The 49,792-nt window shown below is 64.3% G+C and carries 47 protein-coding genes, 1 tRNA gene and 2 pseudogenes; 27 read left to right on the top strand and 23 right to left on the bottom strand.

From position 1 onward, the window contains the following. Positions 1–70: 70 nt before the first annotated feature. The 6 genes from trmD to VE25_RS10530 form a co-directional block, all read right to left on the bottom strand. Positions 71–754 carry a tRNA (guanosine(37)-N1)-methyltransferase TrmD gene (gene trmD, locus VE25_RS10555; protein WP_046108575.1) on the bottom strand — a complete coding sequence of 228 codons (684 nt, stop codon included), beginning with the start codon at positions 752–754 and terminating at the stop codon, positions 71–73. Further along, on the bottom strand, positions 751–1,284 hold the full coding sequence (gene rimM / locus VE25_RS10550; RefSeq protein WP_046108574.1) for a ribosome maturation factor RimM: 534 nt from the start codon (positions 1,282–1,284) through the stop codon (positions 751–753). The genes trmD and rimM overlap by 4 nt, the downstream gene beginning before the upstream one ends. An 80-nt stretch (positions 1,285–1,364) precedes the next feature. After that, positions 1,365–1,778: a 30S ribosomal protein S16 gene (gene rpsP, locus VE25_RS10545; protein ID WP_046108573.1), complete on the bottom strand. Its 414-nt coding sequence runs from the start codon at positions 1,776–1,778 to the stop codon at positions 1,365–1,367. Positions 1,779–1,804: 26 nt separating this feature from the next. After that, the gene (gene ffh / locus VE25_RS10540; RefSeq protein ID WP_046108572.1) at positions 1,805–3,394 is read right to left on the bottom strand and encodes a signal recognition particle protein; all 1,590 of its coding nucleotides are present in this window, start codon (positions 3,392–3,394) and stop codon (positions 1,805–1,807) included. A 287-nt stretch (positions 3,395–3,681) separates the two neighbouring features. Then, the gene (locus tag VE25_RS10535; RefSeq protein ID WP_046108571.1) at positions 3,682–4,899 is read right to left on the bottom strand and encodes a GNAT family N-acetyltransferase; all 1,218 of its coding nucleotides are present in this window, start codon (positions 4,897–4,899) and stop codon (positions 3,682–3,684) included. Next, the gene (locus VE25_RS10530; RefSeq protein WP_152664584.1) at positions 4,896–5,849 is read right to left on the bottom strand and encodes a hypothetical protein; all 954 of its coding nucleotides are present in this window, start codon (positions 5,847–5,849) and stop codon (positions 4,896–4,898) included. The genes VE25_RS10535 and VE25_RS10530 overlap by 4 nt, the downstream gene beginning before the upstream one ends. A gap of 281 nt (positions 5,850–6,130) precedes the next feature. On the opposite strand from VE25_RS10530, the gene dapF reads away from it, so the two are divergent. The 4 genes from dapF (at position 6,131) to VE25_RS10510 (ending at position 10,356) form a co-directional block, all read left to right on the top strand. Then, on the top strand, positions 6,131–6,982 hold the full coding sequence (dapF, locus tag VE25_RS10525) for a diaminopimelate epimerase (RefSeq protein ID WP_046108587.1): 852 nt from the start codon (positions 6,131–6,133) through the stop codon (positions 6,980–6,982). Next, entirely contained in the window at positions 6,982–8,247 is a 1,266-nt protein-coding gene (mtaB, locus tag VE25_RS10520) for a tRNA (N(6)-L-threonylcarbamoyladenosine(37)-C(2))-methylthiotransferase MtaB (protein WP_046108570.1), read from the top strand. Before dapF ends, mtaB begins: the two co-directional genes overlap by 1 nt. 22 nt (positions 8,248–8,269) lie before the next feature. Further along, positions 8,270–9,583 carry a signal recognition particle-docking protein FtsY gene (gene ftsY, locus VE25_RS10515; RefSeq protein ID WP_046108569.1) on the top strand — a complete coding sequence of 438 codons (1,314 nt, stop codon included), beginning with the start codon at positions 8,270–8,272 and terminating at the stop codon, positions 9,581–9,583. 146 nt (positions 9,584–9,729) lie between these two features. Beyond that, on the top strand, positions 9,730–10,356 hold the full coding sequence (locus VE25_RS10510) for a septation protein A (protein ID WP_046108586.1): 627 nt from the start codon (positions 9,730–9,732) through the stop codon (positions 10,354–10,356). A gap of 130 nt (positions 10,357–10,486) precedes the next feature. Here the strand turns inward: VE25_RS10510 and VE25_RS10505 are convergent, their stop codons facing one another. From VE25_RS10505 to tsaD, 5 genes are all read right to left on the bottom strand, one after another. Continuing rightward, positions 10,487–10,891, bottom strand: a complete 405-nt coding sequence (locus tag VE25_RS10505; protein ID WP_046108568.1) for a DUF1761 domain-containing protein — start codon at positions 10,889–10,891, stop codon at positions 10,487–10,489. A 226-nt stretch (positions 10,892–11,117) separates the two neighbouring features. Next, positions 11,118–11,540: an EVE domain-containing protein gene (locus tag VE25_RS10500; protein WP_046108567.1), complete on the bottom strand. Its 423-nt coding sequence runs from the start codon at positions 11,538–11,540 to the stop codon at positions 11,118–11,120. Positions 11,541–11,542: 2 nt separating this feature from the next. Next, complete coding sequence (locus tag VE25_RS10495) at positions 11,543–11,830, bottom strand: YciI family protein (protein ID WP_046108566.1); 288 nt, start codon at positions 11,828–11,830, stop codon at positions 11,543–11,545. A 4-nt stretch (positions 11,831–11,834) separates the two neighbouring features. Next, positions 11,835–12,821, bottom strand: coding sequence for an NAD(P)H-dependent glycerol-3-phosphate dehydrogenase (locus tag VE25_RS10490; protein ID WP_046108565.1), 987 nt, complete (start codon positions 12,819–12,821; stop codon positions 11,835–11,837). Continuing rightward, positions 12,811–13,866 (bottom strand): tRNA (adenosine(37)-N6)-threonylcarbamoyltransferase complex transferase subunit TsaD, encoded by a 1,056-nt coding sequence (tsaD, locus tag VE25_RS10485; protein ID WP_046108585.1) that lies wholly within the window; start codon positions 13,864–13,866, stop codon positions 12,811–12,813. Before tsaD ends, VE25_RS10490 begins: the two co-directional genes overlap by 11 nt. An 83-nt stretch (positions 13,867–13,949) precedes the next feature. Here tsaD and hemC point away from each other — a divergent pair, with 83 nt between their 5' ends. The 7 genes from hemC (at position 13,950) to socB (ending at position 19,891) form a co-directional block, all read left to right on the top strand. After that, entirely contained in the window at positions 13,950–14,891 is a 942-nt protein-coding gene (hemC, locus tag VE25_RS10480; protein WP_046108564.1) for a hydroxymethylbilane synthase, read from the top strand. Continuing rightward, a complete protein-coding gene (locus tag VE25_RS21845; protein ID WP_052731883.1) occupies positions 14,888–15,631 on the top strand; it encodes a uroporphyrinogen-III synthase in 744 nt (247 codons plus the stop codon). The genes hemC and VE25_RS21845 overlap by 4 nt, the downstream gene beginning before the upstream one ends. A gap of 77 nt (positions 15,632–15,708) precedes the next feature. Beyond that, positions 15,709–16,965: a COG4223 family protein gene (locus tag VE25_RS10470; RefSeq protein ID WP_046108563.1), complete on the top strand. Its 1,257-nt coding sequence runs from the start codon at positions 15,709–15,711 to the stop codon at positions 16,963–16,965. Then, positions 16,962–18,359, top strand: a complete 1,398-nt coding sequence (locus tag VE25_RS10465) for a heme biosynthesis protein HemY (RefSeq protein ID WP_052731882.1) — start codon at positions 16,962–16,964, stop codon at positions 18,357–18,359. Before VE25_RS10470 ends, VE25_RS10465 begins: the two co-directional genes overlap by 4 nt. Before the next feature lie 173 nt (positions 18,360–18,532). Beyond that, positions 18,533–18,608 (top strand) — tRNA-Thr (locus VE25_RS10460). Positions 18,609–18,639: 31 nt separating this feature from the next. Further along, complete coding sequence (gene socA / locus VE25_RS10455; protein ID WP_046108562.1) at positions 18,640–19,191, top strand: type VI toxin-antitoxin system SocA family antitoxin; 552 nt, start codon at positions 18,640–18,642, stop codon at positions 19,189–19,191. After that, positions 19,169–19,891 (top strand): type VI toxin-antitoxin system SocB family DNA replication inhibitor toxin, encoded by a 723-nt coding sequence (socB, locus tag VE25_RS10450; RefSeq protein ID WP_046108561.1) that lies wholly within the window; start codon positions 19,169–19,171, stop codon positions 19,889–19,891. Before socA ends, socB begins: the two co-directional genes overlap by 23 nt. A 6-nt stretch (positions 19,892–19,897) precedes the next feature. On the opposite strand, the gene VE25_RS10445 is transcribed toward socB, so the two are convergent. Next, the gene (locus VE25_RS10445) at positions 19,898–20,227 is read right to left on the bottom strand and encodes a hypothetical protein (protein WP_046108560.1); all 330 of its coding nucleotides are present in this window, start codon (positions 20,225–20,227) and stop codon (positions 19,898–19,900) included. A 99-nt stretch (positions 20,228–20,326) separates the two neighbouring features. On the opposite strand from VE25_RS10445, the pseudogene VE25_RS23355 reads away from it, so the two are divergent. Beyond that, a pseudogene (locus VE25_RS23355) lies at positions 20,327–20,452 on the top strand (helix-turn-helix domain-containing protein); the annotation flags it as partial. A gap of 480 nt (positions 20,453–20,932) precedes the next feature. Here the strand turns inward: VE25_RS23355 and VE25_RS23175 are convergent. From VE25_RS23175 to VE25_RS10425, 5 genes and pseudogenes are all read right to left on the bottom strand, one after another. Then, entirely contained in the window at positions 20,933–21,163 is a 231-nt protein-coding gene (locus VE25_RS23175) for a hypothetical protein (protein WP_342018961.1), read from the bottom strand. A 117-nt stretch (positions 21,164–21,280) separates the two neighbouring features. Then, positions 21,281–22,099, bottom strand: a pseudogene (locus VE25_RS23750) (virulence-associated E family protein); the annotation flags it as partial. A 1,117-nt stretch (positions 22,100–23,216) separates the two neighbouring features. Beyond that, the gene (locus VE25_RS10430; protein WP_046108559.1) at positions 23,217–23,498 is read right to left on the bottom strand and encodes a helix-turn-helix transcriptional regulator; all 282 of its coding nucleotides are present in this window, start codon (positions 23,496–23,498) and stop codon (positions 23,217–23,219) included. A gap of 294 nt (positions 23,499–23,792) precedes the next feature. Continuing rightward, positions 23,793–24,299 (bottom strand): hypothetical protein, encoded by a 507-nt coding sequence (locus VE25_RS22735; RefSeq protein ID WP_152664583.1) that lies wholly within the window; start codon positions 24,297–24,299, stop codon positions 23,793–23,795. After that, the gene (locus tag VE25_RS10425) at positions 24,286–25,371 is read right to left on the bottom strand and encodes a tyrosine-type recombinase/integrase (RefSeq protein WP_052731885.1); all 1,086 of its coding nucleotides are present in this window, start codon (positions 25,369–25,371) and stop codon (positions 24,286–24,288) included. Before VE25_RS10425 ends, VE25_RS22735 begins: the two co-directional genes overlap by 14 nt. A gap of 353 nt (positions 25,372–25,724) precedes the next feature. Between VE25_RS10425 and VE25_RS10420 the strand changes: the two genes are divergently transcribed. From VE25_RS10420 to VE25_RS10380, 8 genes are all read left to right on the top strand, one after another. Continuing rightward, positions 25,725–26,318: a restriction endonuclease subunit S gene (locus tag VE25_RS10420; protein ID WP_046108557.1), complete on the top strand. Its 594-nt coding sequence runs from the start codon at positions 25,725–25,727 to the stop codon at positions 26,316–26,318. Continuing rightward, complete coding sequence (locus VE25_RS10415; RefSeq protein WP_046108556.1) at positions 26,315–27,883, top strand: type I restriction-modification system subunit M; 1,569 nt, start codon at positions 26,315–26,317, stop codon at positions 27,881–27,883. Before VE25_RS10420 ends, VE25_RS10415 begins: the two co-directional genes overlap by 4 nt. Then, entirely contained in the window at positions 27,876–28,874 is a 999-nt protein-coding gene (locus tag VE25_RS22360; RefSeq protein ID WP_083988860.1) for a GIY-YIG nuclease family protein, read from the top strand. The genes VE25_RS10415 and VE25_RS22360 overlap by 8 nt, the downstream gene beginning before the upstream one ends. Next, positions 28,871–30,172 carry a restriction endonuclease subunit S gene (locus VE25_RS21830; protein ID WP_052731879.1) on the top strand — a complete coding sequence of 434 codons (1,302 nt, stop codon included), beginning with the start codon at positions 28,871–28,873 and terminating at the stop codon, positions 30,170–30,172. The genes VE25_RS22360 and VE25_RS21830 overlap by 4 nt, the downstream gene beginning before the upstream one ends. Then, complete coding sequence (locus VE25_RS10395) at positions 30,169–31,824, top strand: DUF6119 family protein (RefSeq protein WP_046108554.1); 1,656 nt, start codon at positions 30,169–30,171, stop codon at positions 31,822–31,824. The genes VE25_RS21830 and VE25_RS10395 overlap by 4 nt, the downstream gene beginning before the upstream one ends. After that, a complete protein-coding gene (locus tag VE25_RS10390; protein WP_046108553.1) occupies positions 31,821–35,024 on the top strand; it encodes a type I restriction endonuclease subunit R in 3,204 nt (1,067 codons plus the stop codon). The genes VE25_RS10395 and VE25_RS10390 overlap by 4 nt, the downstream gene beginning before the upstream one ends. Beyond that, positions 35,021–35,743 carry a M48 family metallopeptidase gene (locus VE25_RS22355; RefSeq protein ID WP_083988859.1) on the top strand — a complete coding sequence of 241 codons (723 nt, stop codon included), beginning with the start codon at positions 35,021–35,023 and terminating at the stop codon, positions 35,741–35,743. Before VE25_RS10390 ends, VE25_RS22355 begins: the two co-directional genes overlap by 4 nt. Before the next feature lie 496 nt (positions 35,744–36,239). Further along, complete coding sequence (locus tag VE25_RS10380) at positions 36,240–36,512, top strand: hypothetical protein (RefSeq protein WP_046108552.1); 273 nt, start codon at positions 36,240–36,242, stop codon at positions 36,510–36,512. Here VE25_RS10380 and VE25_RS10375 read toward each other — a convergent pair whose 3' ends face one another. Next, positions 36,513–36,728, bottom strand: coding sequence for a hypothetical protein (locus tag VE25_RS10375; RefSeq protein WP_046108551.1), 216 nt, complete (start codon positions 36,726–36,728; stop codon positions 36,513–36,515). It lies immediately after the preceding gene. A 164-nt stretch (positions 36,729–36,892) separates the two neighbouring features. On the opposite strand from VE25_RS10375, the gene VE25_RS10370 reads away from it, so the two are divergent. Both VE25_RS10370 and VE25_RS22350 read left to right on the top strand, forming a co-directional pair. After that, positions 36,893–38,317 carry a PAS domain-containing HWE histidine kinase family protein gene (locus tag VE25_RS10370; RefSeq protein ID WP_046108550.1) on the top strand — a complete coding sequence of 475 codons (1,425 nt, stop codon included), beginning with the start codon at positions 36,893–36,895 and terminating at the stop codon, positions 38,315–38,317. Between the two features lie 86 nt (positions 38,318–38,403). Next, positions 38,404–39,170, top strand: a protein-coding gene (locus VE25_RS22350; RefSeq protein ID WP_152664582.1) for an IS5 family transposase whose coding sequence is annotated in 2 segments (ribosomal slippage) — positions 38,404–38,728 and positions 38,728–39,170 — 768 coding nt in all. Because the reading frame shifts where the segments join, the coding sequence is not laid out codon by codon here. A 100-nt stretch (positions 39,171–39,270) separates the two neighbouring features. Here VE25_RS22350 and VE25_RS10360 read toward each other — a convergent pair. Together VE25_RS10360 and VE25_RS10355 are read right to left on the bottom strand one after the other, a co-directional pair. Beyond that, the gene (locus VE25_RS10360; protein ID WP_052731877.1) at positions 39,271–40,059 is read right to left on the bottom strand and encodes an N-acyl amino acid synthase FeeM domain-containing protein; all 789 of its coding nucleotides are present in this window, start codon (positions 40,057–40,059) and stop codon (positions 39,271–39,273) included. Between the two features lie 318 nt (positions 40,060–40,377). Then, positions 40,378–42,684 (bottom strand): putative bifunctional diguanylate cyclase/phosphodiesterase, encoded by a 2,307-nt coding sequence (locus VE25_RS10355; protein WP_052731876.1) that lies wholly within the window; start codon positions 42,682–42,684, stop codon positions 40,378–40,380. Between the two features lie 300 nt (positions 42,685–42,984). Between VE25_RS10355 and VE25_RS10350 the strand changes: the two genes are divergently transcribed. Then, positions 42,985–43,275 carry a 4a-hydroxytetrahydrobiopterin dehydratase gene (locus VE25_RS10350; protein ID WP_046108548.1) on the top strand — a complete coding sequence of 97 codons (291 nt, stop codon included), beginning with the start codon at positions 42,985–42,987 and terminating at the stop codon, positions 43,273–43,275. Between the two features lie 131 nt (positions 43,276–43,406). Further along, the gene (locus VE25_RS10345) at positions 43,407–43,841 is read left to right on the top strand and encodes a tellurite resistance TerB family protein (RefSeq protein ID WP_046108547.1); all 435 of its coding nucleotides are present in this window, start codon (positions 43,407–43,409) and stop codon (positions 43,839–43,841) included. 166 nt (positions 43,842–44,007) lie between these two features. Here the strand turns inward: VE25_RS10345 and VE25_RS10340 are convergent, their stop codons facing one another. Next, positions 44,008–44,565 carry a hypothetical protein gene (locus VE25_RS10340; protein ID WP_052731875.1) on the bottom strand — a complete coding sequence of 186 codons (558 nt, stop codon included), beginning with the start codon at positions 44,563–44,565 and terminating at the stop codon, positions 44,008–44,010. Between the two features lie 118 nt (positions 44,566–44,683). On the opposite strand from VE25_RS10340, the gene ppa reads away from it, so the two are divergent. Genes ppa through VE25_RS10325 form a run of 3 tightly spaced genes read left to right on the top strand, consistent with a single transcriptional unit; the run spans position 44,684 to position 46,263 of the window. Next, complete coding sequence (ppa, locus tag VE25_RS10335) at positions 44,684–45,217, top strand: inorganic diphosphatase (RefSeq protein ID WP_046108546.1); 534 nt, start codon at positions 44,684–44,686, stop codon at positions 45,215–45,217. A 13-nt stretch (positions 45,218–45,230) separates the two neighbouring features. Further along, positions 45,231–45,842, top strand: a complete 612-nt coding sequence (locus VE25_RS10330) for a chloramphenicol phosphotransferase CPT family protein (RefSeq protein WP_046108545.1) — start codon at positions 45,231–45,233, stop codon at positions 45,840–45,842. A gap of 52 nt (positions 45,843–45,894) precedes the next feature. Next, entirely contained in the window at positions 45,895–46,263 is a 369-nt protein-coding gene (locus tag VE25_RS10325) for a DUF6968 family protein (protein ID WP_046108544.1), read from the top strand. Between the two features lie 21 nt (positions 46,264–46,284). Here VE25_RS10325 and VE25_RS10320 read toward each other — a convergent pair whose 3' ends face one another. Together VE25_RS10320 and VE25_RS10315 are read right to left on the bottom strand one after the other, a co-directional pair. Beyond that, positions 46,285–46,839 carry a dihydrofolate reductase family protein gene (locus VE25_RS10320; RefSeq protein WP_046108543.1) on the bottom strand — a complete coding sequence of 185 codons (555 nt, stop codon included), beginning with the start codon at positions 46,837–46,839 and terminating at the stop codon, positions 46,285–46,287. Between the two features lie 152 nt (positions 46,840–46,991). After that, complete coding sequence (locus VE25_RS10315; protein WP_046108542.1) at positions 46,992–49,124, bottom strand: sodium-translocating pyrophosphatase; 2,133 nt, start codon at positions 49,122–49,124, stop codon at positions 46,992–46,994. Positions 49,125–49,792 lie beyond the last annotated feature (668 nt).

Below are 49,792 nucleotides of genomic sequence, written 5' to 3'. Positions count from 1 at the left end.
GGCTCACCGACCCACCCCCACCCCGGCCCTCCCCTCAAGGGGGAGGGGGCGATAGCCGATGGTCCTCAACCTACTCCTTCAGCAAATCCGGACGGCGCGCGCGGGTGAGGCTTTCCGCCTGCTCGCGCCGCCATTTCTCGATCCTGCCATGATCGCCCGAGGTCAGCACCGCCGGGATCTCGCGGCCTTCGAACACCTGCGGGCGGGTGTATTGCGGGTATTCGAGCAGCCCGTTCTCGAAGCTCTCCTCGGCATGGCTCTCGGCGGCGCCGAGGACGCCCGGGATGAGCCGCACCACCGCCTCCAGGAGCACCATGGCGGCGACCTCGCCGCCGGCGAGCACATAGTCGCCGATCGAAACCTCCTCGAGCCCGCGCGCCTCCATGACGCGCTGGTCGACGCCCTCGAAGCGGCCGCAGACGATAACGGCGCCGGGGCCGGCGGCAAGCTCGCGCACCCGCGCCTGCGTCAGCGGCACGCCGCGCGGCGACATCAGGAGACGCGGGCGCGGGTCATCCGCCGGTGAGACGGCGTCGATGGCGCTGGCGAGGATATCGGGCTTCAAGACCATGCCCGCGCCGCCGCCCGAAGGCGTATCGTCGACGGTGCGGTGCCTGTCGGTTGCAAACTCGCGCAGATGCGTAGCCTGCAAGGACCAAAGGCCGTCGGCAAGCCCGCGCCCGATGACCGAGGCGCCGAGCGGCCCCGGGAAGAGCTCGGGAAAGAGCGTGATGACGTCGGCTCTAAAGCTCAATCGGGTTCTTCCTCGCCGATCTCGGCATCGAGCGGCACGATGATGGTGACGTACCCGTCGTCGAGATTGATGTCGGGCACCACCGCCCGGGTGAAGGGATAGAGATAGGTGTCGCCCGAGAGCGGATCGCGCACCTCGATGAGGTCCCCCGCCCCGAAATTGGGCAGCGCCGAGACCTTGCCGATGACCGTCCCGTCCTCGCGCCGCGCGTCGAGCCCGATGAGGTCGGCATGGTAGAACTCGTCCTCCTCCTCGGGTTCGGGCAGCACGTCGCGGTCGACATAGAGCGAGACGCCGTTGAGCTTTTCGGCCGTGGTCCGGTCGGCGATGCTCTTGAGGCGCGCGATGACCACGTTCTTTTGCACGCGAAGATCGGTGATCGTCACCGAGAGCCCAGGCCTGTCGGTCCCGAGCGGCCCATAGGCGGCGATGTCCTCGGCGTATTGGGTAAAGGGCGTGATGCGCACCTGCCCCTTGACCCCATGGGCGGCGCCGATCTTGCCGATAAGGATGCGGTTGTCTTTAGCCATCGGGTGCCTCAGCCCTTGAGACGACAGGGGCCCCGATACTCCGGTATCGAGGCCCCTGGCAAGCTGTCGAAAGACGCGCCTTATTCGGCGGTCGCTTCCTCGGCCGGGGTCTCAGCGGCGGGCTCTTCCTTGGGGGCGTTCTTGGCGGCTTCGAGCTCGGCGGCCTTGGCGGCGCGTTCCTCGGCGCGTTCGGTCGCCTTGGCGCCCGGCTTGGCCTTGTTCGGGTTGTTCTTGGCTTCGCGCTTCAGGAGGCCCGCGGCGTCGAGGAAACGCTCGACGCGGTCCGTCGCCTGGGCGCCGACCGAGAGCCAGTGCTGGGCGCGCTCGGCGTTGAGCACGATGCGGCCTTCGTTGTCCTTGGCCAGCAGCGGATTATAGGTGCCGAGCTTCTCGATGAAGCGGCCATCGCGCGGCGAACGGGCGTCGGCGACGACGATGTGGTAGAACGGGCGCTTCTTGGTGCCGGCGCGGGCGAGACGGAGCTTGAGGGACATTGGGTCTTCCTTGAGTTGTGCTTTGGTTATTTCTTCTTGCCGCCGAGGCCGGGAAGGCCAGGGAAGCGGGGGGATCCACCGAGGCCCGGCAAGCCGCCGGGCGCGGATTTGAGGAGGCTGCCGACATCGCTCGGCAGCTTTTCGGAGAGCTGAGGGGCAGCGGGCGCGCCGCCGGCCATCTGCTGGAGTTGCTTCGGATCGATGCCCGCCTGTCGGGCCATGGCCTCGAGCTGCTTGGGGTCCATCTTCGAGAGGTCGGGCATGCCGCCCATCCCGCCCATCTTGCCGCCGAACATGCCGGCGAGCGCGCCGGGGCCGCCTTTCGACACCTTCTTCATCATGTCCGCCATCTGGCGGTGCTGCTTCATGAGCTTGTTGATGTCGGAGACTTCCGTGCCGGAACCGGCGGCGATGCGCTTGCGGCGCGAGGCGTTGAGAAGGTCCGGATTGGCCCGCTCTTTCTTCGTCATCGAGTTGATGATGGCGATCTGCCGGTCGAAGACCTTCTCGTCGATATTGGTCCCGGCCATGGCTTTCTTGAGCTGACCCGCACCAGGCATCAGGCCCATGAGGCCCCCCATGCCGCCCATCTTCTTCATCTGCTGAAGCTGGCTGCGCAGGTCCTCGAGGTCGAAGACGCCTTTCTTGAGCTTCTTGGCCATCCGCTCGGCGTCTTCGGCGGTGACGTGCTCGCGCGCCTTCTCGACGAGCGAGACGATGTCGCCCATGCCCAGGATCCGGTCGGCGATGCGGCCGGGATGGAAATCCTCGAGCGCATCCATCTTCTCGCCGGTGCCGATCAGCTTGATCGGCTTGCCCGTCGCCGCGCGCATGGAAAGCGCCGCGCCGCCGCGCCCGTCGCCGTCGACGCGGGTGAGGACGATGCCGGTGACGTCGACGCGCTGGTCGAACGAGCGGGCGAGGTTGACCGCGTCCTGGCCGGTCAGCGCATCGGCGACGAGCAGCACTTCGTGCGGATTGGCGAGCGCCTTGATCTGCGCCGTCTCGGCCATCAGCTCTTCGTCGATATGGGTGCGGCCGGCCGTATCGAGGATGACGACGTCGAAGCCGCCGAGGCGGGCCTCGCGGATGGCGCGTTTGGCGATGTCGGTGGCGCTTTCGCCCGGAACGATCGGCAGGTTGTCGACGCCGACCTGCCGGCCGAGGATGGCGAGCTGCTCCATGGCCGCCGGACGGCGCGTATCGAGGGAGGCGAGCAGGACCTTCTTGCCCTGCCGGTCCTTCAAGCGCTTGGCGATCTTGGCCGAGACGGTGGTCTTGCCCGCGCCCTGCAGGCCAACCATCAGGATCGGCACGGGTGAGGGCGCATTGAGGCTGACCGGCACCGCGTCTTCGCCCAGGACCGAGACCAGCTCGTCATGGACGATCTTGACGACCTGCTGGCCCGGCGTCACCGAACGGGTGACTTCCTGTCCGACGGCACGCTCGCGCACCTGTTCGACGAAAGCGCGCACGACCTCGAGCGACACGTCGGCTTCGATCAGCGCCCGGCGCACTTCGCGCAAGGCCATATCGACGTCGCCCTCGGAGAGGGCGCCGCGGCCCTTGAGGCCATCGAAGATTTTACCGAGCCGGTCGCTTAAGCTCTCGAACATCAAACTTCCTTTCGCTCACGGGCCGCAGGCCCTCCGCGGGCGCGGGAAACGTCCCGCGGGGTCCTCGCTTCGCTCGTCCATGAGCTCTCCGCCTGCCCCGGCGGATATAGGGTCCTCAAGTCCATGCGCAAAGCCAAAACGCACCCGCGGGCGCAACGCGCTGACGGATGGTGACCGCTTTCCTCCCGGGAAAGCCAGTGGCTCGGCTCATCGCAATGGGCACAGAACGGGCGGCTTATAGGCGCGATGGGGCGCCGGAGTCAACAATCCGTCAGCCGCCCCCGCCCTCACCCTCGCCCGAGCGCGCGCATGATGACCGAGCGCAGGCCCTTGGGGCTCGCCATCACCGCCCGCTTCAGACGCGGGCGCAGGCCCTGGTCCCAGAAGCGGGTGAGGAGCCGGCCGCGCCAGGTGAGCGGCAGGGCATGGTCGGTGACCTCGACCACGTCGGTTGCCCAGGTGAGCTTGTAGGGCATCACCGGCACGAGGAGATCGGCGCCCTTGAGCCCCCGGTCCGAGCAGGCGCGGATGACTTCGCCGAGGTGCAGCTTGCCGGGGCTCTCGTCGCTGTTGCCGAAGTCGCGGGCGGCAACGAACGCATAGTAGCGCCGGTTGTGGACGAACCCCCACTGCTCGGCGACGGGCTCGCCTTTGTGAAGGAGGGACGTCGCGAGGATATCGACGTCCGGAGCGTCCGGAAGGTGCCGGCAGAACTCGTGGAAGCCATCGTCGGAAAAGGCGCGCGAGGTCAGGCCCTGGTCCTTGAGGCGTTCGGCGCGGCCGGCATAGGTGCGCTCGATGACGCCGAGAATGTCCTCGCGGTCCTCGGCGACGCGGTGAACCAGGGGGGCCTCGCGCTCCAGCCGGTTGCGGGCGTTGCGCATGTTCTTGCGCGTCTTGGATTTGATGGTCTGGAAATAGGCCGGATAGTCGGGAAAGGAGTCGAGCGCGACATAGGGCGCGCCCTGCGGCGTGCCGGTGACGAGATTGTCGGCCGGCATACCCTGCGCCAGCGCGCTGCCCTTGCGCACCTTCAGAAAGCTCAGCATGTCGGAGGGCGCGGCGGCAGTGGCGGCGGCGACGAGCACCGCCAGCGCCGCCGTCGGATCGAGGCCCGGCGCGACGAGAAAGTCGGAATACTGCGCGAACGCATGGCCGAACGGCACCAGCACCTTGCGCATCAGCGTCTTGACGCGTTCGAGCGGCAGCACGGCCTTGACCGTCTCGCCCTCGGAAAGGACGGCGATGACCGGCTCGAACCGGCTGTTGCCGCGCGCCGCCTCATGGTCGAACACGGCCCGGCACCAGGCCATGCTCTGGAAGAAGACGGCGCCCGGCGCCTGGCGTTCCAGCGCCTGCCAGGCAGGCGCCAGCGCATCGAACGCCTCGCGGGTGCGCACCACGCTCACCCCGGGGGCGAGCGCCTGCGTATCCCGACTGCCAGACGAACCCATGGAGAATACCGGCCCGGAAAACCCGCCGAGCGGAGCGGCCTCGCCGCTCATTTGGCGAACTGATAGCTTTCGATGTCGCTCACCCCCTCCGGGGCGGCGGGATCGACGCGGAAATCGACCGTATAGACTTTCTGTCTCTGCGGATTGAGCGGGGTGAACTTGACGAGGCCGGCGAGCGCCAACTTCGAATAATAGGAAAGGCCCGTGACCTGCTGGCTGAGGTGCGAAAGCCCGGCCTTCGAGCGCAGGATGCCGTTGGCGTAGTTGACCGCGTAGTGGCGGCGCAGCTCGTTGGTCCAGTGCTCGGTGGTGAAGGAGACGTTGAGCATGTCGCCGTTGACCACGCGGTGCGGACCGTTGAGCGGCCAGTGGATCATCTTGCCGGCATCGAGCACGTGCACTTCGGCATAGTCGTCGAACCAGGCTTCGTAAGGCATGTCGGTCTCGCGCAGCTGGCCGAGGATCAGCTTTTCGAGCGCGGGCTGCGAGATGAACGGGGCCGAGTTGGGGTAGACATAGAGCGTCTTGGTGCCCCGCACCTGCCAGAGGCTCTGGCCGGGCACGTCCGAATGGTATTTGACCGAGACGTTGGGCGAGGAGATGAGCAGCGTCAGGTTGCGCTTGTAGGACTTGAAGCCCGGAACGCGCTCCTCGAACTCGCCATAGACCTCGTCGAGCAGGGCGCCATAGGCCGGATCGACCGCGGCGGGCTTGACGATGTTGATCCAGATGTTGCCGGACTTGACGACGTCGAGCACCTCGCGCCCGGAAAGCCCTTTGATCTCGCCCTCGCGGCGCTTGGGCGGATTGCCGGGGGTCTTTTGCGAATAGTTGACGTGGTAGGCGTCGCGCGGGCTCTTCTCGATGAGGGCGGCGAGCGCATCGTCGGAAAACAGCGGCGAGGCGGCGAGCCGGTGCGACAGCTCCAGCGAGAATTTGCCGAACAGCCGCTCGTAATGGGGCTGCCAGTCGGTAATGATCTGGTCGGTAATCAGGTTCATGTTCATTTGCTTAGGGTCCAAATGGGGGCAAGTATGACCTCTCGGATCAACATAGCGCTCCTGACCCTGGCGCAGGCATGCACTCTGAAAAGCTGGTTAAGGACTTCAACCTGTTGATCAGACTGGCTTTTCGAAGGGTGCCTCGAAGTTGATTCAAAGGCCGGACCGGCCTCCGGCGCGCCCGCGACACTGGCAATCGCGCGAGCTTTCCGCCATATAGGGCCAATTCTTCTTTTCGGGCAGGAGCCGGAAGCGACGTGAGCGGCGTGCCGTTTCTCAAGATGAACGGGCTCGGCAACGAGATCATCGTTGCCGACATGCGCGGCCGCGCCGATCGCGTTTCGGCCTCCGCCGCCGTCGCGCTCGCCGCCGATCCGGGGACCCATTTCGACCAGGTGATGGCGATCCATGACGCGCGCACCCCCGGCACCGCCAACTATATCGAGATCCTCAACGCCGACGGCTCGCTGGCGCAGGCCTGCGGCAACGGCATGCGTTGCGTCACGCAGATGCTGGCGGCCGAAAGCGGGCAAAAGCACTTCGTCTTCGAGACGGTTGCCGGGATCCTCACCGCCGACGAGCACCCCGACGGGCTCGTGACCGTCGACATGGGCAAGCCCCGCTTCGGCTGGAAGGATATTCCGCTCTCCGAGGAATTCGCCGATACCCGCGCCATCGAGCTGCAGATCGGGCCGATCGACGCGCCCGTCCTCCACTCGCCCTCGGTCGCCTCCATGGGCAATCCGCACGCCATCTTCTGGGTCGAGGATGACGTCTGGGGCTACGAACTCGAGCGCTTCGGACCGCTGCTCGAGAACCATCCGATCTTTCCCGAGCGGGCCAACATCTCGGTCGCGCGGGTGACCTCGCGCGAGACGATCGACCTGCGCACCTGGGAGCGCGGCGCGGGGCTGACGCTCGCCTGCGGCACGGCGGCATGCGCGGCGGCGGTCAGCGGCGCGCGCACCGGTCGCACCGGCCGGCAGGTAACTGTGACGCTGCCGGGCGGGGATCTGAAGATCGACTGGCGCGACGACGACCACGTGATGATGACGGGCCCGGCCGAGCTCGAATTCGCCGGCACGATGGACCCCGCGACCGGCGCCTGGTCGCGCGATCGGGAGGTCGCCTGATGGCCATCGAGACCATCACCTTCGGGTGCCGCCTCAACGCCTATGAAGCGCAGGTGATGAAGGGTGAGGCCGAGAAGGCCGGCCTCACCGACGCCATCATCGTCAACACCTGCGCGGTGACCGCCGAGGCCGTGCGGCAGGCCAAGCAAGCCGTGCGCAAGGCCCGGCGCGAGAATCCCAGCGCCCGCATCATCGTCACCGGCTGCGCCGCCCAGACGGAAGCGCGCACCTTCGGCGACATGGACGAGGTCGACCTCGTCATCGGCAACGCCGACAAGATGAAGGCGGAAAGCTATCAGCCCGTCGTCTTCGGCGTGCGCCTCAACGACAAGGTGCAGGTCAACGACATCATGAGCGTGCGCGAGACCGCCGGGCATCTCATCGAAGGCATGGACGGGCGGGCGCGCGCGTTCGTCCAGGTGCAGAACGGATGCGACCACCGCTGCACCTTCTGCATCATCCCCTATGGCCGCGGCCCCTCGCGCTCGGTGCCGATGGGCGCCGTCGTCGAGCAGGTCAGGCGCCTCGTCGGCAACGGCTACCGCGAAGTCGTGCTGACCGGGGTCGACACCACCTCCTATGGCGCGGATTTGCCCGGCCAGCCGACGCTCGGCAAGCTCACCCAGGCGATATTGAAGCACGTGCCGGACCTGCCGCGGCTGCGCATCTCCTCGATCGATTCCATCGAGGCGGACCCGGCTCTCTATGAGGCGATTACCTCCGAGAGGCGGCTGATGCCGCACCTGCATCTCTCGCTGCAGTCGGGCGACGACATGATTTTAAAGCGCATGAAGCGCCGCCATAGCCGCGCCGATGCGCTCGCCATCGTCGGCAAGCTGCGCGCCCTGCGCCCCGATATGGTCTTCGGTGCCGACATCATTGCCGGGTTTCCGACCGAAACCGACGAGATGTTCGAGAACACGCTTGCCATCGTCGCGCAAGCGGACCTCACCCACCTCCACGTTTTCCCGTTCTCGCCGCGGCAGGGCACGCCCGCAGCGCGCATGCCGCAGGTGGCCAAGGCCGTCGCCCGCGAGCGGGCGGCGCGGCTGCGAGCGGCCGGCGCGGCGCAGTTCGAAAAGCTCTGCATGAGCCGCATCGGGCAGGTCGAGAACGTGCTCGTCGAGCGAGAGGGCCTCGGCCGCACGGAACAATTCGTGCCCGTCGAGGTTCCCGGTACGAGCCCCGGCCAGATCGTGGCGGTGACCATCGCCGGCGCGACCACCGAAGGGCTCACCGGCGAAGCGATCCGCGACGCGGCGTGAGAAACGGGTTTAAGGCGAAGCAATGAGCGAGAAGAAGCCGGGATTTTTCCAGCGCCTGTTCGGTATTCCCGAGCAGCAGCAACCGCGACCGGAACCCGCTCCCGCGCCTGCCCCGACGCCGACGCCGACGCCCGAACCTATCCCCACCCCGGTTCCGCCGCCGCAGCCCGAAACGCCGCTCGAGCCGCAGAAGCCGGACATTCCCCCGCCGCCCGACGAACCGCCGCCGCGGCCTGAACCGCCGACCATTCCCGGCGAGCCCGTTCCGGCCCCGGAGCAGCCGCAGGAAATCCCGCTCCCGCCCGGTCCGCCCGAAACGACGCCGGATTATGTGATCGATGTCGAGGACGATCTTGCCGAGGAGCCGGAGAGCGTGCCCGAAACGCCGGTGCCGGACGCCGAGCCGCCGCGGCGCCAGGGGTGGTTTTCCCGGCTCGCCTCGGGCCTCAAGCGCTCCTCCGACCAGCTCGCCGATTCCATCGGCGGCATCTTCACGAGGAAAAAGCTCGACGCGGCCATGCTCGACGAGCTCGAGGACGTGCTGATCCAGGCCGACCTCGGCATCGACACCGCCATGGCCATCACCGAGGCGCTGCGCCGCGACCGGTTCGACCGCGACGTGACCGGCGACGAGGTGCGCGAGGTTCTCGCCGCCGAGGTCGAGAAGGTGCTCGAGCCCGTGGCGCGACCGCTCGAGATCGACGCGGGCAAAAAGCCGTTTGTCATCCTGATGGTCGGCGTCAACGGCTCGGGCAAGACGACGACCATCGGCAAGCTGACGCAGAAGCTGACCTCGGAAGGCAGATCGGTGCTGCTGGCAGCCGGCGACACTTTTCGCGCGGCTGCCATCGAGCAGCTGCAGGTCTGGGGCGAGCGCACCGGCGCGCCGGTCGTCGCCAAGCCGGCCGGCGCCGACGCTTCGGGCCTTGCCTATGAGGCCGTGGAGCGCGCCAGGGCCGAGGGCAAGGACGTGCTCGTCATCGACACGGCCGGACGCCTGCAGAACCGCGACGAGCTGATGAGCGAACTGGAAAAGATCGTGCGCGTCATCAAGAAGCTCGACGAGACCGCGCCGCACGCGGTGCTGCTGACGCTCGATGCCACCACCGGGCAGAATGCGCTGAACCAGGTCGAGATCTTCGGGCGGCGCGCGGGCGTCACCGGGCTTGTCATGACCAAGCTCGACGGCACGGCGCGCGGCGGCATCCTCGTCGCCATCGCCAGGAAATTCGGCCTGCCGGTGCATTTCATCGGTGTCGGCGAGCGCGTCGAGGATCTCGAGCCGTTCGCCGCCCGCGACTTCGCCAGGGCCATCGCCGGGCGCGCGCAAACGTGATCGCCTCTCGGCGTCGGGCGGGGGACCGGCCGTAATTGCATCAGCTTTCAGGGATAATCCACCGCCCGTGACAACCCGGCCGCTTGCAGCGCGGGTCGCGACTGCCCATAGTCAAGGAACTTTCCAGGATGAACCCCACGGGATCGATGAGCCAGAACAGCGACAAGACCGACGCGGCCGAGCGCCAAGAGAGCTGGGAGGAGCTGCGCCCGCAGCTGACCAAGCTGGTGCTGGAGCTCGGACCGCTCATCGTCTTTTTCGTCGCCAACGCGCGCGCCGACATATTCGTGGCCACCGCCTGGTTCATGGGCGCGATGGTGATCTCGCTCGCCCTCTCCTGGCTGATCCTCAAGAAAGTCGCGGTCATGCCGCTGGTGACGGGCGCCGTGGTGCTGGTCTTCGGCGGGCTGACGCTCTGGCTGCAGGACGACATGTTCATCAAGATGAAGCCGACCATCACCAACGTGCTGTTCGGCGGAACGCTGCTCGTCGGCCTCGCCTTCGGCCAATCGCTGCTGCGCTACGTCTTCGGCGACGTCTACAAGCTCCAGCCCAGGGGCTGGTTCCTTTTGACGCTGCGCTGGGGCCTCTTCTTCTTCATCCTGGCCGCCCTGAACGAGATCATCTGGCGCAGCTTCTCCACCGACCTCTGGGTCGCGTTCAAGGTCTGGGGCATCATGCCGCTGACCATCGTCTTCTCGCTGCTGCAGCTGCCCCTTTTGAGCAAATATGCGCCGGCCCCCGAGGCCGAGCCGGTGGCGGCGGAGGGATAGTTTCAACAACGGAGCGGGCGACTCTTCGCCTCCCTCCCCTCGAGGGAGGGAATGAGGGTGGGGTGGTTCAGGCAGCCACCGAAGCCTCCCCCCAGCCCCTCCCCTCAAGGGGGAGGGGAGCGCTTCGTGCCTACCCGAACAGCCCGATCACCACGCCCTGCAGCAGCATGGCCACCAGCAGGTAGCCGCCGTCGATGGCGGTCAGCGACCAGGGCTTGCCCTGATAGCGGTGGTTCATGATCATCGAGGTCAGGACGAAACCGAACCACATGTGGGCAGCGACCAGCAGCCCGTTGCCGACATCGGTCGCGCCCATCAGCACCGGCGTCAGCAGCGCCAGGAAATAGGCGATGACGAGCTGGACGATCGCCGACCAGATGAAGGGCGTGACGTCCCCGCCCTGGACGTCCTCGGGCGTGCGCCCGCTGGCGGCCATCCATTGCCTGGAAAGCGCCATGTACCACACGAACCCGAGCGCCATGCTGGCGACGGTCGCCAGGATCACCGCGAGCCAGTTGACGGCAAAATGCGACATGCTTCTTCTCCCCTTTTGTTCGAGCGCATCCCTCATGCGCCTGCGGAGAGACTAGGTTCGTTCGGGGGCGTTGCCTAGCACCGACCGTGCCACGCCCTCGCCCATCGAGGCCCGCTGCGCGGGCACCTCAGGATGAGGCTACTTGGGGAGCGCAGCAAACTGCCAGTAGCCCTCATGGTGAGGTGGGCCGCAGGCACCTCGAACCACAAGGGCGTGGCACCAAAGCCTAGAGCCCGCCCATCCTGCAGACGATCTTCCATTCCGCCTCGGTCACCGGCTGCACCGAGAGGCGGGACTGTTTGACCAGCGCCATGTCCGCAAGCTCCTCGGTGCGCTTGATCTCCTCGAGCGTCACCGGGCGCTTGAACGGCTCGACCGCCTCGACGTCGACGCACTCCCAGACGACCTTGCCGTTCTTCAATTCGGCGGTCGAATCCGGATGCGCCTCGGCGACGACCTTGCAGATGCCGACGATCTCCTTGCCGATATTGGAGTGGTAGTAGAAGCCGAGGTCACCGATCTTCATGGCCCGCATGTTGTTGCGCGCCGCGAACGCGCGTACCCCGTGCCACTCCTCGGGCGCGCCCTTGGCGACAAGATCGTCCCAGGAGAAGACGTCGGGCTCGGATTTGAACAGCCAGTAAGCCATTTTCAACGCCCCGCGGCCTTGTTGATGGTCAGCCTCCACGGCCGGATGGTGTAGGACGCAAAGACCCCGCGCTGCATGAACGGGTCCTGCGCGTAGAACGCCTCGGCCTGCTGCTGGTCTTCGGCTTCGATGACCATGAGGCTGCCGACCATGGTGCCGCTCTCGTCGAGGAAGGGGCCGCCGAAGACCAGCCGGTCGCCGAGGCTTTCGAGGTGCTTGAGGTGATCCTGACGGGCATCCAGCCGCTTTTGCGGATCGTCGGTGTCTTCGGCGATGAGGGCATAGAGCATGGTGTCAGCTTTCTCTCTTCAAGGGGCGGGCCATCAGCCCGACGACGATATCGGTAATCGAGGCGGTGCCGGCCAGCAACCGGTTGACGGCATCGATGAGCGGCGCCTCGACCTCGAGCTTGCCGGCAAGCTGCCCGGCGACGGGGGCCGTCGCCACGCCCTCGGCGAGCCCGGCTCCGCCGGCAATGATGGCGTCGGTGCGCTCGCCGCGCCCGAGCGCGAGGCCGAAGGTATAGTTGCGCGACTGCGGCGAGGTGCACGAGAGCGTCAGGTCCCCGAGGCCGGCAAGGCCGGTGAGCGTCGTTGCCGAGCCGCCCATGGCGGTGACGATCCGCGCCATTTCCGCATAGGCCCGCGCCATCAGCGCCGAGCGGGCGGAAAGGCCGAGCCCGGCGCCCTCGACCGCCCCGCAGGCGAGCGCATAGACGTTCTTCAGGGCCCCGGCGACCTCGACGCCGATGCGGTCGTCGGCGGCGTAGGGACGAAGGCTGGGGCCGGCGAGCGCGGCGGCGAGCGCCGAGGTTTCGCTGGCCCTGTCGCCGGCAAGCGTCACCGCGGTCGGCCGCCCGGCCGCAACGTCGGCGGCAAAGCTCGGGCCGGAGAGGACGTAGGGCACGGCGTCCGGCGCCATGGCGGCAAGGATCTCGCTCTGCCGCTCGAGCGTGCCGGTCTCCAGCCCCTTGGCGGTCAGCACCACCGGCCGGTTGGCGAGGAATTCCGGGTCGATCGCCGAGAGCGCCTGGCGCGTCGCCTGCGCCGGCACGGCAAGGATGACGATGTCGGCGGGCACGAACAGCGGCTCGGCTGCGATGCCCGGCTCCAGCGGCAAGCCCCCGAGGTGGCGGCTGTTGGTGTGCCGCGCGTTGACCTCGGCGACGACCGCTTGATCGCGCGCGATCAGCGTCACCCGCCGTCCGGCCTTGGCGGCGGCCTGGGCGAGCGCGCTGCCCCAGGCCCCGGCGCCGACGACGCTGACCGTCTCAAGCCGCATGGGAGTTGACCTTCATCTCGGGTCCGTCGAGCGGCCAGCGGGGGCGCGCAACAGCGGCAAGATCGTCGGTGACGCCGAGCGCCAGCCGTTCGGCCCCGGCCCAGGCGACCATCGCGCCATTGTCGGTGCAGAGCGCCGGCGGCGGCACGACGAGGCGCGCGCCGGCCTCTTGCGCCACCTGCCGCAGCGCCGCGCCGATGCTGTGGTTGGCGGCAACGCCCCCGGCGACGACGAGGGTCGGCGCCGCCACCGGCAGCTCGCGCGCGAACCGCGCGAGCGCCTGTCCGGCGCGGGTCGCGACGATATCGGCAACCGTCGCCTGGAAGCTCGCCGCGATATCGGCGACATCCTGCCCGGACAGCGGCGCCAGCGCCTCGGCTTGCAGCCGCACGGCCGTCTTGAGGCCGGAGAAGGAAAAATCGAGCCGCTCCTCCTTGAGGAGCGGTTTGGGGAAGCGGAAGCGCTTCGGGTCGCCCCCGGCGGCAGCCGCTTCGACCGCCGGCCCGCCCGGATGACCCAGCGACAAAAGCTTGGCGGTCTTGTCGAAGGCTTCGCCCAGCGCATCGTCGATGGTCGTGCCCCAGCGTTCGTAGTCGCCCACCCCGCGCACCAGGACGAACTGGCTGTGCCCGCCCGAAACGAGGAGCATGAGATAGGGGAAGGCGACGCCATCGTTCAGCCGCGCGGTCAGCGCGTGCGCCTCGAGATGGTTGACGGCGATGAGGGGCTTCTCCGTCGCCGCGGCGATGGCCTTGGCGGTCGTTAGCCCCACCAGCACGCCGCCGACGAGGCCGGGGCCGGCGGTCGCGGCGACCGCATCGATCTGTGCAAGCGTGACGCCCGCCTCGCGGCAGGCCTGCGCGACAATGTGATCGAGAAAGGTCACATGGGCGCGCGCGGCGAGTTCGGGCACCACTCCGCCGAAGGCGGCGTGCTCGTCGAGCTGGGAGCGCACGACGTTGGAAAGGATCGCGCCCCTGCCCGAAGCGTCGCGCGCGACAACGGCCGCGGCGGTTTCGTCGCAGCTCGTTTCGATGCCGAGGATGACGGCTTGCGCTTGCCCGCTCACGGCGACTGGTCTAACTCCAAAGGGCGTTAAGCTTTCGCCTACACCAGGATACGCCGCCGATGCAATCGCCCGCTCCCTTCGTCCGCCTTGGAACCCGCGGCTCGCCGCTGGCGCTGGCGCAGGCCGAGGCGACCCGTGACCTGCTGGCGAGGGCCCATGATCTCGACCCCGAGGCGATCGAGATCGTCACGTTCGTGTCGACCGCCGACCGCCTCAAGGATCGGCCGCTGAGCGAGGTCGGCGGCAAGGGGCTCTTCACCAAGGAGATCGACGAGGCGCTGCTCGCAGGCGAGGTCGATATCGGCGTGCACTCGGCCAAGGACATGGCGACCACCCCGCCGGACGGCATGGCGATCGGCGCGTTCCTCGAGCGCGAGGACGTGCGCGACGCCTTCATCTCGCTCTCCGTGCGCGGCATCGACTACCTGCCCGAAGGCGCGCGCTTCGGCACCTCCTCCATCCGCCGCGCCGCCCAGGTCCTGCGCCTACGCCCGGACCTGCGGATCGTGCCCTTCCGCGGCAATGTCGAGACGCGCCTCAAAAAGCTCGCCGACGGCGTCGCCGATGCGACGCTCCTCGCGCTCGCCGGCCTCAAGCGCCTCGGCGAGGACCATCGCGCCACCGCCATCCTCGATGCGCAGACCTTCATGCCCGCCCCGGCCCAGGGCGCCATCGCGCTCGCGGTGCGCAGCGGAGACGAGCGTGCGGCCGGGCTCGTCGCCCCGCTCAACCACCTGCCGACCTGGCAGGCGGTGACCGCCGAGCGCGCCATGCTCGCCATCCTCGATGGCTCCTGCCGCACGCCGGTCGGCGCGCTCTCCGTCTTCGACGGCGGCACGCTGACCCTCAAGGGCGAGATTCTGAGCCTCGATGGCAAGGAACAATTCGTCGATGCGGTCTCGGGATCGGCCGGCGACGGCGAGCGGCTCGGCGCCGAGCTCGCCCGCAGGCTCCTCGATGCTGCCGGCCCCGATTTCCTCGCCCGCTGGAGCGCCCCATGACCCGGCCGGTGCGCATGCTGGTGACGCGGCCCGAGCCCGACGCGCAGATGACCGTCCTGCGGCTGCGCGCGCTCGACATCGACTCGGATGCCGCGCCGCTCCTCGAGCGCCAGCCCCTCGACACGCCCCTGCCGCCGCCCGAGCGCTTCGCGGCTCTCGCGCTGACCAGCGCCAACGGCCTGCGCGCGCTGGCCGACCGCGGCGCGGCGGGAGCCTATCGCCACCTGCCGGTCTATGCGGTGGGCGGGCGCACCGCGTTCGAGGCCGAAGCGCTCGGGTTTCCCAAGGTCTTTGCCGCCGGTGGAACGCTGGCCGACCTCGCCGAGCTCATCGCCCGGGCGGGCATAACGGGCCCGGTGTTCCACCCGGCCGGCCGGCATCGCTCGGGCGATCTTGCGCGCTCCGTCGCCGACCATGGCGTGACGGTCGAAACCATCGAGGTCTACGACATGGTCGCCGCCCGGCACCTGCCCGAGCCGGTGGTCGCCGACCTCGAAGCCGGGGAGTTCTGCGCCGTCCTCTTCTATTCTCATCGCACGGCGCAGACGTTCCTCAACTGTCTCGGCGACCGATTGACGCGGCGGATGCGCGAGGGGATCGAGATGCTGTGCCTTTCCGAAAACGTCGCCGCGCCGCTGATCGCGGCCCACTGCACGCGCATCAGCCTGGCCGACCGGCCCGAGGACAGCGCCATGATGACCCTGGCCCTGGCTTTTGCCCGCGAGCAAAACGGGGCATGATGCCCGGCCGGCGGATGGCGTCTCGAGCCGAAACGAGTGCAGCGCATTGGGCGCCAAGGCTTTAGAGAGGTGAATTGATGACCGAGAACAAGGGCGGACCGGTCAAGCCCCCCGTGATCGATCTCAGCGCCCGCGAAGGCGCAAAGCCCGAAGGCTCGGGCGCGGCCGGGGCCGCCGGCGCGACGGCGCGTTCCGCAGAGCCGCCCGCATCCGGCAAGCCCGCCGCGACCGAATCGATGAAGACCACGTCTCCGCTCCCCCCGCCGCGGCCGGCCGGCGAGGTCAATGGCGGCAGCCTTGCCCTCGGCATCGTCGGGGGCGGCGTGCTCGGCCTTGCCGCAGCCTATGCCCTTGCCTGGGCCGGGCTCTGGCCCGCTCCGGCCGACCCGCGCGTCGCCGAGCTCTCCCAGCTGCTGCCGCAGATGCGCCAGGTGGTGACGGGCGTGCCCGACCTGCAGACGGCCATCGCCGAAACCGCTGCCGGCATGGATGGGCTCGACACCCGCATCGCCGCCCTCGAAACCGCCGAGCCGGCGCCGGTCGCGACCGCCGCCGCTCCCGCCCCGGTCCCCGACCTTTCCGCCGTCGAGGCGCAGATCGCGACCCTCACCGACCGCCTCGACACGCTTCCGGCAGCGCCGGATGGGGACGGCGGCGGCGAGGCGGCAGCGGCCCTGCGCGGCTCCCTCGATACGCTCGCCACGCAGTTGTCGGCGCTCGAAACCCGTATCGGCGAGCAGGAGGCGCAACTGAACGGCATGGGCGAGAGCCTCGCGGCAACGCAGGCGACCGTCGCCGCGCAGCCGCGCGACATCGGCGCGGCCGTGCGCCTGCCGCTGGTGCTTTCGGCGCTGGAGACCGCCTTTGCGCAGGGACGATCGTTCTCGGCCGAGCTCGACGCCCTGCGCCGCTCCGATCCCGAGATGGAAGTGCCGCAGACCCTGATCGATGCGGCCGGCACCGGCCTGCCCCGCCGCGAGGCCATCGAGCGCGCCTTCGCGGCCGTGCTGCCGGCCATGCTCGCCGACCGGCCGGCCGACCCCGACGCCGACTGGCAGGAAGCGACCCTCGACTGGCTGCGCGCGCGCCTGGCGCTACGCCCCGTCGGCGATGTCGAGGGCGACAGCCCCGAAGCGCTTGCGGGCCGGCTGGAGGCGGCCATCGCGCGCGGCGACTACGCGGCCGCCGACGAGCTCTTCGGCACGCTCCCCGCGCCCATGCGCGACGCCGCCGGCGAGGTTCCGCAGATGGTGGCGGTGCGCGCGGACGCGGCGCGTCTCCTCGAGACGGTGCGCCGCGACGCCCTGACGCTCGCCGGGGAGAGCGCTTCGTGATTCGTCTCGCCTCCTGGATCATCGCCAGCCTCGCCATCACCGCCCTCATCGCCTGGATCGCCTCGCTTTCGGGCACGCTGACGATCGAGGTCGCCGGCTGGCGCATGCAACCCGAGATCGGCACCACGGTCTTCCTGCTGATCGCCGCCCTCGTCGTCGTCATCCTGGTTTGGGCGCTGATCCGCCGCCTCCTCGATACCCCCCGTGTCCTTGCCCGCCGGGCGCGCGAGCGGCGGCGGGAGGCCGGCATCGAGGCGCTCTCGGACGCCGTGGTCGCGCTCGAGGCGGGCGACCCGTCCCGAGCCCGCGCCCTCGCCCGCGACGCACGCTCGCGCCTCAACGACAATCCGGCCGCGCGCCTGCTTGAGGCGCGGGCCGAGCTCGCGGTCGGCGACATGGGGGCGGCGCGCGAGCACTACCGGGCGCTGATCTCCAACGAGAAGACGGCGATGGCCGCCCTCGCCGGTCTCTACGAGCAGGCGCGCGTGCAGAACCGGCCGGACGTGGCGCTGACCTTCGCGCGCAAGGCCATTACGCTCGAGCCGGGCGGGGCCGGCTGGGCGAGCGAGGCGGTGTTCGCCGATCTTGCCCGGCGCGGCGCCTGGGCGCAGGCCGTGGCCATGGTCAACGACCAGCCGGCGAGGAGCCGCGCCGAGCGCGCCGCCAAACGCCGCAAGCAGGCGGTGATCGAAACCGCCCGCGCCCGCGAAACCGAGGAGAAGGACCCGCTCTCGGCCCTCGACCATGCGCTGACGGCATTGAAGCTCCTGCCCGATTTCGTGCCCGCCGCGCTCATTGCCGCGCGCATCCATTCCAACCGCGGCGAGACGCGCAAGGCCATGAGCCTCTTACGCCGCATCTGGCGCGCCACCGGACATCCGCACGCGGCGACCCTCTATGCCAATGCCCAGTCGGGCGCCTCCGCCGCCGAGCGCCTGAAGCGCGTACGCGAGCTCATCGACATGCCGCCGGCCAACCGCGCCGCCGCCATGGTCGTCGCCCGCGCCGCCATCGACGCCTTCGACTGGGCGACGGCGCGCGACGCGCTCGCCTCCTATGTCGCCGAGCCGACGGAAGGCGTTGCCAGCCTCATGGCCGAGATCGAGGAGGGCGAGACGGGCGACCAGGGCAAGGCGCGCGAATGGCTCGCCCGGGCCGTCCGCGCCCCGCGCGATCCGGTGTGGACCGCCGACGGCATCGTCAGCGACGAATGGGAGCCGGTCTCGCCCGTCACCGGCAGGCTCGACGCCTTCGAATGGAAGGTGCCGGTAAGCTCGGTGCCCGCCCCCGTCGCGCCCGCTCGCCCGCAGCCGGCCGACGAATCCGCCTCCCCTCCGGCCCTCGGCGAACCCGCCGCCACCTTGCCCCTTGCACCCGGACAGAAGGCTGAGTAAAAGGCGCCACGGCAGTTGCGCTCGTGGCCTGCCGTTCGCCGCAGTAGCTCAGTTGGTAGAGCACGTCATTCGTAATTAGCGGGTCCGCTAGAGAATGAGGTTCGAAGCCAGCGGGTTAGGGCTGGTCAGTGAAAGTTAGTAGGGCCATAGTATGGCCGTGTGTGAAGGGTTAAGCCGCTTTAGCTCAGTTGGTAGAGCACATCATTCGTAATGATGGGGTCGCGTGTTCGAGTCACGCAAGCGGCACCACTTCCCAGCTTGAGGAAGTCAAAGTGCGCAGATGACCGGTGGTCCATACGATCCGAGAGCCGTCGCCAACCTCATGCTGGACGAGGCTGACCGGTCGGGGATCAAGGTCACCAACCTCGCACTGCAAAAACTCCTCTACTTCGCCCACTCCATCTTCCTGATCGAAGCCAAGCGACCTCTGGTCAGCGGCTATTTCGAGGCATGGCAATACGGGCCGGTGCATCCTGCCGCCTACTCGGCTTTCAAGACGGCTGGCAGTTCTCCTATCGACTTCCGCGCCACCGGGCAGAACGTGATGACCGGCGAGCGCCATGCGCTGGACCTTCCCGAGGACCCGGCCATTCGGCGTCATCTGGCGCGTATCATGTCGTCCTACGGGCAGCTATCGCCGGGGCGGCTGGTGGACATCTCCCACGCCAAGGGAGCGCCTTGGGATTACATTGCGGACAAAGGAAGAACATCGGTTGCGCTGGGGTTGCGAATCCCCGATGATGTCATCGTTAACCGATTCAAGTTCCACAAGGTTTCCGTTGGCGCGGCTCCGGTCGCGGGAGAACCGGATGAAGATACGCCGCTTACCTGAGATCGATCTTGCCCGTGTCGCAACGCTCCCAATCGACCAGAAGCGCCGCGCCCTTGAGCATTTCAAGCTCGGGCATCCGACGATCACCTACAAGCCGGTACGCGCCCGGTTCGCCGACATTTTCAATGTTCAGCCTGATATGTTCGCGGCTGCCGATCCGACCGCATGGCCGGTTCTGGAACGACTGATACGGGCAAAGGCGACGTCCGACGACGAGTGCAACGCCAACCTGCTCGTCGCCAAGGGTCTGCACGACTTTGCGCGCGCAAATGCCTTGCGCAGCCGCTCTCAAGCCTTCTTCCCACTTCCCCTGAGCGTCGGCGAGAAGGTGGAATACTGGTTGCCGATGGTGACGGCGCTGGAGGGTGCCCCGCTGGTGATCTTCATCGATCCCCGGCGCGGCAAGAAGCTGACGGCCGACGCAAGGCGTTTCGTCTTCTCGATGATGCATGAGCATATCCGGGTCGCCAATCCCGATTTCGCCGCCGCTCGGTTGGGGGTCGTGCAGTTCGGCGATGCTGCTAATGACCAGCGTCCGGTGATGCTGAGCACTGACGAAGGCATCAAACTCTTTGGCTTCGACCAGCTCGACCAGATGGTGCGCGAGACCTACGACATCTGGCGCGAGGTCAGCGAGGCGCGCGAGGACAAGGTTCGCAGCAAAGCCGCTGGTGGCGGTTACGGGCCGCTGTTCGACTGACGGGCCTCAACGCCCTTCCAGTCGCCGCCTAACGGCCTTCCGCACGCGATACCAATAGGTCTGCTCCGCGCCGTCGCTGTCGTACCACGCGCGCTCGTGGCGGGCGAAGGCCTCAAGTTCCGGGTCGGAATAGCGGGCAATAATGTCGTCAGCCACGCGAGCGATGTCGTTGGCGGGGATCAGTCGCGGTTTGATTGCGTCGGTCCAGATCGTCCACAGGACCAGCCCAATGAAGATAAGGGCCTGACCGCCGAAGAAGATCAACAAAAGCCAATGCAAAATAGCAGGGAGCAGATCTACCATCGTCATTTCCAGAACCACAGCATCCAACTTCACTGAATGAGATGTTATAGTTCTCAAATTGCGAGAATGCAAAGTTCTCATTTCTCGATTTGAGCAGCCCTTTGCCGCCTTTGTTCTGAACGAGGTGCGCATATGGAGCTTCAACGACTTTTCGGCGCGAATGTCCGCCATCATCGGAAGGCTAAAGGCTGGACCCTTGAGCAGCTTTCCGGTCAGACTGGCATTTCGCGCGAGACAATCGGTAAGATCGAGCGGGGTGTCGCCGCACCACTGTTTGAGACGGCAGAAAAGATTGCGTCCGCACTCGACATTCCCGCGCCCGTTCTGTTCGGGGCCGACGCCATGCCGGGCACCGGAGAACGGGCAAGGCTTCTAACCGATATTCACCGCACCCTCTCCCGGTTGAACAACGATCAGCTTGACCGTGCCGCGAAGATGCTGAAGGCGTTTGCGGGGTAGCGGCGTCGGAGGCCATCTGAGGGCCGCCGGATGTGGCAGCGGCCCTTTTGCCCCCAGGTACACTCGACCCGCGCCAGCGGCGCTCTGAGGGCCGTCTGTAGGCCTCGGAGGCATGCGCTTGGTAACCCCGCCGCCATACGGCTGCAATGCCGTTACTTATGCCTGTAACTTAAGGCTCAAAACACACAAAAAGGCAGGGGGAGTTGAATAACGTCCCCCTGCCTAAGCGTTAATGGTTTGCGGCTTGTTGGGTTACATGGTGCAGGTAACGCAGTGCGGTCAAAACGGGCCGCTTTCGTCTGTATGTTCCCTTACGGCCTGAAGAATGGGGATGCCCCCTTCGACGCGCTTGGCGACCCATTCGGTCCTCTGCTCGTCGGCATTGCCGCGCGCAAACCCCTTGCGGGCGCTTCGCCCCGTTCGACCAAGATCGTGGAGCCTGTGGGTTCCATATTCCCATCCCAGCGCCGTCATTGCGCCGGTAATGCGTTGAAACTCGCTGGCCGACATGCGCCCGGCCTCATAGCCGAGAAGCAGCTTGACGCTCTCCATAGATACCCGCCCTGTGCGCTCGCCGAACGCGCCTTCTAGAACGATGCCTATAGGGTCCTCAATCATGCGGCTGGCCTGAAGCTCGTCGGCGACCTGCCATAGATGCCGAGGCAGGATGATCGGCTCTCCAGCCCGCTCCCGTACGACTGCCTCGGCCCATAGCTGATGCACATCGTGGCCGAAGGCTTCTATGTCTATGCTGCCGACCCTGACCGGCCAATATCGTCGGTTTCCCGTCGCATCGCGCAGATAGGCGTCCTCGTTCGTCGTGCCGATGATCACGCAATGCCGGGGGAAAGAACCAGCAGTGTGCGCATAGGCAGGCCGATAGGTGTCTATAGGGGTGGCGAGGAATGCCTTTATCGCGTCTAAGGTCGCCTTGCGTGCGCCGTCGAGTTCCTGGCATTCGACAATCCACGCGCGGGACACAAGTTCGGCCTTGGTCTTGGCGTCTGCATTCAGGTTCAGGTTGCCGCAGAACCATTCGTCGCGAACTGCAAGTCGTGCCGCCAGACGCGATTTGCCGACCCCCTGACGGCCTTCCAGAACCAGCATGGTATCGAACTTGACGCCGGGCTGTTTGATCCGTCTCACGCCGCCAATCAGGAACCTCACGCCGAATTCCCGATTGAGCTCGGTGTCATCCGCTTCGCAGTAGTCCCTGAGCCATGTGTCAAGACGCGGAACACCGTCCCATACCAGACCGTCCAGATAGTCGATGACTGGATGGTAAGCACGCTCATAGGCGACAGTGATCAGTTCGCGTCGGATGACGGTTACACTGGCGCGGAAATCCAGCTTGCGATCAAAGATGCTGCACAGGATTTCGCAGATATCCGATATGTCCCGCCCTTCAAGGCCCAGCCCATTCACCTCGTCGGCGTGGGTGAACATATTGCGCCGCGCATCGACATCGAGCATGGCGAGGGCGAACCGTACATTCTCGGGCGCATTTGCCGCCGGACGCCCATACTGGTCGACCTTCGGCCATCCTCGTCCTCGTAGGTCAATGGTTTCCATCGCCCGAGCCACCTGTCGCCGCGCATAGCGCAGCGGATTAGGGTTTTGCCGCACATGGGCGCTGATGCCGAGATCGGGGCTGGTCAGGATCGAGACAATATAGCCGGGCGCGACATTTTTGCCGAGCAGCCAGAGAGTTGCGGCAAAGACCAGTTCCGACCGAGACTGGTAGCTCTTGTCGGGCGGGTTCTTGCCCGTGACGATAACCTCTGACCAAACCGGATCGAGAGGTATCACCTCGCCTCGATCATCTGGCAGAGGCAGCACCTCGATGTCGTCTAGGTTGGTAATGGCCTTGCTATCGGTTTTGGACGAACTGGATTTGTCGAGACGCAACCTAAAATCGGCAAGCGTATAATTCCTCGGGTCGGCGCCGAACGAAATCGGTTCCAGCAGAAACGTCTTGGCCGGGTCACGACCGGCTGTACGCTTCTTGTCGCTCAGCCAATTCACGGTTCCGGGTAATCTGAGAAGTCGGCTGACGTCGATTGGCCCGGCCCCACCCTGAAACGCGACGAGCAAGGCACGATTGTGCGCCTCAGCATCTTCTGCCGGAATAGGCTCTGCCATGCGCCAGATCGCCTGATAACCACCCCCCGTGAACCAGAATGCAGTTGGTTTCGGAACACCTGCCGGGCGCAGCTTGTCATCGCTCAACAGACCCAGGATTTTGTCGCGCTGTTGCTCCTCGCTGCCGGGATAATCCTTGCAATCAAGGTCAACCCAGAGGAAACGCGAGGCCGATATGTTAGCCTTGGCGCGCCCGCCTGACATCAGTTCGGCGTTGGGCAGAAAATAGACGTTGCGTCGATACTCCTCGCCGTTGTTGACAGCGACAAAGCGTTGCGCGGCATCAGCGGCATAAGGTTGATAGTCCTTCGGCTTCGGGCGCGCACCGCCCGCGCTCTCGTGTGTTTCCAGATAGAGCGGCGCTCGAGGGTTCAGCCACAGCAGGAAAGCAATCGCCTGTTGTGCATCGGGTTGGAGAATGTCAGCCATGACGGGCCTCCTCCGGGTTGCATTGCCGCTCTTCAAGCCAGCGCATTACGGCACTGAGGCGATAGCGAACCGCGCCGCTCTTGGAGCCGGGGCGCAGCCGAATGAAGGGCGGTCCGTATCCGTAAATGCGGCCCTTTTCCAAGTAAGATTCGCTCACACAGGCGAGCGTCGCGACCTGCCCGGTCGTCAGGAACCGCTCCATCTGCTGTTGCGGTTGCTGGTCCAAAGAAAAGATCGCGCCCTTCCGGGCGCGATAATGACTGATCGATTGCATGTCAGTAGCTTTCTGATTGGCGCGACTGAGCGCGCACGGGTGAAATCGATGCCGGAGTAGGCAATCGGTCCCGTTCTCAGTTCTCAGCTATTTGACATGGCCGGGAGGCATCTCCCGCGAGAGTATGGTCCGTCAGGCCTCAGCGACGTCCGCTAATCCTGGGGTTACTCGCCACCAGATTTCTCCGGGCGGTGGATGTCAATTCATCCGCATGCAATTCATCGCACAAGGTTCGTCCGCATTCAATGGCTGCAATCGGTGATGAAACAAAAACTCATCAGGCCATTGAAATTGCTATTCTCGGGTGGCGATACCCCATTCCGCCAGTTCGTCGCAGATGTGCTGCACGGCTTCAGATTGGAGAGCTTCGCGAACCTCATCGTAGTCCCGAGCATGTAATCCAAATCGGTCCTGATACATTGCACAGAGCGCATGGACGGCGGGCACCCTCTCGGCTGGCGTTGCGCAGCCTAAAATCTCTACTGCAGCAAGCCTAGCAAGTGTGGGCACGGAGCGTGTCTCTACACGCGAGGCTCTTTTCCCCGGGCACATCGCATGCATCTCCGCATCGCATACATCCCTCTGTCTTTCGCGCAAGATGAATAGTAGCGCCTTTTCCAGGTTGCGTTCTTTCGCAGTCGTTGGCCCGACAAGTGCAGACATCGCGGCGTTCAGCCGTTCCCATTGACGCCCCTCGGTATCGGCGTCCGTGTGGGCATTGATGATGGCGAGCAAAACACGTTCCAGCACGCTTGCTCCATCGCCAAATGTCGCCCGGTAAGTGGAGTCACTGCCTGACATTGGCCAACTCCAATATCCGTGCTGCGACCAGTTCGACCGGCCCGCGCAGCCGCTCGGCATTGACGACAATATAGCCGCCCGTGACGTCGCCGTTGGCGCGGTGGTTCAGGAGCCGCTTGAGCGCATAGTAGGGAACATCGAGGCTTTCAGCGATGGTGATAAAGGTGCGCCGCAAATCGTGCAGCGTGAAGTTCACGCCGGAGCCGGTGCTTACGCGCAGCAGGAATTTCTTCGTCTCCACCAAATGGCCATTCTTGCCGGGGCCGGGAAACACCCAAGGCGACCCATCCGCCTGTTCTTTGCGCTTCGTCAGCAGGTCCGCAAGGAATGCTGACAAGGGCAGGTTCAGCGGGTCACCGTTTTTCGTTGTGGGCAGATGCAGCGTGCGGGCTGCGAGGTCCACATTTTCCCAGCGCAGCTTCATCAGCTCGCCCCGGCGCATTCCGGTGAATAACGCGGTCAGCAGAAAATCGCGGGAATAATCCGGTTCGGACATGACGGCTTTCCACCACATGGGCAAGTCCAGCGCGGTAACCAAGGTTTGCCGACGCCGCTCGCGATACCATGCGCGAGCCTGCGAAAGGATCAGCACCGGGTTGGGCGGGAAGTCGTCCCGGGTAGCAGCAATGAAATTGTAGACCGAGCGCAGATGGCGCATCGCATTGTTGGCCGTCACCTCGCCATGCACCTTGGCAATCTCCTGATGCTTGGCCAGCACCATTTGTCGGGTGATCTGGTTCATGGGCTTCTTGCGCCATGCCTTAAGGTAGAGCTTGGCAGTGCGCCCGTAATTGGTGATGGTGTGCGGTGACAGCTTATTGCGGGCCTCGAAGAAGCGTTCGAAGGCCACGGCCAGCGTGACGCGCTCCACCGTCTCTTTGCGCTTCTCCTCATTGGGGTTCCGGCCCTCGGCCATTTCCCCCAGTAAGGCGAGCGCCTTCTTGCGTGCCACCTCCGGCGCAAATAGGTCGGCGCGGCCTATAGTGACGCGGCAGGTCTCTCGGTTCACCTGCCCTTCGGCAAAGTAGACCTTGGAGCGGCTGCCGACCCTAAGGCCGAAACCGGAAAGCAGTGTATCGCGGTAAAGGATTTGGCCGCTGGCAGCGAACGAAATGTCGTCAATGGTGCGGCGGGTAAGACGTAGGCTAGGCATTTGAGACCTCCTGTTGGCCTCAACTCAAACTAACCAAATCGTCTTAAAAATACAAGCAATATCAGATACTTATCTAACATCAGCCAGTTTGATCCAGCACAAGGTAACACCGTCCAACGCCTGCGCACACGCGATCAGACGCACATGAGCAACGGTAGGTTCAGTTTAGCCAGCAAGGCAAAAATCGTTTGACCTGTTGGCGAAAGGAAATTTGCTAGAGAAGCTCTCAAGTTCCGTATTGACCGCTTCGAAGGCGTTCTGTAGTTTGAGGCATGCTCGAACTTAGAGAAATCGCGAACGTTCTGTCTGGGGTCTCGGTCCGCGAGGCCATCCACGGTGCTGCGCGCTTCATGCGACTTTCCGACCTTTCAGAAATCAAGGCAGGTAAATCACCAGCTCTTGCCATTGGCGAAACGCCTGCGGTGGCGCGCGCACTGACGATTGAAGAGGGTGACCTGATCGTCGGAGCGCGCGGTGTGACCACGGATGTCTGCGTTGCCACGGGGGCGGTGTTCGGCGCTTTTGTCTCGTTGGACCTTTATCTGGTCAGACCTAATCGAGCCCTTGTAAATCCGCAGTACCTTGCGGCCTTTCTCGATCTGCCCACGACACAGGCCGCTCTATCCGGCGGCAAGCAAGGCACGGGACTCGCTCGCCTCGCAAAGGAGGCCCTGGAGAAGACTGAGGTTCCGCTGCCTCCAATGGAACGGCAGCAGCTAATCGCGGGACTTGCGCAGTCGTTTGAGCGCGAGGCGCGACTACTCAAGCAGCTTGCCAACCTTAACACAATTTTAAGCCGTGAAGCTGTCACCCGCGCAATTCGAGCGGCGGACACAGGACGCAATTTTTCAAGGAGTGCCCAATGACTGCCCTTCGGCAAGACGACATTCTCGCAGCGGTATGGCGTGCCTGCGATACCTTCCGCGGGGCAATCGACGCGTCAGGTTACAAGGATTACATCCTCACCGCCTTGTTCCTGAAATACATCAGCGACGTCCGCCGCAAGCATGTCGAAGAGTTTCGCCGTGAGTATGGGGGTGACGAGCTTCGCATTCAGCGCCGCCTTGATCGTGAACGCTTCAAGCTGCCCACTGTAGAGTTGAAGAATACCAAAACGAATGAAGTCGAGGAGAGCTTCCTTGGCGATTTCTACAGCCTCTATGAGCGGCGCACCCGTGACAATATCGGCGAGCTGATCAACATCGTGCTCGATGCGATTGAAAAGGCGAACGAAGGCAAACTCGGCGGGCTATTCCGCGCTATCGACTTCAACTCCGAGACGAATCTTGGCCAGACGAAGGATCGTAACCGCAGGCTGAAAACGCTCTTGGAGGACTTCGCAAAGCCCGGCCTCGATCTTTCAGATACCTCCGAAGACATTCTCGGCGATGCCTATATCTTCCTGATCGAGCGCTTCGCCTCGGATGCTGGCAAGAAGGCGGGCGAATTCTTCACGCCTCGCAAGGTTTCCGAGGTCGTCGCCAAGCTCGCGAACCCCAAATCGGGAGAACGCATCTGCGATCCGGCTTGCGGTTCAGGCTCGCTGCTGCTGCGTGCTGGCGAGGAAGTCAGCGACGGCAATTTTCAGCTTTTCGGTCAGGAATCAAACGGCCAAACCCGCTCTTTGGCCCGGCTAAACATGCTGCTGCACAAGCAGGATGGTGCGCGGATTGACTGGTGCGACACTCTCAATTCACCGACGCTGATCGAGAGCGACCACCTGATGCGTTTTGACGTGGTGGTCGCCAATCCGCCCTTCAGCCTCGACAAGTGGTGGGGCAACAATGATTCCGAAGGCAAGCCGCTGCCGGACCCCTACAAGCGGTTCACGCCATATATGCCGCCCAAGAGCCGGGGCGATTACGCCTTCATTCTCCACATGCTGGCTATCACTCGTCCTGATGTCGGCCGCATGGCTGTGGTCGCGCCGCATGGCGTTCTGTTTCGCTCGGGCACGGAAGGGAAAATCCGCGAGAAGCTGATCCGCGACAACAGCCTTGATGCGGTCATCGGCCTTCCGGGCCAACTCTTCCCGACAACGGGTATTCCCGTCTGCATCATGGTCTTCGACCGATCGCGCGAAGCCAATGGCCTGCGGGCGCATGAGCGGGATATTCTTTTCATAGATGCTAGCCGTGATTTCGAGCCGGGCAAGAAACAGAATCGCCTTCGCGACGAAGATGTCTCCAAAATCATCGACACCTACCGCAATCGTACTGAGCGCGAGCGCTATTCCCATAGGGCGACATTTGAGGAGATCGAAGCGAACGGCTTCAACCTCAACATTCCGCGCTATGTCGATACTTTCGAACCGGAGCCTGAAGTCGATCTCCAGGCCGTTCAGAATGAAATCCGCGATCTTGAAAACCAGCTTGCGCAGACGCGTGAGAAGATGAACTTCTATCTGAAGGAGCTCGGCATTGATGTCTGAGGCTCCCTCCCGCTCCGCTGCCCGCCGAGGCCGCACGCTCAAGCTTTATCTTGTAGATGGCACGCCGTCGGGCGTCATCACCGCGGAACTCGGCGTTTCGTCGGTGCGGGCGGCTGTGGCCTCGCGTACGGCTTTACCCGAGCTTATCCGCAGAGAAGAAGCGACCCGCACAGGCGTCTATTTGCTCGTTGGGCCGGACCCAGATTTGCCGGGCCGTCAGCTTGTCTATGTCGGCGAAGGCGATCAGGTGCGCACGCGCCTTGCCTATCACGATGCAGATGAGGCCAAGGAGTTTTTTACCCGTGCGGTACTGATCGTCTCGAAAGACGAGAACCTGACCAAAGCGCATGGCCGGTATCTAGAAAGCCGGATCATTGCCGCCATCCGCAATGCGGGTCGGGCAAAGCTCGTCAACGGTACAGAGCCGCCGTTTCGCGGGCTACCTGAGCCAGAAATCGCAGATATGGAACGGGTGCTCGACGAAATCGAAATCCTGTTGCCGGTTCTGGGGTTCGACGTATTGCGCCCAGCGGGGCACGAAGCCGGCGAGACCGCACCCAAGAACGAGGTCCCAAGGGAAATTGTATCGACGGTCACCTTTGAAAACAACACTCCTGCATTGGGAGCCGAGACTGACGCAAATCCTGTGTTTATCGCCGTGATAAAGAAGGCGAAAGCCCGAGCCACAGAGCGCGCAGGGGAGTTTGTCGTACTCGAGGGCTCGACAGCATACCGAGAGTTTCAGGACTCACAGTCTTTTCCGTTACGGAGCCTGCGCCAAGAGCTTTTGGAGCGCGGTGCCTTAGTTGCAGATGTAGATTCAGATCTTTTGCGTTTCACCCAGGACGTCAGTTTCAGCAGCCCTTCGGCGGCTTCTTCTTTGGTAGGCGGTTATTCTGATAGTGGCCCGAGAACTTGGAAGCTAGAGCGGACAGGCCAGAGCTATGGTGATTGGAGAAAACGACGCATTGAGCAAGGGGGCGCGGCATGAACGAGGCCCTCGAAGAACTCGAAGCAGAGAACCCTAGCGCTTACCCGCCCAGCATTCAGGCAGGAATACCCAAGCTTGGCGATACGCCAAAAGGCTGGACCCGCTATCGCCTTGGCGATCTGCTGCACAAGGTTGAGCGGCCTGCAAAGCTGGTCGATTCTGAAACCTATCAGCTTGTAACCGCCAAGCGGAACCGGGGCGGCATCGTGGCGCGCGAGGTTCTACGTGGGGATCAGATTAGGACGAAGACACAGTATTACGTGGAGACTGGTGACTTTCTGATCTCGAACCGGCAGATTTCACATGGTGCCTGCGGGATTGTGCCTGAATGCCTGAACCGGGCAGTCGTCTCGAATGAATACACAGCATTTCACACGGCTGATGCACTCGATCCGGCGTTTCTCCAAGCGCTGTCTCATTCGATATATTTCCAGCAGACGTGCTTCCACTCAAGCATTGGCGTCCACGTCGAGAAGTTGGTTTTCCGACTGGAAGACTGGATGCGCTGGGAGTTCGATATCCCGCCTCTCCAAGAGCAGAAGCGTATCGTGGCTGTGCTCACCGCATGGGATCGAGCAATTGGCAAGACAGAGTGCTTGATCGCCGCTAAGCGGCAACGAAAAATGGGTATTGTAGGTCGCGCACTGTTCGATACTGGAACACGGCGAGGTTTTTTGCGAGACCTTGCCGACATCAATCCTAGGAACGCGAAGGTCCCGGCCGAGACAGTTGTTTCGTTCGTGGGCATGGAGGACGTATCCGAGGCCGGGACACTTATCACCAAGACGGACCGTCTGCGTGGGCCGCTTGGGAGCGGATACACACAGTTTGTAGATGGTGACGTTCTCGTCGCTAAAATCACGCCCTGTTTCGAAAATGGTAAAGGGGCGCTTGCGAGTGGCCTAACCAACGGTTTTGGCTTCGGAACTACTGAGTTCCATGTGTTGCGTCCACATGACCCTGATGACGCTGACTACGTCCATCAGATCACTTTGACGCGAAGCTTCCGCACTTCTGGAGAACGGCAGATGTCCGGCAGCGCCGGGCAAAGGCGCGTCCCACAAGAGTTCATCGAAGACTTCCCAATCTTTGTGCCTGGAGACAACGCGCGCAGGACCATTGGCAACTTGCTGGCGTCAATCGACACCGAGTTAAGTGCGTTGGAGTCCCAAACCAAGCAATGGCGGCTGCAAAAGAGCGGCTTAATGCAAAAGCTGCTGACCGGTGAACGACAACTGGATGGGCGATTCGATAACTTCGCCACAGCAGCGCAAACAGCCGCAGGAGGAGCCGCATGACCAAGAAGACCCATACGGTCTCTATCCGCCTTCTGCGGGACGGCAAACAGCCTGCTGATAGTGTTCGCGCCGGCGTCGATCTTTCCGCGTGGGACAAGCTTGAGGGCGCGCAAATCGCACTCGACACTATTGGCGGCGGTGCGCCGAAATGGGCGAAGTTTCTTGACCTGACCGACGCGGAAAAGACCAAACTCAACAACTCCACCGCTTACGGGCTCGTCTTCGTTCAGGCATCAGGCCGCTGGTTTGCCGTTTCCTTCGGGCTTGGGCATGTGAAGCTCGATCCCGATGCCTTTGAGCAGGACTTCGGCTTACGTGTGGTCTTGAACACGGTTGATCCCGACAAGCTACGCAGCGCAGATATCCGCACCCCCGATGAAAACACCACGTCCCGCCGAACTCAAACGGCCCGGCGATCTGACCAGACCGCCTTCAGCATCGATATTGAACGCGACATCGTGCGCGGGCTTGCCGGAGAACCGAAAGATGCAACATTCGCCACGCGCGTAGCAGGTAGCGATGGTCTGACGCTCACCAAAGAAATGGACGTTGCCGACTTGCCGCAGGTGTGCGCCGATGCCTACACAGCCTTCGGCAAGAGTGACTACAAGACCAATTTCGCCTGGATCGACCAGATCAAGCATGTCCGTGACAAGGCAACCATCGACCAGCTCGACACCGCGTTGGTCGCTGCCTTGAACTCCTGCCTAACAGCTGCGATTCCGGACACACTGCATCTCGCATATCCCGTGATCTACGATCCCGAAAAGGCGCGGCATATCCGCTATAAGGGCTTCAGCAGCACGAACGTTCACACTGACCTTGAAATCGGGGGCTATGTTGCGGACCTAAAGGAGAAAGCGGTTGCCGCCTATCTTCCTGAGCATCTGTCTGGACATAAGGTCCACGAATGCAACGATCTCGGTAAAGATGATGGGCAAAGCTGGCGCATCAAGGAATGCCTCGTTTTCGAGACCGACTTGAACGGCGAGAAGTATGTTCTTTCAGCGGACCGCTGGTATAGGATCGATACCAACCTAGCGACTGAAGTAGCGAATTTCTTTGCAGCCGTTACAGCACACGTTATGCCAGCGGCTTTGGCCGATGAGAATGAGGAAAAGTACAACAATCGCATCGCGACGGGCGGGCATAACATGCTTTGCCTCGACCGAAAGCTTGTAAAGCCTACAGGCGCTTCATACGCGATTGAGGCGTGCGATTTCCTCAGCAATGGCGGTGCGATGATCCATGTGAAGGATCAGACCTCGTCCTCGCGTCTCAGTCATCTGTTCAATCAGGGCACTGTGTCTGCCCGTGTCATGAAAATGGACGGCGCGTTTCGCGACTTGCTCCGCGCGCAAGTCGCCGCGCAAGAAGCCGCGCTTGGACTGACAGGGTATCAGGCCCTAGTTGCTGACTCCGTTGGTCCGTATAGCGAAGCAGCACATCTCATCGTGTATGCGGTGTTGTGCAGCGGGACAGGTACCGGCGCAAACCGATTGCCATTCTTTAGCCTTGTGACGTTCCGGCAAGCGGCAAACGAGTTGCGCGCATTGGGCTACAAATGCGCCTTTGCCTGGATTGCTAAACCTGCACCTACGACCACAAAGGCAAAGCGGAAACCGAAGGCCGCCGCCGGGGCTGCGCCATGAACAAGTCCCCCGAGTTCACCACATCCGAGGCAGGTGGCGCGCAACTTCAGGCGCTCAACACGCTGATCAATTGCGGCTGGCGCTATGTCACGAAGGCGGAGGCCGATCAGTGGCGCGATGGCCGGCGAACGCTGCCGTTTCTGGAGACGCAGACGCGGGCCGATCTGGCACGGATTAATCGCATTCAGCTTGACGGTCGAGCGCACCTGTTCTCGGAAGCCAACATCGACGCCGCCATTCGTCGTCTGACCGACCGGATTCCCGAAGGAGTCGTGCGCGCCAATGAGCGCATGACGGATGACTTGTTTCTCGGCATTGCGCTGCCGCAAGCCATTGGTGCGACATCCCGAGAATGGCCGTTCAAGTTCATCGACTGGACTGATTGGCGCGCGAACACATTTCAGGTCGCCGCCGAATATACGGTCTGCGAAGCGGGCGGGCCGACGATCCGAGTTGATCTGGTATTGTTCGTCAACGGCATCCCGCTTGGGGTGATTGAGGTTAAGGCCTCTCACGTCTCATCAGATCAGGGCGTCGGTCAGCAAATCCGCAACCAGAAGGCTGGTGAAGGTGTGCCCGCGCTATTCTACTCGGCGCAATTGCTTCTTTCGGCCAACAGTCACGATCCGCGCTACGGTACAGTCGGCACGCCGCGCAAGCTTTGGAGCGTATGGAAAGAGCGGGAGGACCCTGCCGACTTCGCTGTTCAAGTCGTGAATCGCCCTCTCGATACGGTCGAGGGGAAGCGGGTGGCGCTGGATTTCGCCCCCTACATGAAACGTCACAATGGGCTGATGGAGGATCATCGCTTCGTCACCCCGCTGGATGAAACGCTTGTTGGACTATTCCGCCCTGAGCGGTTCATGCGTCTTGTCCGGCGCTACATGCTGTTTGATGGCCCCCACAAGAAGGTTGCCCGTTATCAGCAGGTCGCGACCATCGAGACACTGCTGAAACGTATCGAAGAGCGAGACTCGAACGGCAGGCGGCGTGGCGGCGTGGTCTGGCATACACAAGGCTCCGGTAAAAGCTTGACGATGGTGATGCTCGCCAAGGCCATCGTGATGACCAATCCATTGGCCCGGATCGTAATCGTTACTGACAGAACCGATCTGGACGATCAGATTTCAAAGACCTTCCGGGCAACCGGGCAGGAGCCTAAACGCGCTGCAACCGGCGAGAACCTTCTTGCACTGATCGAGGATAAGACGCCGGTCGTCACGACCCTGATCCACAAATTTAGGGCGGGCCTCAACAAGCGACGAGTTGTTGACCAGTCCTCTGACATCTTCGTACTGGTGGATGAGAGCCACCGGAGCCAGTATGGCAATCTGGACAGCCTTCACGCTCGGATGCGCGAGGTACTGCCCAACGCATGCTTCATCGCCTTCACCGGAACCCCCATCGCCAAGAAAGAAAAGAGCACCTTCGCCAAGTTCGGTGAACTGGTGCAGCCGTCGTACTCGATGCGGGATGCGGTCACCGACAAAGCGGTGGTGCCGCTACTCTACGAAGGGCGAGAGGTCGTTACCGACGTCGATGAAGGCCAAATTGACCGTTGGTTTGAAGTTCACACACGCGGTTTATCCGACGAGCAGCGCGCCGACCTGAAACGGAAGATGAGCCGTGCGCGGGAAATCGAAGGGATCGAGTCCCGGCTCCAATCAATCGCATTTGATGTCGGGCAGCACTTCGCTACTAATTTCAAGGGTACCGGGCTGAAAGGGCAACTCGCAGCCTCTTCGAAGCGCGCTGCCATTCAGCTCAAGAAGCTATTTGACACGTTCGGCGTGGTTAGCACTGAAGTCGTCATCTCTGCCCCCGAAATGCGCGAAAGCGAAGACGAGGTTGATGAGTCTGACGACGATCTCGTTCGCTCCTTCTGGCGCAGAATGATGGAGCGGTATGGGGGCGAGGAAGCCTACAACAAGACCATTGTTGAGCAATTCCAGGGTCCGTCCGATCCCGACATCATCATCGTTGTCGACAAGCTGCTGACGGGTTTCGATGCACCACGAAACACGGTGCTCTATGTTGCTCGCAAGCTGAAGGAACATGGCCTCCTGCAAGCAATAGCTCGCGTGAATCGTGTCTATGACGAAGAGGGTGCCCCTGAAAAGCCCTTCGGCTTCATCATCGACTATACCGGAGTCCTGAAGAACCTTGGTGATGCGCTGGCAAGCTACGATGCTCTTCAGGGCTTCAGCGCGGAGGACATCGCCCAGAGCATTGTAGCAATACGTGACGAGGCGAACAAAGTGCCGGGGGCGCACGCTGCGCTCCTCGATATCTTCAGGTCTGTATCAAACACATATGATGCCGAAGCCTATGCCCGCTTGTTGGCCGACGAAGAGACGCGTGAGGAATTCTATCGGCGCCTGTCGGAGTTCTCGCGGACTTTCACGGTAGCGCTCGCGTCCCCGGCGTTCGTAGAAAACACAAAGCCAGAGCTTTTGAAGAGGTGGAAGGACGATCTCGGCCGCTTCACGTCGCTGCGCGCCTCCGTAAGCCTTCGTTATGCTGACAGGGTCGATTGGCGGGATTACGAAAAGCGCGTTCGTCAGCTGCTCGACAGGCATGTGATCGCACGCGACGTTGTGACACTGGTAGAGCCACTTAACATTTTTGATGATATCGCCATTGAGGCCCGCAGGACCGAACAGACGGAAACGGATGCCTCGATTGCTGATACCATTGCGCATCAACTGACGCGGTCTATCGAAGAGAAATGGGATGAAGACCCTGTTTTCTTCGAAAAGTTCTCGAAGCTGGTCAGCGACACCATTGCCGACTTTCATAGGGGTCGGATCAACGAACTGACCTACCTAACCAGGGTCAAGCAGCTTCGGGAGAAGGTCCAACACCGGCAGGATGAAGCCGATCCGACCCCTGCCCGTCTCCGTGATGACAGCCACGCGCAGGCTTTCTGGGGGCTTGCAAAGCGCAACCTGGAGAAGGCTGGATTTGGCGACGTCGAAATCGCAGCTGACATAGCTCTCGAAGTAAGCAAGATCGTTCAAAACCGCCGCAAGATCGGATGGCAAAATGACCGTGACGTTGAAAATCTGATACGCAACGACATCGACGACTTCTTCTTCGAAGAGCTACGAGGTCGGCGTGGCTTACTAATCGACCCTGCGATTCTCGACGCTGTGATCGATGACGTACTCGCGTCGGCGCGGGTGAGATTGGCTCAATGAGATCATCGGGTCACGAGCAGATTGAGATTGGCTGGGGCGAACGGCGCACCCTTGCACATTTGAGGCGCACTGAGAGACGCGTACTCCGCATAGAGGTTCAACCCTCGGGGGCGGTAGTTGTCTTTGCTCCATTAGGTGAGCCAGTTGACGCCATACGTGACCGGTTGAAACGAAAGGGCGCGTGGATATTTCGTGAACTAGATCGGATTTCGGCCAGGCCGGTCACTACGCCTGAGCGGCGGTTAGTTTCTGGCGAAACACATCTGCTTTTGGGCAGGCAATACCGGCTATCGATTGAAAAATCCGATGATCCGTATGTCCGCATCGAAGGATCAAGATTGAACATCTTGGCGCGGCGAGTGGACGACCCTGCGCATTGTCGTCGCTTGCTGACGGCGTTTTACGCGCTTACCGCACGTAGGGTGTTCCGCGAAAGGCTGGATGCCGTTATTCCGCCGTTCACGAGAAGAGGTCTGGACACGCCAATATTGGTAGTCCGCAAGATGGCAAAGCGGTGGGGCAGCTACACGCCGAAGGGTCGCATTGTTCTCAACGTCGATCTGGTGAGAGCAAGCCCTATGTTGATCGACTACGTGATTTGTCACGAACTAGCTCACGGCTTCTATGCCAATCATGGAAAAGAATGGCACGACTTGTTCGACACCATCATGCCAGATTGGCAAAGTCGGAAGGCACGATTGGAGGAATTTCTCAGGTGATGCTGCGCATGCGGTTGTTGAGAATTCGGGGAAACCGGGACATCCCGACGCCCACGGACTCCCGCCCCCGCCTCAAACTGTGAGCGCCGTTGATGGGGGAGGTCCGGTGGGTGCCGCGCCGATTAGTAGGGTCAACCGCGAACTGTAGGCTTCTAGTAGTGTCGCGGGGTCAAAGGGCTGGCAACCGGGTGATACCCTGTGCTAGCTCTCAACTCCCGAAAGTAGATTCCGGCCAATGGCTTGTCCATCAGGGTCCAACGATTTCGGATATCGTCTAAGCCTCTGATATTGTTACGAAAAACAATTCGTAATGATGGGGTCGGGGGTTCGAGTCCCTTCTGCGGCACCAGTTCCCCTTTTCCGCCCTTGTGATGGATCGCCGGATGGGCCTGCCGCGTTTTTGGCGGCAATGGCGCGATCCTGTGGCAACTTTCCGGCCGCTGGCGGCTTATCCCCTGGCGGGCCTTGCGGTCCGCGCCAGAGGGAGAAACGAAAAATGCTCGACGAGAAATCCATCGATACCGCGCCCCGGGACGGGTCGGCCGTCATGCTCTGGTGCGACGACGGAGTGTGGCGCAAGGCCACCTGGCTCGAGGACGATGTCTGGATGACCACGGACGGCGAGATGCGGATCAAGGGCACGCTCGTCGATGCGCCCGAGTTCGTCACCGCGCGCCTCTGGGCTCCGCTCGTCACCGAGGACGACGCGGCTGCGCAGGCCGCCATCGCCGCCACGGCGCTCGACACGCCGACGGCGCTGCCGAAATAGCTACTGCTGGGGCGGCGCTTCCTCGACAGCCCGCAGCTCGCCCGCGCCCTGCTGGTCGTCGGAGACACCCGCCTCCGCCGGTGCGCCGGAGGGCTGCACCGACTGGCCGTGCCAGACGACGTATCCGGCAAAGCAGACCGTGGTGACGAGGACGATCAACAGTCCCGAAAAGAAGCCGCCGAGGAAATCCGTGACCGCCGCATCGCGATACGCCATGTTAACCTCCGTTTACCGTCACAACGGCGCGGCATTCGGCGGAGTTCCGCCTGGGCGGTCCCGGAACCGCGGGGGGCATCGGCGAGTTAGCTCACTGATTCGCATGCAGGTATCGAGATGAGCCCTTCCCGCCGCCCCGCGCCGGCCCTTCGTGCAGTTCAGCCATGACGCTCGCCGATGGCGCGCCCGCCTGGGCCGGCACCAGCGCCGCCGTACTCGAGGCCCTGCCGATCGCCGTCTACCTGACCGACTGCCAGGGCGCCGTGCTCGCCTACAACCCGGCTGCGCGCGAGCTCTGGGGGGTGGAGCCGCAGATCGGCGTCGCCAAATGGTGCGGCTCCTGGAAGCTGCGCTTCCCCGACGGCAGCCCGATGGCCCATGACGAGTGCCCGATGGCCGTCGCCATCCGCGAGAACCGCGCCATACGCGGCGGCGAGGCCATGGCCGAGCGCCCGAACGGCGAGCTGGTGCCGTTCCTCGCCTTTCCCACCCCGATCCGCAACGAGAACGGGGAGCTCACCGGCGCCGTCAACGCGCTGGTCGAGATTTCCGACGCGCAGGCGGCCAAGCGCGCGCAGCGGCACCTTGCCGCCATCGTCGCCTTCTCGCACGACGCGATCGTGAGTAAAGATCTCGGCGGCATCGTCACCACCTGGAACGAGAGCGCCGAGCGTGTCTTCGGCTACACCGCCGACGAGGTCGTCGGCCATCCGATCACCATCCTCATCCCGCCCGAGCGCCAGCATGAGGAGGTGGAGATCCTCTCCCGCATCCGCGCCGGCGAGGTGGTCGACTATTTCGAGACGGTGCGCCTCCACAAGGACGGGCGGCGCATGCCGGTCTCGCTCACCATCTCGCCCATCCGCGGCAATGACGGCGCCATCGTCGGCATCTCCAAGATCGCCCGCGACATCACCGAGCAGAAGGAGGCCGAGCAGCGCATCCGCACGCTGATGCGCGAGGTCAACCATCGCGTCAAGAACCAGTTCGCCGTGATCCTGTCCATGGTGCGCGAGACGCGCACCCGCACGCCGGACCCAGAGGAGTTCGAGACGCAGGTGCGCGACCGCATCATGGCGCTCTCGCGCTCCCATGACCTGCTGGTCAAGGGCGAGTGGCGCGGCGCCACGCTCTTCGAGCTGCTGCTCGCCCACATCGAGATCTTCGGCAACCAGGAGCGGGTGCGCCTTTCCGGCCCGACCATCATGCTGCAGCCCATGGCGCTGCAATATATCGGCATGGCCTTCCACGAGCTTGCCACCAACGCCGTCAAGTACGGCGCGCTTTCCGGCGCAGACGGGACGATCGCTGTGGACTGGACGATCGAGCCCGACCGCCGGTTCCGCCTCACCTGGGCCGAGACGATGCCGAACCCCGCGCCGGCGCGCCGGAAGGCCAACGGATTCGGTGCCGTCGTCCTCGAGCGAGTGGCGCCCGCGGCCGTCGGCGGGCGAGGCATCCTCGCCCATACGGATGCCGGCATAAGCTGGACCCTGACCGCCCCGCTCGAAGGCATCGAGACGCCTCAGGACCCGGACTTCGGCCTCGAGAACCGGGGCTTCGGTGCGGAGACCGGCGAGACGGGCTAGGACTGCATCGCCCTAGGTTCTGGACTCATAAACGGGATTCCCATTGGGGGAGGTTCATGATTCAAGCTCCATGAGGAGGAGCTTGAATGGGACGTTTTGATCTGACGGACGGGGAATGGTCGCTGATAGCACCGCTTCTTCCCAACAAGCCTCGTGGCGTTGCGCGCAGCGATGACCGTCGCGTTCTGAACGCGATCTTCTACATCCTGCGAACCGGTTCGCCCTGGCGTGACCTGCCTGAGCGCTATGGGCCGTACACGACGGCCTACAACCGCTACAATCGGTGGGCCAAGGCAGGTGTGTGGCTGCGGGTTTTCGAGGCTCTGGCGGCCGCCTCGCCGCAGTCGATGCAGTTGATCGACTCCTCCATCATCCGTGCTCACCAGCATGCCGCCGGCGGTAAAAAGGGGGTCCGGATCACGCCATCGGCCGTTCTCGTGGAGGACTGACCAGCAAGATCCATGTCGTCGTTGACGAGCAGGGACTGCCGGTCCGCCTTGCTCTCACGCCAGGACAGGCTTCCGATAAGGCTACCGCGCCCGGCCTGCTTGAAGGGCTTCCTGCCGCCTCCATTGTCGTCGCCGATCGCGGCTATGACTGGCAGCACCTGATCGATCTGATCGGTCAGCGTGGCGGACAGGCCCACATCCCGACCCAGCGCGACCGCAAGCTCCAGAGGTCGGTCGATCCGAGCCTCTACCGCCAGCGCAATCTCGTCGAGCGCTTCTTCTGCAAGCTCAAGCACTTCCGGCGGATCGCCACACGCTACGACAAGCTCGCAAGGAACTTCCTCGCCGCCGTCGCACTCGCTTCAGCACGACTGTGGATGCGCGCTTATGAGTCCACTACCTAGAGCCGTTCACCGTTCCTCTCAAAACGCTGAACGATCTCCAACTCTTTGTTTTGTCACGTTTCCCAACCGGAAAAGTGGTGTCCACTTTCCGGGAAACGCTCTAGGACGGGTTCTCCCCGGCGAGCGCCTGCCGCGCCCGCTCATAGGCGAGCCGGGCCGACGCCATCACGCGCTGGTCGCGCCCGTTGCCCGCCTCGCGCGAGAAGAGCTGCTGGCGCTCGTCGCTGGTCGAGAGGAAGAACGGAAAGCGCTGGGCGACGCGCGATCGGATGTTCTCGACCTCGGCGCCGTAGAGTCCGACCGGAAAATGCAGCCCCGGATAGGGCCGCACGTCGGCGATCTGCTGCGAACCGAAGACGCGCCGGTAGAAGGCCGCATGCTCGGGCCGCACTGTCGCCAGGCACAGGTCCGCCTCGAAATGGACCGACGCCATGGCCGCGATCCGCAGCGTCAGGAACGGCAGCGCCGGATAGGCGAGCGAGGCCTCGTGGTCGGCGGTGAACCGGCTGGGGTCGATGAAGGTCATACCCCTGTCGAGCATGGGCCCGAGGATCTCGGGAAAGACCTTCATGCCCGGCGAATCCCGGTGCGCCGCCGTCAAGTGGTGAAGGCGGATCGAGGAGACGAGCTCGTCCTCGATATAGACGCCAAAGCACATGACGTTGTCCGTCTTGTCGAGGTCGTCGATGCAGATCTCTTCGGGGTTGTGATCCATGAACCCCTCGCGCGTATAGGCGAGGTAGCGCAGCCGGTAGACGGGATCGTCGATGATCTCGGGATGCACCCGCGCGTAGCTGACGCTGTCGAGCATGTCGAGCAGGGTGCCCGAGAACCGCGACGGCGGTCCCGCCTGCGCCGCATGCGCGCTGTCCTTGTCGATCGGTATCATTCCGCCGCCCCCGGGGAAACATCGCCCAATTAGTTAACAATTCCTTAACGCAGTGGAAACGCCGACCCGCTGGCATGCTTAACCGGCATGGTTAACGCCGGGAGTTGGGGCGTGGGGGGCATATGCCTTGAGGGGAAGGAAGCGAGGGCCTAGAGCCGTTCATGAATTAATAGAATCAGCGGCTCTATCGCCTCCCCCTCCTTGAGGGGAGGGATCGAGGGTGGGGGTAGTTCAGCGTGTCATCGACGGACCCCCACCCCCTCCCCTCAAGGGGGAGGGGAGCCAATCGGCTCGTGTTTCCGCCAATCGTAAAACGCTCTAGGGACGGCCGGTCATCAGCCGCCGGGCTTCTTCCTGCGGCTCGGCGCTGTGGCGCTCGATGAGGCGGGCGATGTCGGCGGCCGGCAGCGGCACGCCGAAGAGGAAGCCCTGCACGTGGTCGATGCGGGTCTTGCCCATGATGAGGTCGAGCTGCTCCTGCGTCTCGATGCCCTCGGCGGTGATGACGAGGTCGAGGTCCTTGCCCAGCTGGGCGACGTTGGCCAGGAGCCGGATCGAGCGCGGATTGGTCTCGATGTCCATGACGAAAGAGCGGTCGATCTTGAGCTTGGTCAGCGGCAGCGCCTGCAGGTAGCTCAGCGACGAATAGCCGGTGCCGAAATCGTCGAGGGCCACCCCGATGCCGCGCGTGTAGAGCGAGAGCAGCACGGCGTTGACCGCCTCGCGCTCCTCGATGACGGCGGTTTCCGTCACCTCGATCTCGAGCCGCCGGGCGGGAAGCCGGGAGTTCTCCAGCGCCGTGTTGACCATGCCCTCCACATCGCTGGCGCGGAAATCGCGCGCCGAGACGTTGACCGCGACGCTGATGTCGCCGGGCCAGGCGCGGCAGTCGCGCGTCGCGGTTTCGAGCACGAACCTGGTGAGGTCGGAAATGAGCCCGGTCTCCTCGGCCACCGGAATGAAGGTCGCCGGCGCGATGGGGCCGAGCTCGGGATGGTTCCAGCGCGCCAGCGCCTCGCAGCCGATGACCCGGTTCTGCCGCAGGTCGACGATCGGCTGGTAGACGAGGTGCAGCCCGCCCTCGGCGATGGCTTGCTTCAGATCGGCCTTCAGCCGCTGGCGCAGGCGATACTCGGTATCCATGCTCTCGTGGAACTCGACGATCTGCCCCTTGCCGCCGGCCTTGGCCGTATAGAGCGCGAGGTCCGCCTTGATCATCAGGGTGTCGAGGTCGTCCTCGAGGTCTTCGCTCAGCACCACCCCGATGCTGACATTGGCGCCGAGCTTGTGCCCCATGACCTCGAAGCTCTTGCGCATGGCGGTCAGCACGCGCTCGGCGTCCTGGCGCACGTCCTCGCCCGAGGCGGCCGGTGCGTGGAAGGCGATGAACTCGTCGCCCCCGAGCCGCGCGCACAGCGTACCCGGCGCGAAGGCCGGCGGCAGGCGTGCGGCGACCTCGGCCAACAGCTGGTCGCCGGCCAGGTGCCCCATGGTGTCGTTGACGTGCTTGAAGTCGTCGATGTCGATGATCCAGAGCGCTGCCCCACGCCGGTCGCCCGCCCGGCGTCGGTCGGCAAGTGCCGCTTCCACCTGGTCAGAGAAATAGGCGCGGTTGGGCAGGCCCGTGAGCGCATCGTAGCGCGCCATGAAGTTGATGCGTTCCTCGGCGACGATCCGTTCCGAGATGTCCTCGAAGAGCAGCACCGTTTGCCGGTTGCGCGTCGAGACGGTGACCTCGAAATAGCGTCCTTCCTTCATGCCGAGCAGCACCTTGCCGCCGGTGGCGCTGGCGATGAGGTCCATCAGCCGGTCGCGCGCCGTGCCGGCGAGCCCGCCCTGCGCCACCGCCTCGTCGAGCAATTCCCCGAAGGGGCGTCCGACCCAGGCGGCATGGTCGCCCTCCCCGAACGCAACGAGCGCCCGGTCGTTGGTGACCTCGATGATGCCCTCGGCCTCGAGCATCAGCAGGCCGTGTTCGAGGGTGTCGAGGGCGGTGTCGAGCTGCGTGGCGAGCGCGGCCGCCTCGATCCGCCCATGAACGGCGCGCAGCAGCATCGCCCGCGCCGCCCCCGCGATCCGCCGGAGGCTCGCAAAGAACGGCAGCAGCAGCAGCACCAGCACCGCGTAATAGATGTTGCCGACGAAGAGGACGCCCAGCAGCAGCGGCACGCCGATCAGCAGCACCTGCAGGGTCATCAGCCGGTCGATGGCGAAGTTGCGCTGCGAGACCCCGACCAGCACCGAAACCGAGACGGTCGCAGCCGCGAGCTCGGCGAAGGGGTCGCGCACCCAGAAGCTGACTACGCACCACACGCCATAGAGGAGCGCGATGGCCCCAGCACCGATGGTCGAGCGGATCTCCCAGGCGTAGGCGGTTTCCACGTCGTCGTCGGCGATGGTGACGGCATCGAACGCGCGCATGTCGATATTGCGCAGCACCCCGACGATGACGAAGAGCACTGCGATGATGCCGAGCACCGGCGAGCCCGCCTTGAGGCCGGAGGCGGCGGCCGCGATCGCCGAGCCGAACGCGCCGAGCAGCATCGAGCCGCGGTCCGCATAGAGCGAGCGGATCATCGAGACGTAGTCGACCGCCGGCATCGTCCGGTGGGCGGGTTCAAACATGCGCCAGCCCTTTCGTGAGGCCTTGAGGCTGCAAAGACGGGCGAGATGGCGTGCACCCTTCTGGGCGCCGGCGTGCGCATGGGGCGCGGGTGGACCGCGCCTTCGGCAATGGACGGGCGTACGGTTTCACCACGGGCCCTCGCTCGGTTGTGAAGATAAGCCCGGACGCGGTTAAGATGGTCTTGCCAAAGGCACTAGAGAGTACCGGCGCGGTTGAATCCATAAGCCAAGGTGAATTTGGCATTAATGCGCAACCCATGCCCGGCTCGCCGGTTAGAAAAGACCCAACAGGAGGATCCCATGGCTTCCCCGCTCGACGCCGCCGCCCTCGAGGCGGCGCTTTCGGACCTTTCCGGCTGGAGCTACGACGGCGATGCGAGGGCCATCGGCCGCCAGTTCCGCTTCAGGGACTTTTCCGAGGCCTTCGCCTTCATGACCCGCGTGGCGCTCGCCGCCGAGAAGGCCGGCCACCACCCGGACTGGTCCAACGGCTACAACCGCGTCGACATCTCGCTCTCGACCCACGACGCCGGCGGCGTCACCGACCGCGACATCGCGCTGGCCAGGGCCATCGACGCCCTTGCCGGCTGACGGCCTGTCACCCGAAAGCAACGTTTGCCTCAACAGCCCGTGAGACGGGACTGCACGCCATTGAGGCGCCGGACGCGCGCCACTATGTTGCCGCCAAAGACGACCGCGTGCCGCCTGCCAAAGGACCCGCCATGTTCGAGGCCCTCACCCGCCTGTTCTCGAAGCCCGAGCCCGAGCTTCCCGACCACGACCCGAAGCTCGCGGTCGCCGCGCTCCTCGTCCATCTCGCCGCCGTCGATGGAGAGGTGAGCAAGGCCGAGCGCGAGATGATCCGCGGCGTCCTGATGGACACCTACGAGATCGACGAGGGCGCCGTCGACACCCTCATCCGCGAGGCCTCGGCGCGCGACGCCGAGGCGGTCGACTTCTACCGCTTCACCTCCGCCCTCTCCTCCCTCGACATCGAGGAGCGGCTCGAGATCATCCGCATGATGTGGCAGGTGGTGTTCACCGATGCGCGCAACCACGAGCTCGAGGACAACATGGTCTGGCGCGTGGCCGAACTCATCGGCGTCTCCTCGCGCGACCGCACGGTGCTGAGGAGCCAGATGGCGCGCAAGGGCTAGGATCGACTGGGAAAGGCCCCCTCACCCGACCCCTGCGGGGTCGACCTCTCCCCCAAAGGGAGAGGTGGCGGGCTCATGGGCCGCGAAGCCCTCTTCACCTCTCCCTTTGGGGGAGAGGTCGGCGCGAAGCGCCGGGTGAGGGGGCCTTCATGTCTCTCGTACGGACCTACCACGCCTCGAACTCCCCAACGATCTCCGGCTCCTCGTCGCAATTAAAGCTCCCTGCCTTCTCGTCCGCCACCTCCCGCGCCAGTTCGTTGGCGTCCTCGTTGGCCCGCGCGTCGATATAGGCGATGTGGCAGGTCTTGCCCTCGGCGAGCTGGGTGACGACCAGCACCTGCCCCTCGTTCTCCCCCGTCTCCGGATTGGCCGTGTGGTAGCGCACGATGGTGGCGACCGGCAGCCAGCGCCCCGACGCGTTGGAGAGCCGCCATTCGAGCCGGGGACCCAGCTCGTTGAACGGCCCGAGCGTCTGCCCGCGCGGTTCCTTGTCGATGTTGAAGCCGTAGCGGATGGAAAAGCGCAGGTCCCCTTCGCTGACCAGCATTGGATAGCCCCTGTAGCCCGGGCACGCCCATGTGGCCCCGAAATCGTCGGCATCGAGCACCAGGCACTCGTCGAGGTTGATGTCGGTATAGGCGCTCTCGAAGGCGGCCATCGCCGGCTGCGAGAGGGCGAAAATCATGGCGCCGGCGGCGAGCGGCGCGGCAAGTCGGTTCGTCATGAAAAATGGCTCCCTGCTTGCGGCGCATGGCCGCTCGACATGCAACATGGCTTGCTTTTGCGGCCCGTTCTGGGCAGAACGCGCGGGACACTCCCCCTCCCCAACGAGACCAGCCTAGATGAATATCGACGCCATCCCGACCGGCAAGAACCCGCCCGACGATCTCAACGTCATCATCGAAGTGCCGCTGGGCGGCGAGCCGATCAAGTACGAGATCGACAAGGATTCGGGGGCCCTCTTCGTCGACCGCTTCCTCTATACCCCGATGCGCTACCCCGGCAATTACGGGTTCGTCCCGCATACGCTCTGCGGGGACGGCGACCCGCTCGACGTCATCGTCCTCAACTCGCGCCCGCTGGTGCCGGGCGCCGTCGTGCGCTCGCGTCCCGTCGGCGTCCTCTTCATGGAAGACGACGGCGGCCAGGACGAGAAGATCCTTGCCGTGCCGGTTTCCAAGCTCACCCGCATGTACGACAACGTGCAGGACGTGACGGACCTCCCCGAAATCCAGGTCGAGCGCGTCAAGCACTTCTTCACCCACTACAAGGACCTCGAGCCCGGCAAGTGGGCCAAGATCGACCGCATCGGCGGCATCGAGGAAGCCCGCAAGGTCATTCTCGATTCGATCGAGATGGCCAAGAACGCCAAATAGGCCAAGCGATCCGATGACCGCTCCCGGCCGCATCGTCGTCCTCAACGGACCGCCGCGGTCGGGAAAATCCTCGATCGTCGCGGCCCTGCAGCGGACGGGGCCGTGGATCAACCTCGGCGTCGACGTCTACAACAAGGCGATGCCGCCGCAGCTCCTGCCCGGCATCGGCCTGCGCCCCGGCGGCGAGCGCCCGGACCTCGAAGAAAATCTGCCGGCGCTCTACGCCGCCCTCTACGAGACCCTTGCCGCCCACAGCCGGCAGGGCCTCGACGTCGTCGCCGACCTCGGCCACCACGACTTTTATTCCAGGCCCCTCAATCTCCTGCCCGACTGCGCCCGCCGCCTCACAGGCCTCCCCGCCCTCCTCGTCGGCGTCACCGCGCCCATCGAGACGATCCTCGAACGCCGACGCGCCAATGCCAAGGCGGGGTTCTATACGGTGGACGAGGAGATCGTCCGCCGCTGGCAGGAAGCGGTGCACACGCCGGGGATTTATGATCTGACGGTGGATACGGGCAAGATGACGTCGGAGGCGTGTGCTGAGGCGGTGTTGGGGGCTCTCGCCAACCCGCCTTTGCCGCGTTCGTTCGAGCGATTGGCCTCAGGCTTTTCTGGTCGAGGATGACCGCCTGTATGAAGGGCAACCCAATTCCCCCATTCTTCCACGTCGGAGGTGCATGATGATTGCAGGCGTCCGCAAGATGACAGTCATGACCGATGCCGGGGAACGAACGGTCGAGATCAGGATGTATTTACCCGAGCCCGCAGGACCGGCATGGGACTGCCGTTACGAAATCGACTGGCCGGAAGGAACGATCTCGAGCTTTGCCGGGGGCAATGACGCGATCGCAGCCCTGCACGCGGCGATCGAGAAGATCGGCATGGAGCTCTATATGAGCCGCTACCATCACGAGAGAAGGATGTGGTGGCTGAAGCCCTGGGAGGGCTATGGATTTCCCCTGCCCAAGGGAGCGCGCGACCTCCTGATTGGGCATGATCAGCGGTTCTACGGGCTGGATGCGGACAGCGAGGGAGGCCCGGACTAGTCCCGGCCTCCCTCCAGGCGATCATCCGGCCCGCAATCCATAAGTAAGCACCATATTCCCCTTGCTGGTGCGCTCGCTCGACTTCAGTTCGAGCCGGGTGGTGGGACCATCGGCCTCGAAGAGGTGGCGGCCGCCATTGCCGGCGATGACTGGGTGGACGATCAGCGTCAGCTCGTCGAGGAGGCCTGCGAGGAACAGGTGCCGCACCAGCGACATGCCGGCCATGACGGCGATCTCGCCGCCCTCCTGCTGCTTCAAGCCGCGCACGAAGCTGTCGATGTCGCCTTCGATGAGCGTCGCGTTCTGCCAGGAGAGCGGACCCTTGAGCGTCCGCGAGGCGACGAATTTGGGCACAGTGTTGATGAACCGGGCAAAGCCTTCGTCCTGCTCGGCGGTCGGCCAGTAGCCGGCCCATTCCTCGTAGCCGACCCGGCCCATCAGCACCGTGTCGACCCGCTCCATCACGGAGCCCAGCAGCATGCCGAGCTCATCGTCGAAGGCATCGAACTGGAACTGGTCGGGGGCCTCGGCGACGCCATCGATGGAATAGAAGAGGCCGGCGGTGACTTTGCGCATGTGTTTCTCCTGGGAATTTTCTGCGACCTGTTTGCAGGGTTCATCGGTACGACGAACGAGGAGGCGCACTTTCGACAGGCCGGCCGCGATGCCCGCAAAGATGAAGGCCGGGATCGCTCCCGGCCTCCTTCAGTTCAGATCAGAGCGTTCGCTCACCCCCAATGGGCCAATATCGCCAGCAGCAAAAGCGCCATGATGTTGGTGATCTTGATCATCGGGTTGACCGCAGGGCCCGCGGTGTCCTTGTAGGGGTCGCCGACGGTGTCGCCGGTGACCGACGCCTTGTGGGCGTCCGACCCCTTGTGGTGGGTGACGCCGTGGCTGTCGGTGAAGCCGTCCTCGAACGATTTCTTGGCGTTGTCCCAGGCCCCGCCCCCCGCCGTCATCGAGATGGCGACGAAAAGGCCCGTGACGATGACGCCCATCAGCATCGCGCCGAGCGCCGAGAAGCCCGCGGCGGGGCCGGCGATCCAGGTGATCACGAAGAAGACGACCACCGGCGAGAGCACCGGCAGCAGCGAGGGCACGATCATCTCCTTGATCGCGGCCCGCGTCAGCATGTCGACGGCCCGGCCGTAGTCGGGCTTTTCGGTGCCCGCCATGATGCCGGGCTTCTCCTTGAACTGGCGGCGCACCTCGATGACCACCGCCTGCGCGGCGCGACCCACTGCCGTCATCGAGAAGCCCCCGAAGAGGAAAGGCAGAAGGCCGCCGAAGAGCAGGCCGACGACGACATAGGGGTCGGCGAGCGAGAAGCTCAAGGTGCCGAGCCCGGCAAAGATCGAGCCTTCCTCGGCATTGGCCGAGAAGAAGATGAGGTCCTGCGTGTAGGCGGCAAACAGCACCAGCGCGCCGAGGCCGGCCGAGCCTATGGCGTAGCCCTTGGTCACCGCCTTGGTGGTGTTGCCGACGGCGTCGAGCGCGTCGGTATTGTGGCGGACGTCCTTGGGCAGCCCCGCCATCTCGGCGATGCCGCCGGCATTGTCGGTGACCGGCCCGAAGGCATCGAGCGCGACGATCATGCCGGCGAGCGCCAGCATGGTTGCCACCGCCACCGCGATGCCGAAGAGCCCGGCGAGATTGAAGGTGACGATGATGCCGACGATGATGACCAGCGCCGGCAGCGCCGTCGATTCCAGCGACACCGCCAGGCCCTGGATGACGTTGGTGCCGTGGCCGGTGACCGAGGCCTCGGCGATGGAGTTGACCGGCCGCCGCCCGGTGCCGGTGTAATATTCGGTGATGATGATGATGAGCCCGGTGATGACAAGGCCGACGACCCCGCACCAAAAGAGGCTCATGGGCGAGAATCCGCCGAGATCGACATTGAGGTCGCCGAACACCGCCCAGAGCACCGGCAGGAGCGCGATGAGCGACAGGACGCCCGTCGCGATGACGCCCTTGTAGAGCGCGCCCATGATGTTGGTCGATCCGGCCGAGAGGCGCACGAAATAGGTGCCGATGATCGAGGTGATGACGCAGGCTCCGCCGATGGCCAAGGGCAGCACCATGCCGGCGAGCTTATAGGCCTCGGGCAGGATGATGGCCGCCAGCACCATGGTGGCGACGATGGTGACCACATAGGTCTCGAAGAGGTCGGCCGCCATGCCGGCGCAGTCCCCGACATTGTCGCCGACATTGTCGGCGATGGTCGCGGGGTTGCGCGGATCGTCCTCGGGAATGCCCGCTTCCACCTTGCCGACCATGTCGCCGCCGACGTCCGCGCCCTTGGTGAAGATGCCGCCGCCAAGGCGCGCGAAGATCGAGATGAGCGACGCGCCGAACGAGAGCGCGACCAGCGAATCGATGACCGTGCGGCTCGTCGGGGCAAAGCCCGAACCCGTGAGCACGATGAAATAAAGGACGATGCCGAGGAGCCCGAGCCCCGCCACCAGCATGCCGGTGACGGCGCCGGACTTGAAGGCGAGGTCGAGCCCCGAGGCGAGCGAATTGGTCGCCGCCTGCGCCACGCGCACATTGGCGCGCACCGAGACGTTCATGCCGATGAACCCGGCAACGCCCGACAGCACCGCGCCGATGAGGAAGCCGATGGCGGCATGGATGCCGAGCAGGAAGAACGCGGCGATAAGGATGACGACGCCGACGATGGCGATGGTGGTGTATTGCCGCTTGAGATAGGCGGACGCCCCCTCGCGCACCGCCGCCGAAATCTCCTGCATGCGCGCGCTCCCGGCGTCCGCCGCCAGCAGCCCGCGCGTTGTGACTATGCCGTAAACGATCGATAGGCCGCCGCATAGGGCGATCAGCCAGAGTGCCAGAGTCATGAAGTTCCCTCTTTCGGTCTTGTCCTCAAAGCCCACGCCGGGGCGGACAGCCCAAAGACAGGTCCCCCGCCCGGCCCTCCACGGGCTCCCTCGGAGAGGCAGATTAGTCGGATTGGCTCGTTAAGCAATGGAATTTGCGATGAATTGTCGCAGGCGTGCACAAGCCCCGCCCGGCCATGGTGGCCTCACGGTTCCTCCTCAAGTCTCCCGCCTTGCGGCAGGTGTAACGGCGCGGGGCGGTCTCGAGCCTCGAACCTATCGATATGAAGAACGGGAGGCTTTCGCCCGCCCCGCGCATCCGGATGGTGGGTCTTTGCCGGTTGGATTACCGCCAGGGGCCTTCCGACCTGCCTTGACCCGCCAGGCCCACTAACGAGCCAGCCCCCCGTAGCTGGGGGTGACGGGCGCGGGGGCGGATGGCTACGTAGCCGCCTCCCGGCAAAACAGATGCGGAGGTAAGCCGCCCGGCTCGCTCCGGCTCGGGACCCTGCGGGGCGACCCCCGCTGACCCGGACCCTCCCGCCGGCGTTTCGTCGACACCGCGTCGTGCGGGAGGTGGGAGTGAGTATGGGGCTGCTGCGCGGGTGCGGGGATAAGTTCCCGCTTTCTCTGTCGGATCAATGGGTTGGGCACCGTCTCCCCTCCCCCTTGAGGGGAGGGGTCGGGGG

This window comes from Devosia geojensis (assembly GCF_000969415.1).
GTDB classification, from domain to species: domain Bacteria; phylum Pseudomonadota; class Alphaproteobacteria; order Rhizobiales; family Devosiaceae; genus Devosia; species Devosia geojensis.
This window is presented reverse-complemented; position numbering and strand designations above follow the sequence as displayed.

What these genes read in the sequence shown, in the direction of transcription:
- VE25_RS10390 (WP_046108553.1), top strand. Translation starts at nt 31,821, where the DNA reads ATGAACAAGTCCCCCGAGTTCACCACATCCGAGGCAGGTGGCGCGCAA.
- socB (WP_046108561.1), top strand. Translation starts at nt 19,169, where the DNA reads ATGAAGATACGCCGCTTACCTGAGATCGATCTTGCCCGTGTCGCAACG.
- VE25_RS10360 (WP_052731877.1), bottom strand. Translation starts at nt 40,059, where the DNA reads ATGATACCGATCGACAAGGACAGCGCGCATGCGGCGCAGGCGGGACCG.
- VE25_RS22360 (WP_083988860.1), top strand. Translation starts at nt 27,876, where the DNA reads ATGTCTGAGGCTCCCTCCCGCTCCGCTGCCCGCCGAGGCCGCACGCTC.
- VE25_RS10505 (WP_046108568.1), bottom strand. Translation starts at nt 10,891, where the DNA reads ATGTCGCATTTTGCCGTCAACTGGCTCGCGGTGATCCTGGCGACCGTC.
- VE25_RS10330 (WP_046108545.1), top strand. Translation starts at nt 45,231, where the DNA reads ATGACCGCTCCCGGCCGCATCGTCGTCCTCAACGGACCGCCGCGGTCG.
- VE25_RS10375 (WP_046108551.1), bottom strand. Translation starts at nt 36,728, where the DNA reads ATGGCGTATCGCGATGCGGCGGTCACGGATTTCCTCGGCGGCTTCTTT.
- VE25_RS10395 (WP_046108554.1), top strand. Translation starts at nt 30,169, where the DNA reads ATGACCAAGAAGACCCATACGGTCTCTATCCGCCTTCTGCGGGACGGC.
- VE25_RS10320 (WP_046108543.1), bottom strand. Translation starts at nt 46,839, where the DNA reads ATGCGCAAAGTCACCGCCGGCCTCTTCTATTCCATCGATGGCGTCGCC.
- mtaB (WP_046108570.1), top strand. Translation starts at nt 6,982, where the DNA reads ATGGCCATCGAGACCATCACCTTCGGGTGCCGCCTCAACGCCTATGAA.
- VE25_RS22355 (WP_083988859.1), top strand. Translation starts at nt 35,021, where the DNA reads ATGAGATCATCGGGTCACGAGCAGATTGAGATTGGCTGGGGCGAACGG.
- ffh (WP_046108572.1), bottom strand. Translation starts at nt 3,394, where the DNA reads ATGTTCGAGAGCTTAAGCGACCGGCTCGGTAAAATCTTCGATGGCCTC.
- VE25_RS10345 (WP_046108547.1), top strand. Translation starts at nt 43,407, where the DNA reads ATGTTCGAGGCCCTCACCCGCCTGTTCTCGAAGCCCGAGCCCGAGCTT.
- VE25_RS10315 (WP_046108542.1), bottom strand. Translation starts at nt 49,124, where the DNA reads ATGACTCTGGCACTCTGGCTGATCGCCCTATGCGGCGGCCTATCGATC.
- rimM (WP_046108574.1), bottom strand. Translation starts at nt 1,284, where the DNA reads ATGGCTAAAGACAACCGCATCCTTATCGGCAAGATCGGCGCCGCCCAT.
- VE25_RS23175 (WP_342018961.1), bottom strand. Translation starts at nt 21,163, where the DNA reads ATGTCGGCCAGCGAGTTTCAACGCATTACCGGCGCAATGACGGCGCTG.
- VE25_RS10370 (WP_046108550.1), top strand. Translation starts at nt 36,893, where the DNA reads ATGACGCTCGCCGATGGCGCGCCCGCCTGGGCCGGCACCAGCGCCGCC.
- hemC (WP_046108564.1), top strand. Translation starts at nt 13,950, where the DNA reads ATGCAATCGCCCGCTCCCTTCGTCCGCCTTGGAACCCGCGGCTCGCCG.
- VE25_RS10380 (WP_046108552.1), top strand. Translation starts at nt 36,240, where the DNA reads ATGCTCGACGAGAAATCCATCGATACCGCGCCCCGGGACGGGTCGGCC.
- VE25_RS10535 (WP_046108571.1), bottom strand. Translation starts at nt 4,899, where the DNA reads ATGAGCGGCGAGGCCGCTCCGCTCGGCGGGTTTTCCGGGCCGGTATTC.
- socA (WP_046108562.1), top strand. Translation starts at nt 18,640, where the DNA reads ATGACCGGTGGTCCATACGATCCGAGAGCCGTCGCCAACCTCATGCTG.
- VE25_RS10500 (WP_046108567.1), bottom strand. Translation starts at nt 11,540, where the DNA reads ATGGCTTACTGGCTGTTCAAATCCGAGCCCGACGTCTTCTCCTGGGAC.
- ppa (WP_046108546.1), top strand. Translation starts at nt 44,684, where the DNA reads ATGAATATCGACGCCATCCCGACCGGCAAGAACCCGCCCGACGATCTC.
- VE25_RS10350 (WP_046108548.1), top strand. Translation starts at nt 42,985, where the DNA reads ATGGCTTCCCCGCTCGACGCCGCCGCCCTCGAGGCGGCGCTTTCGGAC.
- ftsY (WP_046108569.1), top strand. Translation starts at nt 8,270, where the DNA reads ATGAGCGAGAAGAAGCCGGGATTTTTCCAGCGCCTGTTCGGTATTCCC.
- VE25_RS10355 (WP_052731876.1), bottom strand. Translation starts at nt 42,684, where the DNA reads ATGTTTGAACCCGCCCACCGGACGATGCCGGCGGTCGACTACGTCTCG.
- VE25_RS10430 (WP_046108559.1), bottom strand. Translation starts at nt 23,498, where the DNA reads ATGCAATCGATCAGTCATTATCGCGCCCGGAAGGGCGCGATCTTTTCT.
- rpsP (WP_046108573.1), bottom strand. Translation starts at nt 1,778, where the DNA reads ATGTCCCTCAAGCTCCGTCTCGCCCGCGCCGGCACCAAGAAGCGCCCG.
- VE25_RS10340 (WP_052731875.1), bottom strand. Translation starts at nt 44,565, where the DNA reads ATGACGAACCGACTTGCCGCGCCGCTCGCCGCCGGCGCCATGATTTTC.
- VE25_RS10470 (WP_046108563.1), top strand. Translation starts at nt 15,709, where the DNA reads ATGACCGAGAACAAGGGCGGACCGGTCAAGCCCCCCGTGATCGATCTC.
- VE25_RS10415 (WP_046108556.1), top strand. Translation starts at nt 26,315, where the DNA reads ATGACTGCCCTTCGGCAAGACGACATTCTCGCAGCGGTATGGCGTGCC.
- VE25_RS10490 (WP_046108565.1), bottom strand. Translation starts at nt 12,821, where the DNA reads ATGCGGCTTGAGACGGTCAGCGTCGTCGGCGCCGGGGCCTGGGGCAGC.
- VE25_RS22735 (WP_152664583.1), bottom strand. Translation starts at nt 24,299, where the DNA reads ATGTCAGGCAGTGACTCCACTTACCGGGCGACATTTGGCGATGGAGCA.
- VE25_RS21830 (WP_052731879.1), top strand. Translation starts at nt 28,871, where the DNA reads ATGAACGAGGCCCTCGAAGAACTCGAAGCAGAGAACCCTAGCGCTTAC.
- VE25_RS10495 (WP_046108566.1), bottom strand. Translation starts at nt 11,830, where the DNA reads ATGCTCTATGCCCTCATCGCCGAAGACACCGACGATCCGCAAAAGCGG.
- VE25_RS10530 (WP_152664584.1), bottom strand. Translation starts at nt 5,849, where the DNA reads ATGAACCTGATTACCGACCAGATCATTACCGACTGGCAGCCCCATTAC.
- VE25_RS10325 (WP_046108544.1), top strand. Translation starts at nt 45,895, where the DNA reads ATGATGATTGCAGGCGTCCGCAAGATGACAGTCATGACCGATGCCGGG.
- dapF (WP_046108587.1), top strand. Translation starts at nt 6,131, where the DNA reads ATGAACGGGCTCGGCAACGAGATCATCGTTGCCGACATGCGCGGCCGC.
- VE25_RS10420 (WP_046108557.1), top strand. Translation starts at nt 25,725, where the DNA reads ATGCTCGAACTTAGAGAAATCGCGAACGTTCTGTCTGGGGTCTCGGTC.
- VE25_RS10510 (WP_046108586.1), top strand. Translation starts at nt 9,730, where the DNA reads ATGAGCCAGAACAGCGACAAGACCGACGCGGCCGAGCGCCAAGAGAGC.
- VE25_RS21845 (WP_052731883.1), top strand. Translation starts at nt 14,888, where the DNA reads ATGACCCGGCCGGTGCGCATGCTGGTGACGCGGCCCGAGCCCGACGCG.